The organism is Cryobacterium sp. TMT1-66-1 (assembly GCF_004403435.1).
Classification (GTDB): Bacteria; Actinomycetota; Actinomycetes; order Actinomycetales; family Microbacteriaceae; genus Cryobacterium; species Cryobacterium flavum.
Genome location: NZ_SOGP01000019.1, coordinates 1 through 57,438, shown reverse-complemented (window position 1 = coordinate 57,438; position 57,438 = coordinate 1). Strand labels below are relative to the sequence as shown.

52 protein-coding genes and 4 pseudogenes are annotated in these 57,438 nt (G+C 61.7%); 40 read left to right on the top strand and 16 right to left on the bottom strand.

Going from position 1 to position 57,438, the window contains the following annotated elements; translation table 11 throughout:
• Positions 1–302 precede the first annotated feature (302 nt).
• Complete coding sequence (gene glf, locus E3T29_RS13860; RefSeq protein WP_134346177.1) at positions 303–1,484, top strand: UDP-galactopyranose mutase; 1,182 nt, start codon at positions 303–305, stop codon at positions 1,482–1,484.
• 334 nt (positions 1,485–1,818) lie between these two features.
• Positions 1,819–2,892, top strand: coding sequence for a polysaccharide biosynthesis C-terminal domain-containing protein (locus tag E3T29_RS13855; RefSeq protein WP_166792418.1), 1,074 nt, complete (start codon positions 1,819–1,821; stop codon positions 2,890–2,892).
• Positions 2,893–2,987: 95 nt separating this feature from the next.
• Here E3T29_RS13855 and E3T29_RS13850 read toward each other — a convergent pair.
• A pseudogene (locus E3T29_RS13850) lies at positions 2,988–4,386 on the bottom strand (IS3 family transposase).
• A 350-nt stretch (positions 4,387–4,736) separates the two neighbouring features.
• Here E3T29_RS13850 and E3T29_RS13840 point away from each other — a divergent pair.
• From E3T29_RS13840 to E3T29_RS13815, 6 genes are all read left to right on the top strand, one after another.
• A complete protein-coding gene (locus E3T29_RS13840; protein ID WP_134346169.1) occupies positions 4,737–5,966 on the top strand; it encodes an IS110 family transposase in 1,230 nt (409 codons plus the stop codon).
• Positions 5,967–6,424: 458 nt separating this feature from the next.
• Positions 6,425–7,339, top strand: a complete 915-nt coding sequence (locus E3T29_RS13835; protein ID WP_134346167.1) for a glycosyltransferase — start codon at positions 6,425–6,427, stop codon at positions 7,337–7,339.
• A 983-nt stretch (positions 7,340–8,322) separates the two neighbouring features.
• Complete coding sequence (locus tag E3T29_RS13830) at positions 8,323–9,126, top strand: glycosyltransferase family 1 protein (protein ID WP_166792417.1); 804 nt, start codon at positions 8,323–8,325, stop codon at positions 9,124–9,126.
• The gene (locus E3T29_RS13825) at positions 9,029–10,027 is read left to right on the top strand and encodes a glycosyltransferase family 2 protein (RefSeq protein ID WP_370449177.1); all 999 of its coding nucleotides are present in this window, start codon (positions 9,029–9,031) and stop codon (positions 10,025–10,027) included. Before E3T29_RS13830 ends, E3T29_RS13825 begins: the two co-directional genes overlap by 98 nt.
• Positions 10,028–10,322: 295 nt before the next feature.
• Positions 10,323–11,306, top strand: a complete 984-nt coding sequence (locus E3T29_RS13820) for a GDP-mannose 4,6-dehydratase (RefSeq protein ID WP_134346161.1) — start codon at positions 10,323–10,325, stop codon at positions 11,304–11,306.
• Positions 11,307–11,309: 3 nt separating this feature from the next.
• Complete coding sequence (locus E3T29_RS13815) at positions 11,310–12,293, top strand: GDP-mannose 4,6-dehydratase (protein WP_134346159.1); 984 nt, start codon at positions 11,310–11,312, stop codon at positions 12,291–12,293.
• A gap of 151 nt (positions 12,294–12,444) precedes the next feature.
• Here the strand turns inward: E3T29_RS13815 and E3T29_RS13810 are convergent, their stop codons facing one another.
• Positions 12,445–13,554 (bottom strand): glycosyltransferase, encoded by a 1,110-nt coding sequence (locus E3T29_RS13810; RefSeq protein WP_241987826.1) that lies wholly within the window; start codon positions 13,552–13,554, stop codon positions 12,445–12,447.
• 342 nt (positions 13,555–13,896) lie between these two features.
• Positions 13,897–15,366 (bottom strand): sugar transferase, encoded by a 1,470-nt coding sequence (locus E3T29_RS13805; RefSeq protein WP_134346155.1) that lies wholly within the window; start codon positions 15,364–15,366, stop codon positions 13,897–13,899.
• A 191-nt stretch (positions 15,367–15,557) separates the two neighbouring features.
• On the opposite strand from E3T29_RS13805, the gene E3T29_RS13800 reads away from it, so the two are divergent.
• A complete protein-coding gene (locus tag E3T29_RS13800) occupies positions 15,558–16,262 on the top strand; it encodes a hypothetical protein (RefSeq protein WP_134346153.1) in 705 nt (234 codons plus the stop codon).
• 84 nt (positions 16,263–16,346) lie between these two features.
• Here E3T29_RS13800 and E3T29_RS13795 read toward each other — a convergent pair whose 3' ends face one another.
• Positions 16,347–17,120 (bottom strand): IclR family transcriptional regulator, encoded by a 774-nt coding sequence (locus tag E3T29_RS13795; RefSeq protein ID WP_134346151.1) that lies wholly within the window; start codon positions 17,118–17,120, stop codon positions 16,347–16,349.
• A 197-nt stretch (positions 17,121–17,317) separates the two neighbouring features.
• Between E3T29_RS13795 and E3T29_RS13790 the strand changes: the two genes are divergently transcribed.
• The 8 genes from E3T29_RS13790 to E3T29_RS13760 all read left to right on the top strand — a co-directional run bounded on the left by E3T29_RS13790 (position 17,318) and on the right by E3T29_RS13760 (position 22,453).
• Positions 17,318–18,109 carry a transporter substrate-binding domain-containing protein gene (locus tag E3T29_RS13790; RefSeq protein WP_166792415.1) on the top strand — a complete coding sequence of 264 codons (792 nt, stop codon included), beginning with the start codon at positions 17,318–17,320 and terminating at the stop codon, positions 18,107–18,109.
• Between the two features lie 77 nt (positions 18,110–18,186).
• The gene (locus E3T29_RS13785; RefSeq protein WP_134346147.1) at positions 18,187–18,840 is read left to right on the top strand and encodes an amino acid ABC transporter permease; all 654 of its coding nucleotides are present in this window, start codon (positions 18,187–18,189) and stop codon (positions 18,838–18,840) included.
• Positions 18,841–18,845: 5 nt separating this feature from the next.
• On the top strand, positions 18,846–19,484 hold the full coding sequence (locus E3T29_RS13780; protein ID WP_198417768.1) for an amino acid ABC transporter permease: 639 nt from the start codon (positions 18,846–18,848) through the stop codon (positions 19,482–19,484).
• Between the two features lie 37 nt (positions 19,485–19,521).
• On the top strand, positions 19,522–20,247 hold the full coding sequence (locus tag E3T29_RS13775; protein WP_304997035.1) for an amino acid ABC transporter ATP-binding protein: 726 nt from the start codon (positions 19,522–19,524) through the stop codon (positions 20,245–20,247).
• Positions 20,247–21,299 (top strand): D-2-hydroxyacid dehydrogenase, encoded by a 1,053-nt coding sequence (locus E3T29_RS13770; RefSeq protein ID WP_134346143.1) that lies wholly within the window; start codon positions 20,247–20,249, stop codon positions 21,297–21,299. The genes E3T29_RS13775 and E3T29_RS13770 overlap by 1 nt, the downstream gene beginning before the upstream one ends.
• Positions 21,300–21,312: 13 nt before the next feature.
• Entirely contained in the window at positions 21,313–22,080 is a 768-nt protein-coding gene (locus E3T29_RS13765) for a fumarylacetoacetate hydrolase family protein (RefSeq protein ID WP_134346141.1), read from the top strand.
• Entirely contained in the window at positions 22,077–22,199 is a 123-nt protein-coding gene (locus tag E3T29_RS20495; RefSeq protein WP_255575308.1) for a hypothetical protein, read from the top strand. Before E3T29_RS13765 ends, E3T29_RS20495 begins: the two co-directional genes overlap by 4 nt.
• Positions 22,200–22,309: 110 nt before the next feature.
• A complete protein-coding gene (locus E3T29_RS13760) occupies positions 22,310–22,453 on the top strand; it encodes a hypothetical protein (protein WP_370449176.1) in 144 nt (47 codons plus the stop codon).
• A gap of 75 nt (positions 22,454–22,528) precedes the next feature.
• Here E3T29_RS13760 and E3T29_RS13755 read toward each other — a convergent pair whose 3' ends face one another.
• On the bottom strand, positions 22,529–23,281 hold the full coding sequence (locus tag E3T29_RS13755) for a GntR family transcriptional regulator (protein ID WP_134346139.1): 753 nt from the start codon (positions 23,279–23,281) through the stop codon (positions 22,529–22,531).
• Between the two features lie 131 nt (positions 23,282–23,412).
• On the opposite strand from E3T29_RS13755, the gene E3T29_RS13750 reads away from it, so the two are divergent.
• The 11 genes from E3T29_RS13750 to E3T29_RS13700 all read left to right on the top strand — a co-directional run bounded on the left by E3T29_RS13750 (position 23,413) and on the right by E3T29_RS13700 (position 34,694).
• Positions 23,413–24,471: an Ldh family oxidoreductase gene (locus E3T29_RS13750; RefSeq protein ID WP_134346137.1), complete on the top strand. Its 1,059-nt coding sequence runs from the start codon at positions 23,413–23,415 to the stop codon at positions 24,469–24,471.
• Positions 24,472–24,527: 56 nt separating this feature from the next.
• Positions 24,528–25,580, top strand: coding sequence for a sialic acid TRAP transporter substrate-binding protein SiaP (locus E3T29_RS13745; RefSeq protein ID WP_134346135.1), 1,053 nt, complete (start codon positions 24,528–24,530; stop codon positions 25,578–25,580).
• Entirely contained in the window at positions 25,577–26,155 is a 579-nt protein-coding gene (locus E3T29_RS13740) for a TRAP transporter small permease (protein ID WP_134346133.1), read from the top strand. Before E3T29_RS13745 ends, E3T29_RS13740 begins: the two co-directional genes overlap by 4 nt.
• Positions 26,152–27,432 carry a TRAP transporter large permease gene (locus tag E3T29_RS13735; RefSeq protein ID WP_134346132.1) on the top strand — a complete coding sequence of 427 codons (1,281 nt, stop codon included), beginning with the start codon at positions 26,152–26,154 and terminating at the stop codon, positions 27,430–27,432. The genes E3T29_RS13740 and E3T29_RS13735 overlap by 4 nt, the downstream gene beginning before the upstream one ends.
• A gap of 19 nt (positions 27,433–27,451) precedes the next feature.
• Entirely contained in the window at positions 27,452–28,783 is a 1,332-nt protein-coding gene (locus tag E3T29_RS13730) for an enolase C-terminal domain-like protein (protein ID WP_134346130.1), read from the top strand.
• Positions 28,780–30,249 carry an aldehyde dehydrogenase (NADP(+)) gene (locus E3T29_RS13725; RefSeq protein WP_134346128.1) on the top strand — a complete coding sequence of 490 codons (1,470 nt, stop codon included), beginning with the start codon at positions 28,780–28,782 and terminating at the stop codon, positions 30,247–30,249. Before E3T29_RS13730 ends, E3T29_RS13725 begins: the two co-directional genes overlap by 4 nt.
• Positions 30,246–31,424, top strand: coding sequence for a fumarylacetoacetate hydrolase family protein (locus tag E3T29_RS13720; RefSeq protein WP_134346126.1), 1,179 nt, complete (start codon positions 30,246–30,248; stop codon positions 31,422–31,424). Before E3T29_RS13725 ends, E3T29_RS13720 begins: the two co-directional genes overlap by 4 nt.
• Complete coding sequence (locus tag E3T29_RS13715; protein WP_134346183.1) at positions 31,421–32,281, top strand: fumarylacetoacetate hydrolase family protein; 861 nt, start codon at positions 31,421–31,423, stop codon at positions 32,279–32,281. The genes E3T29_RS13720 and E3T29_RS13715 overlap by 4 nt, the downstream gene beginning before the upstream one ends.
• A 25-nt stretch (positions 32,282–32,306) precedes the next feature.
• Positions 32,307–33,062 carry an SDR family NAD(P)-dependent oxidoreductase gene (locus E3T29_RS13710; RefSeq protein WP_134346124.1) on the top strand — a complete coding sequence of 252 codons (756 nt, stop codon included), beginning with the start codon at positions 32,307–32,309 and terminating at the stop codon, positions 33,060–33,062.
• Positions 33,063–33,435: 373 nt separating this feature from the next.
• Positions 33,436–34,071, top strand: a complete 636-nt coding sequence (locus E3T29_RS13705) for a hypothetical protein (RefSeq protein WP_134346122.1) — start codon at positions 33,436–33,438, stop codon at positions 34,069–34,071.
• Entirely contained in the window at positions 34,068–34,694 is a 627-nt protein-coding gene (locus E3T29_RS13700; RefSeq protein WP_166789981.1) for an RES family NAD+ phosphorylase, read from the top strand. Before E3T29_RS13705 ends, E3T29_RS13700 begins: the two co-directional genes overlap by 4 nt.
• 57 nt (positions 34,695–34,751) lie before the next feature.
• Here the strand turns inward: E3T29_RS13700 and E3T29_RS13695 are convergent, their stop codons facing one another.
• Positions 34,752–35,066, bottom strand: coding sequence for a hypothetical protein (locus tag E3T29_RS13695; RefSeq protein ID WP_134346118.1), 315 nt, complete (start codon positions 35,064–35,066; stop codon positions 34,752–34,754).
• Between the two features lie 274 nt (positions 35,067–35,340).
• Here E3T29_RS13695 and E3T29_RS13690 point away from each other — a divergent pair, with 274 nt between their 5' ends.
• Positions 35,341–36,912 (top strand): amidohydrolase, encoded by a 1,572-nt coding sequence (locus tag E3T29_RS13690; protein ID WP_134346116.1) that lies wholly within the window; start codon positions 35,341–35,343, stop codon positions 36,910–36,912.
• A gap of 116 nt (positions 36,913–37,028) precedes the next feature.
• Here the strand turns inward: E3T29_RS13690 and pstB are convergent, their stop codons facing one another.
• From pstB to E3T29_RS13650, 8 genes are all read right to left on the bottom strand, one after another.
• Positions 37,029–37,808, bottom strand: a complete 780-nt coding sequence (gene pstB / locus E3T29_RS13685) for a phosphate ABC transporter ATP-binding protein PstB (RefSeq protein ID WP_092341817.1) — start codon at positions 37,806–37,808, stop codon at positions 37,029–37,031.
• 21 nt (positions 37,809–37,829) lie between these two features.
• Complete coding sequence (pstA, locus tag E3T29_RS13680; RefSeq protein WP_092341818.1) at positions 37,830–38,918, bottom strand: phosphate ABC transporter permease PstA; 1,089 nt, start codon at positions 38,916–38,918, stop codon at positions 37,830–37,832.
• On the bottom strand, positions 38,918–39,859 hold the full coding sequence (pstC, locus tag E3T29_RS13675) for a phosphate ABC transporter permease subunit PstC (RefSeq protein WP_092341819.1): 942 nt from the start codon (positions 39,857–39,859) through the stop codon (positions 38,918–38,920). The genes pstA and pstC overlap by 1 nt, the downstream gene beginning before the upstream one ends.
• Positions 39,860–40,004: 145 nt before the next feature.
• Positions 40,005–41,096: a phosphate ABC transporter substrate-binding protein PstS gene (pstS, locus tag E3T29_RS13670; RefSeq protein WP_092341820.1), complete on the bottom strand. Its 1,092-nt coding sequence runs from the start codon at positions 41,094–41,096 to the stop codon at positions 40,005–40,007.
• A 150-nt stretch (positions 41,097–41,246) separates the two neighbouring features.
• Positions 41,247–42,182, bottom strand: coding sequence for an NUDIX domain-containing protein (locus E3T29_RS13665; RefSeq protein WP_134346181.1), 936 nt, complete (start codon positions 42,180–42,182; stop codon positions 41,247–41,249).
• Positions 42,183–42,187: 5 nt separating this feature from the next.
• Positions 42,188–44,359: an RNA degradosome polyphosphate kinase gene (locus tag E3T29_RS13660; protein WP_134346114.1), complete on the bottom strand. Its 2,172-nt coding sequence runs from the start codon at positions 44,357–44,359 to the stop codon at positions 42,188–42,190.
• A gap of 135 nt (positions 44,360–44,494) precedes the next feature.
• Complete coding sequence (gene mshD / locus E3T29_RS13655) at positions 44,495–45,637, bottom strand: mycothiol synthase (RefSeq protein WP_134346112.1); 1,143 nt, start codon at positions 45,635–45,637, stop codon at positions 44,495–44,497.
• Complete coding sequence (locus E3T29_RS13650) at positions 45,606–46,298, bottom strand: response regulator transcription factor (protein WP_134346110.1); 693 nt, start codon at positions 46,296–46,298, stop codon at positions 45,606–45,608. The genes mshD and E3T29_RS13650 overlap by 32 nt, the downstream gene beginning before the upstream one ends.
• 72 nt (positions 46,299–46,370) lie before the next feature.
• On the opposite strand from E3T29_RS13650, the gene E3T29_RS13645 reads away from it, so the two are divergent.
• From E3T29_RS13645 to E3T29_RS13630, 5 genes and pseudogenes are all read left to right on the top strand, one after another.
• The gene (locus tag E3T29_RS13645; protein WP_134346108.1) at positions 46,371–46,622 is read left to right on the top strand and encodes a hypothetical protein; all 252 of its coding nucleotides are present in this window, start codon (positions 46,371–46,373) and stop codon (positions 46,620–46,622) included.
• A gap of 143 nt (positions 46,623–46,765) precedes the next feature.
• Positions 46,766–46,960 (top strand): annotated as a pseudogene (locus tag E3T29_RS20760) (FABP family protein); the annotation flags it as partial.
• A gap of 282 nt (positions 46,961–47,242) precedes the next feature.
• Positions 47,243–47,635: pseudogene (locus E3T29_RS20755) on the top strand (FABP family protein); the annotation flags it as partial.
• Between the two features lie 183 nt (positions 47,636–47,818).
• On the top strand, positions 47,819–49,099 hold the full coding sequence (locus E3T29_RS13635; RefSeq protein ID WP_134346104.1) for a folate-binding protein YgfZ: 1,281 nt from the start codon (positions 47,819–47,821) through the stop codon (positions 49,097–49,099).
• A gap of 299 nt (positions 49,100–49,398) precedes the next feature.
• Positions 49,399–50,151 (top strand): phosphoglyceromutase, encoded by a 753-nt coding sequence (locus E3T29_RS13630; RefSeq protein ID WP_092341827.1) that lies wholly within the window; start codon positions 49,399–49,401, stop codon positions 50,149–50,151.
• Positions 50,152–50,407: 256 nt separating this feature from the next.
• On the opposite strand, the gene phoU is transcribed toward E3T29_RS13630, so the two are convergent.
• On the bottom strand, positions 50,408–51,064 hold the full coding sequence (phoU, locus tag E3T29_RS13625; protein WP_134346102.1) for a phosphate signaling complex protein PhoU: 657 nt from the start codon (positions 51,062–51,064) through the stop codon (positions 50,408–50,410).
• Positions 51,065–51,224: 160 nt separating this feature from the next.
• On the opposite strand from phoU, the gene E3T29_RS13620 reads away from it, so the two are divergent.
• Positions 51,225–52,406, top strand: coding sequence for a cell wall metabolism sensor histidine kinase WalK (locus E3T29_RS13620; RefSeq protein ID WP_092341829.1), 1,182 nt, complete (start codon positions 51,225–51,227; stop codon positions 52,404–52,406).
• On the top strand, positions 52,403–53,086 hold the full coding sequence (locus E3T29_RS13615; protein ID WP_092341830.1) for a response regulator transcription factor: 684 nt from the start codon (positions 52,403–52,405) through the stop codon (positions 53,084–53,086). The genes E3T29_RS13620 and E3T29_RS13615 overlap by 4 nt, the downstream gene beginning before the upstream one ends.
• Positions 53,087–53,145: 59 nt before the next feature.
• Here the strand turns inward: E3T29_RS13615 and E3T29_RS13610 are convergent, their stop codons facing one another.
• Complete coding sequence (locus E3T29_RS13610) at positions 53,146–53,673, bottom strand: hypothetical protein (RefSeq protein WP_134346100.1); 528 nt, start codon at positions 53,671–53,673, stop codon at positions 53,146–53,148.
• A 178-nt stretch (positions 53,674–53,851) separates the two neighbouring features.
• Between E3T29_RS13610 and E3T29_RS13605 the strand changes: the two genes are divergently transcribed.
• The 4 genes and pseudogenes from E3T29_RS13605 to E3T29_RS20325 all read left to right on the top strand — a co-directional run.
• On the top strand, positions 53,852–54,334 hold the full coding sequence (locus E3T29_RS13605) for a CarD family transcriptional regulator (protein ID WP_092341832.1): 483 nt from the start codon (positions 53,852–53,854) through the stop codon (positions 54,332–54,334).
• Between the two features lie 83 nt (positions 54,335–54,417).
• Positions 54,418–55,731 (top strand): 2-C-methyl-D-erythritol 4-phosphate cytidylyltransferase, encoded by a 1,314-nt coding sequence (ispD, locus tag E3T29_RS13600; RefSeq protein ID WP_134346098.1) that lies wholly within the window; start codon positions 54,418–54,420, stop codon positions 55,729–55,731.
• On the top strand, positions 55,728–57,143 hold the full coding sequence (gene cysS, locus E3T29_RS13595) for a cysteine--tRNA ligase (RefSeq protein WP_134346096.1): 1,416 nt from the start codon (positions 55,728–55,730) through the stop codon (positions 57,141–57,143). Before ispD ends, cysS begins: the two co-directional genes overlap by 4 nt.
• Positions 57,143–57,438 (top strand): annotated as a pseudogene (locus tag E3T29_RS20325) (hypothetical protein); the annotation flags it as partial. The gene cysS and the pseudogene E3T29_RS20325, both read left to right, overlap by 1 nt.

Sequence of the window (57,438 nt, the reverse complement as noted above, 5' to 3'; positions counted from 1 at the left end):
AGACATCCATCAAACTCGGGCCCGCGGGTGCCAATGATTGTGGGTACGCACTCACCTCCGTGAACTCGGGTTGACGATCAATCTGAAAAAATGCCGACGAAAATATACGTGCTCCGGCGGCGCAGTTCCATAGCGAACTCAAACACCGCCGGTCCGACGGGATATAATAAGCAGTGCGTTGCTGGGCGTCCTAAACAACTCGTGCAGCCGGTGAACCGCGCGCTCGCAGTCCGGCGGGGTCGACATCCGTTAGTCTCACAGATACGCGCATTGGTGTTTTGTTCGAATTGAGGGATGTCGGCATGAATTTTGATCTGGTGGTTGTTGGTTCCGGTTTTTTTGGGTTAACAGTAGCGGAACGTGCGGCCTCCGACCTCGGGCTTAAGGTCGTCGTGATTGACCGACGCAGTCATATAGGGGGCAACGCGTATAGCTCCTTCGAACTGGAAACCGGAATTGAGGTACACAATTACGGCGCCCACCTATTTCACACTTCAAATAAAGTGGTTTGGGAATACGTCAACAGGTTCACCAGATTCACGAATTACGAGCATCGGGTCTTCACGAATTTCAGCGGTGAGGTGTTCCCGCTGCCGATCAATCTGGGTACCATTAATCAGTTCTTTCGAGCCGCGTATTCCCCGGCCGAGGCCCGATCTCTAATAGTCAGTCAAGCTGCAGAATTTGCCTCGGGTATGAGTCAAAACCTTGAGGAGAAGGGCATCTCCCTAATCGGTCGGCCTCTATATGAGGCCTTCATTCGCGATTATACAGCTAAGCAATGGCAGACTTCTCCAGTTGAACTTCCTGCGGAGATTATTAGCCGATTACCGGTCCGATATAACTACGATAATCGCTACTTTAATGACACGTACCAGGGCCTGCCAATTGACGGGTACACTTCTTGGATTGAACGGATGGTAGATCACCCCAACATTGAAGTCCGGCTAGACACCGATTTCTTCGACGATGTGCAAGAAATCAACCGACAGTCCGTGACAGGTCGCATACCGGTCGTATATACCGGTCCGCTCGACCAATACTTCAATTACGAGGGCGGTGAGTTGACTTGGCGCACGCTCGATTTCGAGCAGGAAGTTCTTCATATCTCGGACTTCCAGGGAACGCCTGTCATGAACTACGCGGATGCCGCCGTGCCTTATACACGCATTCACGAGTTCCGTCATTTTCACCCTGAGCGAGCACACTACCCGGCCGACAAGACCGTAATTATGCGGGAGTATTCCCGCGCAGCGACGCGGGCGGACGAACCCTATTATCCGATCAACACCGCAGAAGATCGCAGGAAGTTGAGCGAGTATCGGGTTCTTCAAGGGGGGGAGGCTGGCGTTTTTTTCGGAGGGCGGCTTGGGACGTACCAGTATCTAGACATGCACATGGCAATAGGCTCGGCTTTAAGCATGTATCAGAACAAGTTGAAGCCGTTCTATAAAAGCAATGCAAGCAGAACTTCTTCTAGATAAGGGCGCTGCTAAAATCGCACCTATAAACTTAGGAAAGGAGATGATTTCGGTTTCTGGTTTGAATCACTAAATATCTCGGTTCAATCAATGATAAACAACTACTTCGTTCTTGAGTCTTGAGTCTTGAGTCTCGAGTCTTGAGTCTTGAGTCTTGAGTTAGACGAAAGAAAGGGAACGAGTGCGCGCGTTAGCAGGTCGACTTAGCGGTTTCGGCTCAGCCGTTCTCCTTTCTGCCTTCGTACAGCTGCTAACCATGCCTATCATTATTTCGACTGTAGGCGGACCGACTTGGGCTAGCTTAGCGGTCGCTCAAGCTATAGGATCAGTATTTGCAGTGATTGTCGCATTTGGATGGGGAGTAACTGGCCCCGGAATGATTGCCAGTGCAGGTGAACAGTTTCGACATAGTATTTATGCCGATTCCATTAAGGTCCGGCTGGTGCTATTTGGGATTTTGGCTCCGGTTGCGGTGGTCGTTATCTCAAGCATTGCCATCCGTGAAGAGGCAGCCAGTTCGATTTATGGTCTATCTATGATGGTCGCCGCTCTTGGAGGTGCATGGTACTTCGTCGGTGAAAAGAAGCCGGGACCCCTAATACTTCTGGAGACGCTACCCAGGGTTTTTGGTGTGCTGATTGGAACTCTCATTCTTGCGTTGGGAGGGTCTCTCCTTTGGTTTGTACTTGCGCAGATAGTTGGTGCTGGGGTTGCTGCCTCGTGTTCGGCAGCCGTGATATTGCGTTCCAGCGGAAAAGCTTCTGCGGTGCGGGCAAAGCGCTTCTTCCCTTGGTATAGCCTGCGAGATCAAATATCCGGGGTAGTCACCGCGTCGACTGCCGCGCTCTATGTCAATGCGCCACTCATCTTTGTCACGTTGCTCGTTCCGGGGTCAGCTCCGATGTACGCGGTCGCGGACAAATTGATGAAATTGGCGCTGGCCGCCTATGGTCCCGTTACGCAGGTGGCGCAAGGCGCCGTGGGTAGCGAAGACCGTATGCTACTGCGACAGAGAACGATACGTGCGATAAGGATCTCAATTCCGCTCGCGCTTTCCCTAGGTATAGGGTTCGCGATGTTACTCCCGTTCGGTGTTGCATTGATGTCTGCTGGATCGGTTGTTACAGGTTTTGGACTATCGGCTCCCCTCGGTATCGCTTTTGCCTGTATCGCACTCTCGCAGGTCACCGGGTTAGCTTGCCTTGTCGCTTTGGGGAGGTCACGTGTAGTCGCAATGAGCACCGTTATGGGTGCGCTGGTTGGACTGCCGTTGCTGATCGTTGGCGGGACCTGGCTCAACGTGGATGGAATTGCATGGGCCGTGGCTACTTCGGAAGGCATAGTCGTCACACTTCAGCTCGTGGTTCTCTCCAGAATTCTCAGGCTTTCAAGGCGTATTGACGATCGATGAAGTAGGCGCAGAATTCGGACGACGTTCACGAGCACCTGAGACTCACCCTCACCGTCACCGCGTAATTTGTCAAGGCGAATGAGGCCAGTGGGAGTTTAGGCGGCTAGTTCGAGCCCGTCGTTCTCGGTGGGTTTGTCGGCTGGTTTGTTGATCCATGCCGTAGCGGGAATGGTCAGAATCTTTGGTGCGTGGCTGGTGCTGAATCGCTCGGGGAAGCGTGCCCTGGCCGCGTCCAGCGTCGCTGCTCGTTCGATGGCCTTCGCCTCGGCGAGGCCGTAGTGCACGTCGGCGGGCGTATTGAGGCCGATCCCGGAATGGCGATGCTCGTGGTTGTAGCCATCGACGAACGAGGCCATGAACAGCTTCGCGTCGGCGAGGGAGCCGAAGCGTTCGGGAAACGTCGGAGCGAATTTGAGGGTCTTGAACCACGCCTCGCTGTAGGGATTATCGTTACTCACCCGCGGCCTCGAATGCGACTTGGTGACCTCCAGATCCGACAACAACGCCGCGACCGTCTTGGACGTCATCGACGTGCCGCGGTCGGCGTGAACGACCTGCGGGACCCCATGAATACCGAAGATTTCCTTCATCATCTCCACCGCCAACTCGCCCGATTCCGACGCGTGAACATACGCGCCGACGATGTAGCGGGAGTAAATATCGATCATCACGTAAGCATCGAAGTACTTCCCCTTGACCGGGCCAGCGAGTTTCGTAATATCCCAGCTGAGTACCTGGCCTGGTCCGGTGGCGATCAATTCGGGGATCGCCCGTGCCAGATGGCGTGCCAGTCGGCGACGGTCCTCGACCTGCAGATTCTCGTTCAACACCCGATACATCGTTGAAATGGAGCACAAGTAGGTGCCCGCGTCCAGCAGCTGGGCGTAGATCTGAATCGGTGGCAGATCCACGAACGAGTCCGAATTGACGACGGCGAGAATCTGCCGACGGTCGGCATCATCGATCCTGTTCGCCGGGATCGGCGCCGGCCCGGCCACCGGGATGCGCGGTTTCCTGGTGGCGTCGCCCGAGGGATCCCGACCAGGTCAGCCGCGACGCGAGTCGAGATCCCTCGGCTGGCCAGTTCGCGGTAGGCGGTCATTACGGCAACGCGCACGGTGTTTCGTCCCGCGAGCTCTTCGAAAGACTTTCGAGTAGCTCGTGCATTTTTGACATGATCTCCAACGCCACCCCCGTCGTCTCCAGACGCTGCTCGGTCTTGCTCAACTGGCGACGCAACCGGGCGATTTCCGCTTGCTCCGGCGTTAACCGGCCAATCTTCTCCTTGGGCTTCTTCCCCGCAAGAACACCGGCGTCACGCAGCTTGCGCCACTCCGTGATCTGCGAGGAGTACAACCCTTCAGTGCGCAGATACGCGCCACCCTCATGGTCCTTGATCGCCGCGTCATACGCAGCCAAATGGGCAAGCTTGTGCGCTGGGGTGAACGACCTCCTCGAGGTCGGACCACCAGCTCGCGGTCCGGAACTACTCATATAACTATCGTCGCGCACGGCGATCAAAGACGGGCTGGACATGGAGATGATTCCTGATTCTCGCCCTACGTCAAACGGCGGACTTGCTCTGAGCTACTGGCCTCACCCAACCCTGACGATAATGATGAGAAGAGTCTTGAGGCTGCGTGACTCTAATCCTGACTGACGTCCTTCCGAGGATTGTCTTTTACGTGATCTGTCCGCGGTCTCAAGGCTGCTCAAGGTGCGCTGGCCAGGCGGACATGACTTTATAGGAGCCTGAAGCGAATTCCCATTACCGTCTTGTCTGCCCACCTGGCCAACGTGCCCATCTTTTACCCAGATGGACGCGAAGGAAAGGCAACTTCATCATGGCAACAGAGATACCGAATGTCATCGTCGGCGTCGACACGCACTCCGATACTCACTACGTCGCCATCATCGACGAGCACGGCAAACACCTTGCTGCTGAAGAATTCCTGGCCGTCGGATCTGGTTATCGGAAGATCCTCTCGTTCATCACCAACTTCGGTCTGGTCATCGGTGTGGGCGTCGAAGGGACCGGCAGTTATGGGGCTGAACTGAGTCGAGTGCTGAGGACAGCAGGGCTGCCCGTCCACGAGGTCAACCGACCCAACCGTCAAGCGCGGCGCCTACGCGGAAAATCGGATCCTTTGGACGCCTACCAAGCAGCGGAATCAGTCCTAGCGGAACGAGGCACGTCGACGCCGAAAACCAAAGACGGCCCCGTCGAATGCCTCCGCGTCCTCCGCGCCGCTCGCACCTCCGCGATGAAGGCCCGCACCATCGCCATCAACCAGATCAAGGGAATCCTCGTCTCCGCTCCCGAGCACGTGCGCAGCAGGTTTCGCGCCCTGACGAGTTCCCAACTCATCCCGGCGTTGGAGCGCTCCCGTCCAATGGGAAACCTCACCGACCCTGACACCGCAACGGCCCTCACTTTAAAGAAACTCGCCGCCCGCTACCAATTTCTCGAGCGGGAGATTCTTGACACCGATAAAGCGCTGGCAGAGATCCTCCGGAACTGCGCGCCGCTGTTGCGGGACGTCCCCGGCGTTGGCATCGAAGTAGCGAGCCAACTCCTCGTCATCGTCGGTGATAACCCCGAACGCATCGCCACTGGAACGCAGTTCGCGGCCCTTGTCGGCGTCGCCCCCATTCCAGCGTCATCCGGCAAGACGAGCCGGCACAGGCTCAGCCGCGGCGGCGACAGAGCAGCCAACGCGGCAATCCACCACGTCGTCGTGTCACGCCTCGCGACCGACTCACGGACGAGCGAATATGCGGCCCGACGAACGGCTCAAGGCAAGACCAAGAAAGAAATCATGCGCTGCCTGAAACGATACGTTTCCCGGGACCTCTACCGTCAGCTCACCAACCCGCAAGCGGCGCCCACAGTCACCGACCTACGCCCCGCGCGCCAAGAACTCCACATCACCCTTCGCGAGGCTGCAGGCCACTTCAACACCTGGCCTGGCACCCTGTCCCGAATCGAACGAGGACTCAGCCGAGACGACAACCTCGCCGGTCAACTCCGAGATTGGCTCCACGAGCAAAGAGAAGCCCAAAATATCAATTGACAGCTATAGGAGCATCACGTAAGGCCCTCGCACTCGCACTCGGACTCGCACTTCTACTCTCTCGGTGGCGCAGTTGTGGCTCAATATTCTTCGTGTCAGTACCGGTCTTGAGAGGGTTCCTCTTCCGATATGCTGACGAGTGCGATGCGACATTTTATTATGATTAGTCAGGAATCCGATCGTGGAAAACGACCCGTTGCAGGGGGTCAGCGAATCGGCTAGTGGCGCCCATCGTTCGTGGAACGGCGCGTACTCAGTTATCGAACAACGAAGCGCCGATCTGTTAGGTGCGTTCATTGCAGTGTCAATCTGTATTTGGCATCCACTGACCGCATTTGCGAAAAACACATCATTTCCTACGGAGATGGCGTCTAAACAGGACGACCGCGGCTCTCAAATTGTCTGAGTGAGAGCTACTGTCACTTTTCTTGAATTGTTGGAGAGTAGAAGGAGTAGAAATGACCGTTGCGGCCTTAGTCGTCTCACATAATCGAGTTGAACTCCTGCGCCGCTGCCTCAGTGCGATCTTGGTTCAATCGCCCGCCCCTGATGAGGTCATTCTGGTCGACAACGTTTCCACAGACGGTTCTGTGGATATGGTCCGGAATGAGTTCCCAATGGTGACGGTCATTGAAAGCCTTGCAAATCTCGGCGGGGCTGGAGGTTTTGCCTTAGGTATTGATATTGCCATCCAGCGCGGCCACAGTGCGGTCTGGATGATGGATGACGACGCTGAACCCACCGCTGATTCTCTCCGTCCCCTCGTTGATATAATGACCTTTGATCCAAGCCGGCCGCCGGGCTTTGTCGCTTCCACAGTTGTGGATGCGAATATGAAACTACTTGGGCATAATCCGCCCGAGATCGTAGACGGCTTCTTAGCGCTGCCAAATGATGCTAACGCATATCAGGCTCCTTACGCTTCATTTGTAGGAGTCCTCGTCAATCTTGACAGTGCCAAGCAAACATTTTTACCAATGACCGACTTTTTCATTTGGTATGACGATTTGGAGTACACATCTCGTCTTAGTGAGATTGCGGGGGGCGTTGTATGTCGAACAAGTTTGGTGATGCATCCCAATACTCCGCCTCGGCAGGATTCTGGGTCTCGCCTCATACCGCTTGTTCGCAATCGGCTCTGGACAATTCGAGATCCACTGCTTGCTTCAGTATGGGCAAAGAAGAGGGCGCTACGGCAGCTTTTGAAGCGAATTGTATTGGAAGGGTGCTATTCGAGAAATAAGTTTCAATATATCGGATACCTACGTCTCGCGCTTTGGCAGGGCTTGTTTTCACTCCCGTCCAAGCCGGTGATTGGTGAGATGGTAGCGGCATGGGAACACCGAATTTCAGCGCAAAGTCTCGAAATCTAAAGCGACCGAATTTTTGATCCCGACTTTGAGTCCGCTGGTTTCGAACGGCTTAGTTAGTCGAAATGGGATAGTAAATTTCGACTTGAAGTTGAAAGCGTAGCCGGGTGATTTATTTGGGATATGCGTTTCGTTGCGACCAGGCTAAGAAACCCTGGGCTAATTCGGTCACCGCGATCGAGTCCCTAGGTATCCACCCCGCGCCGCCGATTCGCGCTTACGGAGCGCGGTCACGGATAAGTTAGTTTAGGAGGCTAAAGCCAGCGAGCGTTTTGACTGAAAAAATTTGATATAGATGAAGTATTGCTGATCGGAATAACAGTAAGTAGCGATCAATGATCGCCGAGTTTCACTGGCTGTTTTCCTGAAAATCCCACCGCAATCCATTGGAAGAGAAGCAGCTAGACGAGGCTTCAGCAGCGGCGTGTGTACCTAGAGAATTTATTGTAGTTTATGCGTCTTCCGCGCCTCGTGCCGCCACCGTCGTCGATGACTGTCTATTGTTAGATGGACCGGGCAAGCGGACAAACTCCAACAGTCGCTTCAGTCGAGTTGATGCGGCTAAAACATTCTTCAAATTGAGGGTGTAAGCAACGTGGTAGGTATGGAAAACGTTCGTTCATGCCTCGTTTTTGTGAAAGCTGACTCCGTCAGTGTCAAGAGTGAACAGCGAGCCGTCAGTGTGCGGCGGTGAATAATCAGTCAGGGGCGGAAACAGGATGCTAGCAATCAACGGGAAGTGGCTCGGCCACTCACTTACAGGTACCGAGCGATATGCAACTGAAGTCACAAAGCGCATTGTCGCAGAGATGGGTTGCGAAGTCACAGTATTCGTGCCTAAGTCGGCGTCGGTCCCCTCATGGCTTGACTCGGCAAGAGTCATTAGGTCAAGATTTGACGGCATCGTATTTGAACAGTTCGCGCTCCCGCTCCTGTCTTTGAGATACCACTTGATAAATATAGGTGGCCCAGCTCCAGTGTTGAAGATGAGACAGACTGTTACGCTATTTGACGCGAGTGTATTTCGATTTCCAGAGACCTTTACGCGCTCGTTTGTGTTCTTTTATCAATTGATGTACAAACTAGTTGCGCATCGTGCAATAAATCTCGTGACTATATCCGATTTCAGCGCAAATGAAATTTCAGATGTAACGAAGATTGATGGCCGCCGTTTCACGGTGGCGCCATGTGGTAGCAACCATTTCTCTGGCCTTACTGCAGTAAAGCCAAATTTCGATGTTCCGGAATTTTTCGTTGTCTGCGTCGGAACACTGGCGGTACGCAAGAACTTGGTCCCTGTTGTGTCTGCACTCGTAATGGCCGACATCCCCACTGTTGTCGTGGGCGTTGCTGGCATTTCCAGTGTCTTTCGCAGCGGTCAAGTAGGCCTGGTTATGGACGAGTTGCTAACCGTTCCAGGGCGACTGCGGGACGAGGAAATTGCATGGCTATACGATCGCGCGTTAGCGCTTGTGTTTCCATCTGTTTATGAAGGATTCGGTCTTCCCATCATTGAAGCACAAATTCGTGGCTGCCCCGTTGTTTGTTCGAGTAGACCCGCTATGCGCGAAGTTGGTCGCCAAAGTGTCGAATACTTCAATCCAGAGTCACCTGGCGATGCAGTTGACTTGGTGCTTGAGCTCCAGGCGAACGCCGTGCATCGCGAGGAATTTATTCGGGCCGGAAAAGAGAATGCGGCTCGCTTCGACTGGGATCAAACTGCATCCGACATATTACGCGTTGCCCAAGCGAATCGACCGGTCAGCGGCGATCGACGCGCCCGACGCTGATGGAATCGACCAAATTGGTTCGCGAATGAATCCTCCAGAAACTATCGCAGTAACTCTAAATTGGCGCGATTTAGATCGCACGAGAAAGTGCCTGCGCAGCCTTCTCTCGGAACGGGGAGTTAGTCGGGTGATCGTATCCGACAACGAATCTGACGGTGCGTTGCGTGCTGCTTTGGTGCAGGAGACGCAGTTAGGGGAAATTGTAATCCTTGAAAATTCCAAGAACCTTGGATTTGCACGTGGGATCAATCCCGCCATCCGCGCGGCACTCGCGGGGGACGCCAAATACATCTTCATTATTAACAACGATGCTGTCGTTGAGAAAGGAGCCGTGGCTTCCCTAGTCGAGCTCATGGAACGAGACGAGAATCTAGGTTTGTGCGCTCCATTAATCATAAACACCGACAAATCGGTACAGTCTCGGGGCTCGAAGTTAGTGCCAATCTTGGCCGGTGTGCGTCCAATGCGGGAAGGTGGCCGGGACCCAGATTACGTGACGTGGGCGGCTGTCTTGGTCCGCACCGAAACATTCGTGGATATTGGTCTCCTCGACGAACGCTTCTTCATGTACTGGGAGGATGTTGAGTTTTGCCTTCGCGCATCTGGCGCGGGTTGGGGCCTTGCTGTGTGTGAAGACGCCGTTGTCGTTCACGAACTCTCGGCATCTGGTCGCTCAATTGGGTCAAAGGTGCGAACGTACTACGTCGCCAGTCTCGTACAATTTGTCTCAATGAGAAGTCGTGTCTGGCGGATTGGTCTCCTTGTCAGAATCGGTAAGCTTCTTTTTGCCCGCATTTTGCAGCTGGACCCCCGCGGAGTTCTTGCAGTGCTTTCTGGGATCAAAACTGGCAGGAGGTTGTCGCGATCGCCTGGGCAGGGACGGCCCTTCGCTCGACCATGATTCTAATTTACTAGTAGGGGAGTTCTTGGCGGGCCGGAGCAACGGCGAGTCATCATGTGTTCGGCGCTCAGACGCATGTGCCAGCACAAACGACTCTTCACCTTGTGGGATGCGTCCGTGCTATTTGACGGGCGGTGCGCATCTGCGGACACAGTCCTGCATGCTCTTAGCGCTCATGTACTAGTGTCGAATTTGGGGGATAGAAGTGAAACTACCCCTGCGTCATGGCCTGTAAGGGATGTGGCGGTAGTTGTGACTTTCTTCACTCTCCGTCGTGCAAAGAATGGAACTTGCTATGCCCCGTGCACTGATTACTGGAATCACCGGACAAGATGGTCTGTACCTGTCGGAACTTCTGCTCAGTAAAGGCTACGAGGTTTTCGGCCTGATTCGGGGGCAGAACAATCCCAAACTCGACCTAGTTCGCCAGACAGTGCCCGAGGTAAAGCTGATCAATGGTGATTTGACCGATGTCTCGAGCCTAACTCGTGTGCTCAATATTGCCCAGCCGGACGAGGTGTACAACCTTGGGGCTATATCTTTCGTGGCCTACTCTTGGGAAAACTCGTCAATGACATCGGATGTTACGGGAAAAGGAGTACTCAATATACTTGAAGCCACTCGCCTTTACGCCGGTAGTGACATTTCCAGGGTGCGTTTCTATCAAGCTTCTTCATCGGAGATGTTTGGAAAAGTCCAAGAAGTGCCGCAGCATGAGACCACGCTCCTATGGCCACGCTCTCCTTATGGGGTAGCAAAAGTTTTTGGGCATTACATGACCATAAATTATCGCGAGTCGTATGGCATGCACGCCAGCAGCGGTATCCTCTTCAACCACGAGTCTCCTCGCCGGGGGCCTGAATTCGTCACCCGCAAGGTCTCCCAGGCGGTGAGTCGCATCAAGCTTGGCCTGCAATCTGAATTGACGTTGGGTAATCTCGACGCAAAGCGCGATTGGGGTTTTGCAGGCGACTACGTCGACGCAATGTGGCGAATGTTACAACAACCGGTGGCCGATGACTATGTCATCTCAACTGGCGAGACCCATTCCATCCGTGACCTCTTAGACGTTGCATTTACAGCAGTTGGTATTGATGACTGGAGTCCTTACGTGCGGCAGGATCCTAGATTCATGCGGCCGGCGGAGGTCGATTTACTCATAGGTGATCCGAAAAAGGCCCGCGATGTCCTCGGATGGACCCCAACTGTTTCCTTCAAGACCCTAGTGCAGATGATGGTCGGGAATGATCTGGCCGAACAGTCTGCGCTGGTGCATTAGCGAATGACGAGGCCTCGGGCTCTAGTTACGGGAGTCACAGGTCAGGACGGGAGCTATCTTTCCGAGAGCCTTCAGGCCGTTGGCTGGGATGTCCATGCGCTAGTGAGAGCGGAGGACTTGAGAAATCCGCATCCGAGCCTGCTGTCGGTTAGCAGTCATTCGGGAGACCTAGCCGACTCCGTGTTCTTGGAACGACTCATAAATGAGACGGAACCGAATGTCATCTTCAATCTTGGCGGCATCAGCTCTGTGGCGTACTCCTGGGACCATCCAGTCGCGACTGGGCAGATTAGTGGGCTCGCAGTCGTAGCGCTTCTCGAAGCCGGTTGGAGATGTCAGGAACGCATCGGACGCGAGGTTCGCTTTGTGCAGGCTTCCAGTTCTGAAATTTTTGGAGACGCCAGAGAATCGCCCCAATCGGAACAAACACCAATTTCTCCAATTTCTCCATATGGCCTAGCGAAGACCTACGCACATCAAGCGGTAGCCATTTACCGAGCCAAAGGTATGCATGCGTCCTCGGGAATTCTGTATAACCACGAATCGCCGCGGCGCCCTTCAGCATTCGTGACCCGTAAGATCACCATGGCGGCGGCCGCGATTGCCAGTGGCTCAACCGACAAGTTATTGTTGGGAAGCCTTGATCTCAAGCGGGACTGGGGATGGGCACCGGATTACGTTGATGCTCTGGTGCGGATGAGCAATGCTGTCGTTCCTGATGACTATGTCATCGCTACCGGCGAGTCGCACTCTGTTCGCGAATTTGTGGCAGCAGCATTCAGCGCAGTCGGGATTGATGACTGGGAACGCGTTGTAGGAATTGATCAACGTTTTGTACGTCCGGCCGATCCGCAGGACATGCGCGGCAATTCGTCAAAAATTCGATCGGCACTTGGGTGGAGCCCAACCGTAAGTTTCGAACAAGTCGTTTCGCGGATGGTCCGACACGACGTGGAATTATTGAACGGTTGTCGTCGGGTTCGCTAAGCAATGTCATTGATTTAAGGCCAAACATCCAGGATGCGTATTTGAACAAAAGTTTCAAACAATCTCTGCCTAGAAATTCCAGCGGAGGCGCTATCGTTTCAAGGTTCTGCGTTTTTGTCGCTTTACGAATCGAGCGAATCAGGACGACAACTTAGCTCGCAAAGCTCTGGGCGGCCGTCGTGCGGGCAGACTGCGATTCCGACGACGCACCCGTTTCGTCTCGCACCCAATTTGTGAGAGCTTCGGTGAATACTGGTGTGTCGAATTCAAAGGCCCTTCGCTTGCAGTCTGCGACTTGCACATCTTGACTGAGCAGAAAAGCTTCTCGGACGCCTGAACTGTTCTTAAAATCATTGACGAGAGCTCCGGTGCGTCCATGCAGTACAGTCTCAGCAGCTCCGCCCGTGTCGAGTGCGATTACCGGCGTGCCTGTCGCCATTGCCTCGACGGGCACGATGCCGAAATCTTCGACCGGTGGAAAGATGAAAACTAGGGCTCGTCGGAACAGTTCGCGCAAGAGCGCCAGGGATGGCTGGATTACGAAAGTCACATCGCCACCTTGGTCGAGGGCGTACCTTCGCAAGAGCTGCTCTTGTGGACCGGAGCCGGCAATCACGACGGGCTGGTTGAGCGCTATGCCGGCGTCGATTACGTTCTCAAGTCGCTTGTAGGGAATGAAGCGAGAAGCACCGAGGACGAATTCCTTTGGTACGCCTTTGTCTAAATATTCGTTTTCCGCGTCTGTCAGTCCGTCAGCGGAATCATCGGCGAAAAGTTTCACATCAACGGGCGGATAGATTACCCGGGAGTCTTGGTGCCACGACGTCGCAATACGTGCACGAACGAAGTTGCTGATAGCGGCAATGGACTGGGCCTCTGCAGCGCGTTTACGATCCAAGTTTCGAAATATCGGAGAAACAGCCTTCACCAAGGGATTCGCTCCGCGCGCGTCAAGTTCTGGGTTCCAGATGTATCTCGCAGGAGTGTACGCGTACACAAGTTTCGGCGCTTCTCTTGCGCCACCGCTAAAGCGAGCATGGTGAGCAAAGAGGTGCGACGAGCAGAGAATCCAATCAGCCTCAGCAGGTCCCATGTTTCGCCATGTTATTGGCATGAGAGGAAGAGCTAGGTCTTTCCTATGTCGGAGCGCGGTTCGCGCCAGCCAGGTTTCTTGCACTCGGTGCGGCTCGAAGCGCAAGGGTGCATCGTCCCACAGGGCGTGAATCGGTGCGTCGGGGAATGCCTTGGCGATTTCTTCCATTACCTTTTCTGCACCACCGTGGGTTTCCAGCCACTCGTGGACTATTACGCCAGCCACGATAACCGGCCCGTTTCTCTGAAGCGTGAATAACGTGTCATTACGATTTCCCCCGTTGTGCTTTGGATTGCGGCCGAGCCTCTGTCTCGCAAGCCCAATCCGAGAACGCGATATGTGCAAATAAATCGTTGAGTAAGCAGATCCACTATCCGTGCTTACTCAGTGATGCTGGGGCAATTGAACCCTCGACCTTGAGCCCTTTGATTCTACCGCCCATTGTGGGCATTGTTACGAGCAAAGGGGCCTCCCTTAGGGGTGGCCTTCGCGTCCTATCGTCAGTACGAGCTAGAACGCGCCGTCTCGGACGATCACAGCCTTGGTGGTGCGCCAGAGGATGACGAGGTCACCCACGAGCGACCAGTTCTCCACGTAGTAGAGGTCGAGGCGCACGGTTTCGTCCCAGGTGAGGTTGGAGCGTCCGCTGACCTGCCAGAGTCCGGTCACGCCGGGCTTCACGAGAAAGCGGCGATGCACGTGCAGCTCGTACTCGCTGACTTCCGTTTCGAGGGGCGGGCGTGGGCCGACGAGTGACATAGTTCCAGCAAGCACATTGAAAAGCTGGGGCAGCTCGTCGAGGCTGTAGCGGCGTAGAAACCGGCCGGCGCGGGTGACGCGGGGGTCGTTCTGCATCTTGAACATCACCGTGTTGCCGACCACACGTGGAGTGTCTTGCAGTGCGGCCAGGCGAGCCTCGGCATCCGCTACCATCGACCGAAACTTGAGCATCTTGAAGAGGTGACCGTTGTGACCCACGCGGTGCTGGGTGAACAGAACCGGGCCGGGGCCGCTCAAACGCACGGCGAGAGCGATGGCCGCGAGGGTGGGGGAGAGCGCGACGATGAGCAGCGTAGAGACGACGATGTCGAAGGCGCGCTTGGTGAAGAGGGTGTGGCCTTCGTAGCGGGGGGTCTCCACGTGAATGAGGGGCAGGCCGGCGACGGGCCGGGTGTGAATGCGGGGGCCGCCCACGTCGATGAGGCGCGGCACCATGATGAGGTGGTGGCGGCCGGGCTCGAGGCTCCAGCTGAGTTCGCGCATGCGGGTGGGGGAGATGTCGTCGCTGCTGGTGATGATGACGGTGTCCGCGTCGAAGGAGTCGAGGGCGGTGTGCGCGTCATCGATGTTGCCGATGATGGGGATGCTGGTTCCGGGCAGGTAGTTGCTGGCCTCGCCCGAGGTAACGCAGGCACCGACCACGAGGTAGCCGGCGCCGAGGCGGGTTCTCAGCTCAGCGGCGACGCGGGCGGAGGATTCCTGGGCGCCGATGAGGATGACACGGGAGCTGAACTGGCCACGTGCGCGCTGGGCCACGAGCCACTGGCGCCACATCCATCTTGAGAACATGAGTACGACGATGCCGAGCGGAAAGGCCAGCAGAATGTAGCCGCGGGCTACGTCAATCTTGAAGAGGTACGCGACGATGGCGAGCAGGCCGAACAGTCGTATCGAAGCGCCGGCAATGAGCTTGTACTCGTCAAAGCCGGTGCCGAGCACGCGATCGTTGCGCGTGCCGTAAAGGCCGAGCACGGCCATCCAGGTAGCGATGAGAATGACCGACACCACGGTGTATGACACGGCGAGGTCGCTGGAGCGCACGGCCAGATTGGCCCGGTCAAAACCGAACCAGGCGATCTGCACGCCGAAGACCACCCAGATCAGTACGAGAAAGTCGGTGAAGGTGAGGCGGGCCGAGTAGATGTCGTGCCAGTCGCGGGATGGTTTGGTGAGGCTGCGCGTGCGCGTCGTGTTCGTCACGTGCGGTCACCTCCCCCGAGTGTGCGGAGATATTGCCGCTGTACTAGTTTACATAAGTGGGTTTTCCCCATTGAGGGGTACTGGTTGGTTTTTTGGGCTCAATTATTCTGTGCCGTGATGGGCGGCATAGAGACCCGGGCTCAAGGCTGGAATCCCTTCCGACGTTGACCCAAACGATTTATACTCCTGGCATGAAACGACTGCGTCTTTGGCAGTGGATCGCAATTGCCGCTACGACACTCATCCTCTTTGCTGGTGCCTTTGCTCTCGGTTTTCAACTTCAGGCATCCAGCCGTGGGGGAGTCTCCTCGGCCTCCAAGTCGACTGCCCGGCCGGAAAACGTAAAAGCGGCAACGCCCGCTCCGATCAATACCGTGACCCCTCCGGTAGCTCGGCAATCGCCGAGACCGATCGCTACTCAGGCCCCAGCGCCGTTAGCTCCGGTCGAGCCGCCGGCAGCGGCCCCACAGCCGACTGCGGCTAGCCCGGTATGCCCCAGCGGCAGCCTTGACACCGTTGTGGTGGTCGGTGATTTTTCTCCTTGGTTTGATATCAATGAAAATGTGGAGTCGTATTCCGCGATCGTGTCGGGTTTCGTGCGCAACAACACGACCGACATTGTGCAGATTGCCTGGCCGGTTGGCGTGTGGGGATCTGATGCTTCGGGACAGCTGCTCGTGCCGGTACCAACTGACTGGACGAGTGGAAACCCAAGCGCTTTGGGGGTGCAAGCCACCGCAGGGTTTTCCGGGCGTGTCGACGACATAGACCCGGCGACGGCCGAAACTATCACGAGGTGGCAATCAAACTCTGCAACACATCTGCTCGTTACTTGGCTCGATGCTGCGCCCATTGGGTGCTCACAGCGCGTGGTGGCCCAGGACAAAACTCAGTAGTCACGAATTCAATATCCGGGCTTGCCCGACGAAATGAGCGGATGCCCGGCCCGAGCCAGCCGAATCTCAGAGCGGACGGCGTACTCAGCGCAGGGCCATCACCGTAGAAAGTGACCTAGCGGCCTCCTCGAGCTGCGGGACGTGCTGCACCAGCTGGTCGATGCTGGCGCGAAAGGCCGGCGCGGCGGTGGCCACGGCGGCCACGACCTTCTGGTTTACGAAGATGGGCACGCTGATGGCGCGAATGCCCGCTTCGTGCTCCTCGTCGGCCACGGCGTAGCCGCGGGTGCGCACCGCGTCGATCTCGGTGCGAAAGGCGTCACGGTCGGTGATGGTGTTCGCGGTGAACTGGTCGAGGGCGAGCGTGTCGATCAGGTGCTCGCGCACGTCGTCGTGCGAGAAGGCAATGAGTACTTTGCCGACGGCGGCGCAGTGCAGCGGACCGTGCGTGCCCGGCTCACCGACGACGCGCACCTGTTGCGGCCCTTGAACGGTGTGCACGTAGAGCTGGCGGTCGCCGTCGAGCACGGCCAGAAGGGTCGCCTCGTGGGTCGCTGCTGAGATGCCCTCCAGAATCGGCCGGGTCATTCCCGCGAAACCGTAGGCCACGGCCACCGTCTGGGCCAGCTGAAAGATGCGCAGGCCCACGGTGTACTGCCGGGTCGTCGGATTGAACTTGGCATACCCCTCGCGCACCAGGGTTCCGAGCAGCCGGTGGGCGGTACTCAGCGGAAACCCCGACTCCCGAGCCAGGGCGGAGGCGACCGCTCCGTGGGGATGATCGCCGAGCAGCGTCAGCAGCGACAAAGCTTTGCCCACCATGTCGCGATTGGGCGCCGATGCGGGGGTGTCTGGCATGGTCGTGCGCCTTTCGATGGCAGGTGGTGCGCCCGAGCCTAGCGGCGTTTTGCTGATTGCTGGGAACGGCCGGACGGATGCTATATTCTCACATAGTAAGAAGTACTCCCGCCATTTGGGAGTATTCCGGGTAGATACCAATGAAGTTAACTCTGGAGCTGTTGCACATGCGTCGGTTGAATTGCAAACTCGTCCTCATGCCCGCGTTGGCGGTCGCGCTCCTGCTCTCGGGGTGCACGTCGCCCGAGAATAGTGCGGGCGGGACCGCCGCCGGCGCCAGCCAACTCGACAAGGTGATCAAGAGCGGCACCGTACGAGTGGCCGTGCTGCCGGACTACCCGCCGTGGAGCGTGCAGACTCCCGACGGCGACTTCGAGGGCTACGACATCGACATCGCCGAGAAGCTCGCCGAAGCCCTCGGCGTCGAGCTCGAACTGGTCAGCACCGACGGCACGAGCCGCCTGCCCCTGCTCAAGTCTGACCGGGTCGACGTGAATATCTCCGAGTGGACGGCCACCGACGAACGAGCCAAAGAAGCGGGCTTCACCATTCCCTACGTCGCCCACGGCGCCGGCGTCATGTTCAACACCGCCAACCCCATCGCGAGCTATGACGACCTGGCGGGCAAAACCGTCTCGGTTGCCCGCGGCAGCACGAACGACTCGATCATGACCAAGAATTTTCCCGACACCAAGGTCGAGCGGTTTGAGACCATCGCCGACGCCATGGCGGCACTGCAGGCCGGAAAGGTCGACGCCCTCGTCGAAGGAAGTTCCACCGTGGCGCAGATGGCCGCCGACGACGCAAACTACGCGGTCGTTGACGAGCCCGTGCTCTTTCCGTCACTCGTCTCCATGGGCGCTTTGAAGGAAGACCAGGTCTGGATCAACTACCTGAACAACTTCATTCGCAACCTCAACGCCTCGGGCACCAACCAGGAGCTGTTCCAGAAGTGGGGCAACGCTGACCTGCCCGACATCGTCGGCTAACTCCCTCGGCTCGTCGGCCGCACGAATCGGCCGACGAGCGTTCACCCCAGTGACGTGGTGCTCAAGAAAGGCCATGCATGACCCTCTACTTCGGCGATATTCTTCCGTATCTGCCCGTGATGCTCAAAGCCCTCTGGGTGAGCATCTACGTCACCCTGATCAGCTTCGCCGCTGGCGGTGTGCTGGGCATCTTCATCTACCTCGCGAAGGCCAGTCGGTACAAGGCCTTGCAGCTGATCAGCAACGGCTACATCGAGGTGATCCGCAACACCCCGCTGCTGGTGCAGCTCTACCTCATCTACTTTGGCCTGGGCTCTATCGGCATCAACTTCAACCCGTTGTGGTCGGTGCTGATCGGCATGACCCTGAACAACTCCGCCTACACCGCCGAGATCTTTCGGGCCGGCATCAGCGCCGTTCCGAAGGGCCTGCGCGAAGCCGGTACTGCCCTCGGCATGCCGTTCCACCAAACGTTTCGCTACGTCATTCTCAAGCCGGGCATTCGCAACGTGTTGCCGGCCCTGACCAACCAGTTCATCGTGCTGTTTCTGTTCTCGTCGATCGGCTCGGTCATCGCCCTTGATGAACTCACCTCGACGCTGCAGAACCTCAACTCGCAAACACTGCGCACCCTCGAGATCTTCACCGTCGGTGCCCTGCTCTACTTCCTGACGTCGGCGGCCATCGCGTTCGGGTCCCGAATCACCGAGAGGGTGGCGTTCCGATGGTAGGGCTGATGGACTTCGCTCAATATCTACCGCCCCTGCTGCGCGGCGCCGGGCTCACCCTCGTCATCTGCGTCGCCGCCGGAGTGCTCGGCAGCCTGATCGGCATTGTGCTCGGCACCGCCAAGGCATCGCCGAGCTGGATCGCCCGCATAATCGCGAGTATCTACATCAACTTCATTCGCGGCGTGCCCATTCTGATCATTCTGCTGTTCACCTACTTTGCGCTGCCGCTCATGCTGCCCGCCCTTACCTTCTCGCGCGGATTCACCGCGGTGGTCGGCCTCTCGGTCTATGCCGGGGCCTACATGGCCGAGATCGTGCGCGGCGGAATCCAGGCGGTACCCAAGGGACAGTCCGAAGCCGCGGAAGCGCTCGGCATGCACTACTTCACCCGGCTGCGCTACGTGATCTTTCCGCAGGCCATGAAAATTGCGGTGCCGCCGGGTATCGGTTTTCTTATTGCGTTGGTGAAGGCATCCTCTTTGGTATCGGTGATCGGCTTCGTCGATCTCACCCGGGCCGGGCGCATCGTCACCACGCTCAACCAGGAACCGCTGCTGACCTTTCTCATCGTTGGCGCGCTGTATTTCGTGATCTCGTATCCTATTTCGCTGCTCGGCACCTGGTACGAACGCAGGCTCGCATGACCTTTCTTACCCGTCTTACCGTCGAACGGAGCAACGCATGATCATCACGGTCGAAGGCCTGCACAAAAGCTTTGGCAAACTCGAGGTACTCAAGGGCATCGATTGCGCGGTCGCCGAGGGCGAGGTGCTGTGCGTCATCGGCCCCTCGGGGTCGGGCAAGAGCACCTTTCTGCGCTGCCTCAACTTTCTCGAGTCGTTCACCGACGGCCAGGTGACCATCGGCGGTCACGACCTCACCGGCCCCAAGACCAACCTCAACGCCGTTCGCCGCGACGTGGGCATGGTCTTTCAATCCTTCAACGTGTTTCCGCACATGAAGGTCATCGACAACATCATGCTGGCCCCCATGAAGGTCGGCAAGGTCAGCCGCGCCACCGCGCATGCCCGCGGAATGGCCCTGCTCGAAAAAGTTGGTCTCACCAGCAAAGCGGATGTCTACCCCAGCACCCTTTCCGGTGGCCAGATGCAGCGGGTCGCCATCGCCCGTGCGCTCGCCATGGAACCCACCGTCATGCTGTTTGACGAACCGACCTCGGCCCTCGACCCGGAGACCGTGGGAGATGTGCTCGACGTCATGAAGAAACTCGCCGAGGAGGGCATGACCATGGTCGTGGTGACCCACGAGATGGGCTTTGCCCGTGAGGTCGCCGACCGCGTGCTGTTCATGGACGCCGGAGTGATCGTGGAGGAGGGCACCCCGGCCCAGATCTTCGAATCGCCCCAGCACGTACGCACCCAGACCTTCCTCAGTAAGTTGCTCTGATGAGCGCTTCGCGGCTGCGCGTGGTGATGGCCACGCCCCTCGACCAGCAGCTGTGCGACCACATTGTCGCGCTCGAACCTCGCATCGACTTGGTGTGGGAGCCGAGCCTGCTGCCCACCCGGCGGTTCGCCACCGACTATCGCGGTGATCCGGCCTTCGCACGCACGCCGGCCGAGCAGCAGCAGTACGAGGCCCTGATCGATTCGGCCGACGTGCTCTACGGCATTCCCGACCTCAACCCGGCAGCATTGCAGCGCACGGTTCTGGCCAACCCGCGCTTGCGCTGGGTGCAGACCATGGCGGCTGGCGGGGGAGGGCAGGTGAAGGAGGCCGGGCTCAGCCTTGCCGACCTCAACCGCGTGATGTTCACCACCTCGGCCGGAGTGCACGGCCGCCCGCTTGCCGAATTCGCCCTGTTCGGGCTGCTCGCCGGCGCCAAGATGTTGCCCGAGCTTCTGGCCCAGCAGAGGGATCACCTCTGGCCGGAACGCCTGCAGATGCGACACCTCGCCGACCAGACCATTCTCGTGCTGGGCACCGGCGGTATCGGCCGTGAGGTCATTTGCCTGCTCGGCGCGTTCGGTTGCCACGTGATCGCCACCAGTCGGCATGCGACGACGGTCGCCGGGGCCGACGAGGTCGTGCACCCCGACAATCTGGCTGCGGCGTTGGGCCGCGTTGACGGTATCGTCGTGACCCTGCCGGGAACGGATGCCACGGCCGGGCTGATCGGTGAAGGAGTCTTCTCGGCGCTCAAACCCGGTGGGACCCTGGTCAACGTGGGGCGGGGAACCGTCGTCGACGAGCCCGCGCTCATCACCGCGCTGCAGAACGGGCAGCTCGGGTATGCCGCCCTCGACGTGGTCGCCCACGAGCCTCTGGCCGCGCAGAGCGCGCTGTGGGATCTGCCGAACGTGTTGATCAGCCCGCACTCCGCAGCGCTCGCCGCCAACGAGCCTCGGCTCATCGCCGAGCTGTTCGCCGCCAACGCGGCCAACCTGCTCGACGGGCATCCGCTTTTCAACCGGGTCGACACCGTTGAGTTCTACTAGCCCCGCGCCCGGTGTGGCCGAGCGTCTGGCTCGCATCGCGACCCCGGCTGGACCGCGCCCGGTGGTGTGGCGTGAGGATCGGTGGTGCGGCATCCGTTCTCTGTTTGCTCCCGAGGTGCAGCTGACCGGCGACACGTTTGCGGCCGATGCGCCGCTTCTGGCCCCCTGCGAGCCCCGCGTGATTCTCGGCATGGCCCACAACGGCCCCGGCGACAGACGGATGCCCCCGCAAGCGTTCCTGAAATCGGCCCGCACCGCCGTCGGGCCGCGTGCCGCCATCGTGCTCGATGCGCGTACGGGTGCGGTCAATGTCGAGGGTGAACTCGCCGTCGTGCTGCGGCGCACCGCACGGTGTTTGCGGTCCGACCAGGTGCCCGGCGCCATTCTCGGGTACACGATCGGCAATGACGTGACCGCTATCGGCCAGGTGGCCTTCGACGAGAAAATGACGCAGGTCAAGAACGGAGACGGATTCACCCCGCTCGGCCCGTACATCACCACACAGCTGGACTGGCGCGACGTTTCGATTGAGGTCGAGGTGAACGGTGTTCTTCGGGCGCACGGATCCACGGCCGATCTGGCCTACGACGTGATCGAGCAGCTCGTCTATCTCAGCTCGATCATGACGCTGGGCGCGGGGGATGTCGTGCTCATGGGCGCGCCGGGTACCTACGCGAGCGTCGAGCCCGGTGACGACGTGGCCATCACCCTCGCTGGCCTCGGAACGCTGCGCAACCCCGTGGCGGCCCTTTTCCCCCAACTAGTGCAGGAGCTCGTATGACACGCACCGTGTTGAACGCCGAGCAGGTTGACCTCGTTGTCGACGCCGGCGTCTCGTTTGTGGTCAGCCCCGGCGGCCGGCGGCAGCTGGATGGACACCAAGGCACCGATCACGGGTGAGCGGTTCGACGAGATCGCCCGGCTGGCGCGCGAAGCGAGCGCTCTCGTGCGTGTGGCGTCGCGATGATCCGACCGGACCTGCCCCTGCGCAGGACTGCCGATTCGATGTGGTGTCGCTCAGCGAGGGCGTGCTGCGGCTAGATCCGGGGGAGGGCCGCATTCGCACCGCACGCAAATTCACCGAGCGCGGTTTCGGTTTGCGCGGTGCCATGGGCGTCTCCGATCGCGGCCACGGAGCCCTCGTGCAGCGCTAGCCCCTTCGGTGTCCATGGATTGTCTGCAGTAGAAGGACGTCACTAGGTTGGCATGTTCTGGATCGGATAGTACTGCTAGGCCGGCAGCTGAGCGTCGTTAATAGCGAGCCGGGGTGAGAGGTAGGCACTGAGATCGGCTTTGCCCCGACCCGCCTCATCGAATGCCTTAGCGAAGCGTTGAAACGCGCGCTTGAGGTGTTCGTGCATTGCGTTCTCCGCCTGAGCCGGCTCACAATCACGAATGGCTGCCCAGACTTGCCGATGCTCCTCAATCGTGATTTTCCCACTCATATCGGCCGGGTACAGGCGAAAGATATGAAGGTGGCAATGGGTCTGTTCGTAGGCATAGCGAACCACGTCGTTTCCCGAGGCAGCCAGAATGTGCTCATGAAACCTTGAGTCATGGGTCACTAGGTGCTGACGAATATCATCTTGCCCCTCGGCCTGCTTCGTGAAGGTCTGCAACTCGGCGTTCAGGTGGTGAGCGGGATTTCCCAGACGATTCGCTGCCGCCGTGCGGGCCGCCCACGGTTCAACGAGAAGCCGAAACTCAAACAGCTCACGCAGCCCTGCCAGATCAAGAAGTGGAGTTGTGCTGTATCCGCGGTTCGAGGCGGTGACCAGCAGGTTGTCGCCTTGCAGGCGACGCAGTGCCTCGCGTACGGGTGTCGGCGAGACTCCAAACTTACGGGAAATGGCGTCGATGTTGACCCGAGTCCCTGGGGGAATGATGTTGTCCAGAATTTGCGTACGGAGCAGGTCGTAGACGCCGCTCGTCGTTAGTCGCACGGGTATCGAATCGGGCTTATCGCCCTGATGGTGAGTCATGTTCCGTCTTCCTTCATTACTTCCGCCTGGGGATAGTCTTCCAAATTTTCGATGATCCAACGTCCCTTGCGGTCATCAACGTATATATATAGTATTTCACTTAATCGTATTTTTCCAATGAGGGGATAGAGATGGAATCGGCAAGATACGGCGTCAAAGATCTGACTGAATTTGCCAAGCGAGCACTCCGCCGGGTGAGCGTCCCGGCGCCAGACGCCGAGGTAACCGCTCTGTCCCTGGTCGGCGCTGACCAGCAGGGAACGGCCTCGCACGGCCTTTTGCGGTTGCCGCTGTACGTGTCAGCGATTGAGAGCGGCGGAATCAACAGCCTGCCGCACATGAAGTGGATGACCGACACTGGTTCCAGCGCCCTGCTAGATGCCGACGGCGCCTTAGGCCAGGTCGCTATGGCACGTGCCGTTCACTACGCAATGACCCACACGGCCGGTCGTGGCGTCTGCGCTGTGGCCGTACAGAACAGCAGCCACTATGGAACAGGGGGCTTCTGGGTAGACCAACTTTCTGATGCTGGCTTCGTCGCTTTTCTCACCTCAACCACGGGGCCCACGGTCGCTCCTTTTGGTGGCGGCAAGAAACTGTTCGGCACGAACCCGTTGACCATCGGGGCCCCGAGTTCTGGGGCGCATTCCCTCACGGCGGACATGGCCACAAGCACCGGGGCCTACGGAAAGGTCATCGCGGCGAGGAACGAAGGAACGAAGCTTCCGGACGGATGGGCCATGGATTCCTCCGGGCACCCCACGACTGATCCCGAGGAAGCGATGGCGGGAGCCTTGACACCGTTTGGCGGTCACAAAGGATCGGCCGTGTCGGCGTTGCTCGAGGCGATTGCAGCATCCCTCGGGACAGCATCGTTCGCCCATGAAACTCAAGACATTTGGAACAATCCGGCCTCCCGTATGAACACGGGCCATCTTCTAATCACGATCGACAGCAACGCCTTTATGGGCCGTGCGCACACGGAAGCGCGCGTTGAAAAACTTCAGGAGCGAATCCGGTCGTCCGGCCGCGCGGATCACGAAGTTCTTGCGCCTGGCGATCCCGAGCAGTCTCGGGCTCGATCCAACCAACAGACGATTCCTCTGAGCGGATCCACTGCACGGCTTCTCGATCAGCTCGCGCAACACCTGAACATTGCGCCAGTGCCGCGCTGGTCTGGTCCCCACTAACTCAACCTCAACAGGGTTTTAGCTCGACTCATCAATTAGTTCAAAGGAGAACACAAATGTCGAATAGCCTTCAGCGCAGTGGCGCACGTGCAGTGAAGAAGAACCTGATCAGGTACCTGCACCTCCCGCTGGCGGCTGTCGCTGCACTTTCGCTCGCCGGTTGCGGACTCTCAGGGTCGGTCGCGGCGGGTGATGCGTCCGATAGCGGCGACAGCAAGGTCCTCAGGCTGGCTCACGTCTACGAGGCCAGTCATCCCATGGAGACCTGTGGCGTAACCGCACTTAACCGGGAACTCGAAGATAGCGGTATCAGCATAGAGAGTTTTCCCAGTGGTCAGCTCGGTTCTGAAGCAGAATCCCTGGAGCAGGTCGCCCTCGGCGGCCTTGACCTGGCAATCGCCGGCCCATCATTCCTCGGGGTCTGGCATGACGAGGCTGCTGTCCTCGACGCCGCGTACCTGTTTGACAGTGTCGATCATTTCGCCGAAACCATTGCCGGGCCGACCATGGCGAAAATCTACGATGAAATGAGCGAGGAGACCGGTATCAAGGTGTTGTCCGGTTGGTATTACGGCACCAGGCAGGTGACGTCCAATAAGGAAATCAACGGTCCCGACGATATGAGCGGCGTAAAAATCCGAACGCCCGATGCTCCCCTCTATTTGACGAACACCAAGGTCATGGGTGGAACGGCAACGCCCATGGCCTTGGGTGAGGTCTATCTGGCGCTTCAACAGGGCGTGATCGATGCCCAGGAGAACCCCATTCCGACAATATCGACGGCCAAGTTCAACGAGGTTCAGGACTTCATCAACATCACCGGTCACATGATTCAGGGCGTCAACATCGTGACGAACACGGCGCTCTTCGAGGACCTCAGCTCTGAGCAACAGTCTGCACTGGAAGACGCCATGGCCATCGCCGCGACTGAAGTGCGCGAGTGCGTCGAAACGCAGGAGCAAGATATCCTCGCCGACTGGAAAGCGGACGGCAGCATCACTGTCAATGAGGATGTCGACCGTGACGCCTTCGCGAAGCGGGCCAGAGAGATGCTTCCCAACGCGGTCACCTGGGGCGACCTGTACAAAGACATCCAGGACGACAAATGACGATGGTTCATCCGGACGAGCCTGACTATCTGGAGTCACGTTTTGCGGGGATACGAGCCGTGGTCACAGTTGAACGACTGTTGGCTGCTGGGCTCCTCGTGCTCATCTTGATGCTCATTCTGACCCAAGTAATCAGCCGTTTCGTTTTTTCCTCTCCCTTCACGTGGACGGAAGAGCTTGCGAGATTCGCGCTGGTATGGCTCACCTTTATTTCGGCAGGATTCGTCATGGCCAGGCGACTGCACGTCACGGTTGATTTGATCGCAGCGAAGCTGTCGGGGATCGCCGCGAAGGCCGTCAATGCATTTTCGATCGGGGTCGTGCTCCTGGTGTCGGCTTCGATGGCCATCGCGGGAACTCAGTTCGCATTGTCAGCCGCCAAATTGAACGCGCCGGCCACCCAGATTCCGATGAGCGTCGTCTATGCCTCTGCGGTTGTCGGCTTTGGACTGATCTTTCTCCACGGTGTTCTCAACAGTTACGTGGATATTTGGCACCCCGATCAAGTACCTGTAACTGTGGCAAACCTCGAAGACATCACCGCAACGGAAACCCCCGAAAGGCCACACTCGTGATCCTCCTGTTCATGCTCGGAGGACTTCTGGTCCTGCTCGCCCTGCGAGTGCCGGTTGCAATCTCACTTCTGGTGCCATCGCTCGTTTATGTAATCCTCGACCCAACCGCTTCGTTGGGCATCGCCGTTCAGAGAACGGTTTCCGGAGTCAACAGTTTCGCGATTCTCGCGGTGCCGTTGTTCATCCTGCTCGGAAACCTGGCGAATATTTCCGGATTGTCGGATCGGCTCTACACCACGGCCATCGCCTTTCTTGGGCACATCCGCGGAAGCTTAGGGTACGTGAATATCGCTACGAGCTTCGGGTTCTCATGGATGAGCGGTGCGGCGATCGCCGATGCCGCAGCCATGGGCAAGATTCAAGTTCCGGCGATGAAGAAGCGGGGTTATAGCGAGGAATTTAGCCTTGGGATCACGGGCGCTTCGTCAATGATTGCGCCGATGATCCCGCCGAGCATCCCGGCTATCATTTACGCGGTTACGGCCGGCGTCTCCGTCGGGGCGTTATTCATGGCGGGGATCCTCCCGGCGTTGGTGCTGATCGTCTGCCTGTGCGCAATGGTGTGGTGGCTCATGCGCAAGCAGAGACACCTTGTGCTGCCCAGAACCGGTTGGGCAGCGCGCGGCCGTTCCTTGCTCGGCTCACTTCCGGCCCTCGGAGCAGCCGTGATCATCCTCGGCGGAATTCTTAGCGGCATCTTCACCCCTACGGAGGCCGCCGGTGTCGGAGTGCTGTACATCTTCGTTATAGCGCTGATCTACGGGTCCCTGACCTGGCGAAAGATATATCGGATCCTGCTGGGATCCGTGGAGACGACGGGCTCAGTTTTGCTCATTGTTGCCGCGGCCGCGCTGTTCGGTTGGGTTCTTGCCCGAGAGCAAGCGCCACAGCTTGCGGCGGAATTCATTCTGAATTTCACATCAAGCCCGATCGTCTTTCTCATTCTCGTCAACGTGTTGTTGCTGATCATTGGCGCGGTGCTCGAACCCACAGCTGCAATCCTCATCCTGGTCCCCGTCTTGGGCCCCGTTGCCGAGACCTTCGGCATCAGCCCTGTTCATTTCGGAGTTGTAGTGATCTTCAATCTTCTGATCGGGCTCCTTACACCGCCGGTCGGGCTGGTCCTCTTCGTCTTGTCCAGTGTGACCAATGTGCCGGTCACTCGAGTTATTAAGGGAGTGGTGCCGTTCTTCATCCCGATGTTGGCAACTCTCGTCATCATCACTTTTGTACCCGCGCTCAGTATGTGGCTACCGGCCGTGCTGGGCTTCACCTAAATCAGATTGAGAGTCTTCAATGTCTAAGATCACTTCGGTTCGCACGCAGGACGTGCGCTTTCCCACTTCACTCGAGTTGGACGGCTCAGACGCCGTCAACGTTGACCCCGACTATTCGTCCGCTTATGTGGTCATCGAGACCGACGGCGGCGAGACCGGGCACGCATTCGTGTTCACCTGTGGCCGTGGCAACGAGATAGTCACCGCAGCCATCCGGTCCTATGGCCAGCTCCTTGTCGGCCGCGACATCGACGAGCTCATAGGAGACCTCGGGGAAGCGTCCCGACGTCTTGTGCACGATTCTCAGATGCGCTGGCTCGGCCCAGAAAAGGGAGTCTCGCACATGGCCTGCGGGGCGTTGACCAACGCTTTGTGGGATCTCCGCGCCAAACGAGAAAAGAAGCCGCTCTGGCTCCTCCTGAGCGAAATGCCGGCCGAAGAGCTCGTGAGCGTCGTTGACTTCACTCATATCGAGAACGCACTGACTCCGAGCGATGCTCTCGACCTGCTCAGTCGTGCCGCGAGCGGAAAGGAAGCCCGCATTGCTCAGCTTCAGCTGGATGGCTTCCCGGCCTACACGACAACCCCGGGATGGTTGGGCTACAGCGATGAGAAGCTGGTGCGACTGAGCCGAGAGGCCGTGGCGGACGGCTTCGGGATGATCAAACTCAAGGTCGGCGGCAACCTGGACGATGACAGGCGCCGGATGCGCCTGGCGCGGGAAGCAGTGGGTAACCAGGTAAAGATTTCTATCGACGCAAACCAACGCTGGGAAGCGCAAGAGGCGATCGACTGGGTCAACGAACTGGCCGAATTCGACCCGTGGTGGATCGAGGAGCCCACGAGCACCGATGACATCCTCGGACATGCCCAGATTCGCCGTGGGGTGGCACCCGTCAAGGTTGCGACCGGCGAAGCGGTGGCCAACCGCATTGTCTTCAAGCAGTTGCTGCAGGCTCAAGCTATCGACGTGATGCAGATCGACTCCACCCGAGTGGCTGGAGTGAACGAAAACGTGGCCAACCTACTCCTGGCAGCAAAATTCGATATCCCGGTGTGCCCTCACGCCGGTGGTGTGGGCCTCTGCGAACTCGTGCAGCACTTCTCTTTCTTCGACTATGCCGCCGTCAGCGGCACGATGGACAACCGCATGATCGAGTTCGTGGACCACCTGCACGAGCACTTCACCGAGCCTGTCCGGGTGGAGAATGGCCGGTACCAGACGCCTCGTCTGCCGGGTACGAGCGCCGAGATGCATTCGGCGTCCCGTGATCGCTGGGAATTTCCGGCCGGTGCCGGCTGGCTCGAGATCACGCAGGGTGCAGCTGTGGGCAGTGGTCACAACTCGTGATCACCGCACTGCGTGCCGAACAGCAGATCGAAGCCGCCCACTCCGCTTTCACCGCTTCGCAGGACGTGGCCCCAGAGGTGAGGGCCTCCTGGTTGGAGGCAATCGCTGTGGCGTTCGAGGACCACGCTGACGAGCTGATTGCGCTGGCCCAGTCGGAGACCCACTTGGGTGAGCATCGTCTTAGCGGCGAACTTCGGCGCACCGTTTTTCAGCTGCGCCTGTACATCTCAGAAATCCTGGCCGGGGAGAACCTCGATGCCACCATCGACCATGCGGATGGCGCGTGGGGCATGGGCCCGAGGCCCGACATCCGACGAGTAAATATTCCGCTCGGTGTCGTGGGTGTATTCGGTGCGTCCAACTTTCCCTTCGCCTTTAGCGTGCTGGGCGGCGACACCGCATCGGCCCTCGCTGCCGGTTGTGCAGTCGTGCACAAGATTCACGACGGGCACCCGGAACTCGGGCGCCGCATGGGAGAGGTGGCCATCGAAGCGCTGCGAACTGCTGGCGCACCCGAGCACCTGCTCTCGACTGTCACTGGTCGTGACGCTGCAGAAGCCCTTGTCGATCATCCGTTGACCAGGGCGGTCGGTTTCACCGGCTCCACCGGCGGTGGTCGGGCCCTGCTCGATCGGATTGCCGCGCGTGATCGTCCCATTCCGTTCTACGGCGAGCTGGGCAGCATAAACCCGGTCTTTGCCACCGAACGGGCCTGGGCGCTGCGGGGAGACGAGATTCTGACGGCCTATGCGCAGTCTTTCACCATGGGCATGGGCCAGTTCTGTACGAAGCCCGGATTGTTGTTCGCCCCCACCGACCGGGAACAAGTCGCTCGGGTTGTGGGAACCCAGGTCGCTCAGGGCCAGCGCACGCCCTTGTTGAGTGCCAAGCTCCGAGCGGGGTTTGATGCGGCTTTGGAGAAGATGTGCGCGACCGACGGCATCGAGGTCGTCGTTGCGGGCGACTCCGCCGAATCGCCCGCTCCGACCGTGCTCCTGACCACGGCAGCGTTCGTCCGGGCCGACCCGGCAATACTGGAACGAGAAATGTTCGGACCGGCGACGCTGGTGATTTGCTACGAACCCGGAGAGGATCTAGCCGATCTAGCCGCACTCCTCGACGGCCAGCTGACCGCAAGCGTGCAGGCACAAGCCGAGGAGGACATCGACCCACTCCTGGCCGTCTTACGGGAGAAGAGTGGACGGGTGTTGTGGAACGAGTGGCCAACCGGCGTGACCGTCTCGTATGCGCAACACCATGGCGGGCCCTATCCGGCCACAACCGCCGAGCGCACGACATCGGTGGGACCGGCCGCGATCGCCCGGTTCATGCGGCCTGTCGCCTTTCAGGGCTTCCCTCCGGCACACCTTCCTCTGGCGCTGCAGGACGAGAACCCCTGGCGAATCTCCCGCCGTGTCGATGGGCACTGGCAACACCACGATCATGGCGCAGGGAGCCACTCATGAGCGGGGACGACTACCTCGGAATTCTGCCGCTCGACCCAGCTGATGCTCATCTGGTCGGTCGGGTATGGGATCCACGCACGGGGGGACCACGTGTCGTTTCTGTGCGCGGCGGGCAGGTGTATGACCTGACCGATACGGTCAACACGGTGTCGGAGCTGATCGACAGAACGGATGCCGTCGACTTTGTCGCTTCCTGCGCCGGACAACCTCGATGGCAGCTATCCGACCTGGTGGCGGCATCCGTTGCCGAAGACTTGACCCGGCCCCATCTGCTCGCTCCGATTGACCTGCAGGTAGTCAAAGCCTGTGGGGTCACCTTCGTTGAGAGCATGATCGAACGAGTCATCGAAGAGAAGTGTGCCGGCGATTCATCCCGTGCAGCCGAGGTGCGCACGCTCGTCCTCGAGGCGCTGGGCGGGAGCCTGGCCTCCCTGCGTCCGGGGTCCGAAGCAGCCGCCCGGACGAAAGAGGTCTTGCTGGCGCAAGGAATGTGGTCGCAGTATCTCGAAGTCGGTATCGGCCCCGACCCAGAAGTGTTCACGAAGGCGCCGGTGCTCTCCTCGGTCGGATTCGGAGCGCGCGTTGGTATTCCGACATTCTCCGCCTGGAGCAACCCCGAACCCGAACTCGTGCTTGTGGCCGACTCCCGCGGCGAGGTACGAGGCGCCACCCTCGGCAACGACGTCAACCTTCGCGACGTGGAAGGGCGAAGTGCCCTGCTTCTGGGAATGGCGAAGGACAACAACGCTTCGAGTGCGATCGGCCCCTTCATTCGACTCTTCGACAGCGCCTTCACCATCGATACGCTGCGCACTGAGGAAATCGCTCTCACTGTGTCGGGAGTCGACGGCTACTCCTTGCAGGGACAAAACTCCGTGGCCCGAATCAGCCGGCCTTTTGAAGAATTGGTCGCAGCGACCCGTGGGGCACACCATCAGTACCCTGACGGTTTTGCCTTGTTCACCGGAACCTTGTTCTCGCCGACCCAGGATCGAGGCGACGAGGGGCTCGGATTCACCCATGAGCCAGGCGACATTGTGAATATTCAGAGCCAACTCCTCGGCAGCCTGCGAAACGTGACAGGCATCACCGAAGAGCTCCCGCCGTGGACCTTCGGAATCCGCGCGCTGCACCGCTATTTGGCCAACCTGCTTCCGGTGGAGGAGAGAGTATGAAACTTATTCGCTACGGAGCGCTTGGTGCCGAGAAGCCGGCCGTTCTCGACACTGACGAGAACGGCGTCGAAGTGGCGCATGACCTGACCTCGTTGACCAACGATGTCACAGGTGATTTTCTGGCAAACGGCGGGATCGAAACCGTGCGGCAGGCTCTCCGAGATGGCACGCTGCCTGTTGTCGATGTGAGCGGGGAACGCCTCGGAGCGCCAATCGCGCGCCCATCGGCGATTATCTGCATCGGCATGAACTATGCCGAGCATGCCGCCGAATCCGGGTCGGCGCCGCCCACGGTACCGATCATCTTCCTGAAGACACCAAATACCATGGCCGGCCCCGAAGACGATACTCGCATTCCACGCCTCAGTTCCAAGACCGATTGGGAGGTCGAACTCGGTGTCGTCATCGGCAGGCGAGCCAGCTACCTCGACACCGTTGAGGAATCCGCCGACCACATCGCGGGCTATGTCACGGCCAATGATCTATCTGAGCGCACCTTTCAATTGGAAAATTCTGGCGGCCAATGGTCGAAAGGAAAATGCTCACCGGGTTTCTCTCCGCTCGGGCCTTGGTTGGTGCCCGCAGAAGACGTGGACGCGAGTCGTCTACGTCTGCGCAGCTGGGTCAACGGTCAGGCGCGTCAGGATTCCAATACCTCCGACATGATCTTCCCGGTCGAATACCTGATTTACCACCTCAGCCAGTACCTCACCCTGGAACCGGGTGACGTCGTGCTGACCGGAACCCCACGTGGGGTTGCGCTGTCGGGAAAATACCCCTATCTCAGCGTTGGGGATGTTGTGGAGATCGAAATCGAAGGCTTGGGCAGACAGCGCCAAACCTTCGTAGCCGCTTGAAGAGAACACTGGACTGGAGAAATCGATGAAACCTGAATTGGATGGCTTGGTATCGCTCGTTACGGGCGGAGCTTCGGGAATTGGCGCAGCCACAGCAAAGCGCATGGCAGCGATGGGCGCTCAGGTCGCGGTACTGGACCTGACGCCCGGCAGGGCAGACGTTGCGCATCTCGTTGTGGAAGCAGATGTGTCTGACGATGAATCTGTTCGGCGCGCCGTTGACGAGGTGATCAAGCGGTTCGGTCGACTGGATGTCGTCGTGAATAACGCCGGGATCGGTGCCCAGGGGACCATTGCGGATAATTCTGAGGACGAATGGCACAGGGTCCTCGACATTAATGTTCTCGGCATTGTTCGCGTTAGTCGTGCCGCCTTGCCGTTCCTGCGCAAGTCGCCATCAGCCGCCATTGTCAATACGGCTTCGGTGGCGGCAACAGCAGGCCTGCAAAATCGCGCGCTTTATTCAGCATCTAAGGGTGCGGTCCTGGCACTGACACTGAGCATGGCCGCAGACCATGTGCACGAGGGCATTCGGGTGAATTGCGTCAATCCCGGCACTGCGGACACGCCCTGGGTAGCGCGCCTACTGCAGACAGCGTCAGACCCTGCCGCGGAACGCGCCGCCCTGGAAGCACGGCAGCCTCACGGTCGGCTTGTGAAGCCCGAGGAAGTCGCCGCGGCCATCGCGTTTCTGGCATCCCCATCTTCCGGTTCGACGACCGGGACTGCGCTCGCCGTTGACGGGGGGATGCAGGGTTTGCGGCTGCGACCGGGGGTCTAGGTCGCCTTTTAAGAGACGCCACTAGAGATCGACTGTGCTGGTTTGGCCGAGGCTCATCTGCCGTTCGATGATTCTCTTGGAAGTCGGCCATGCTGCATCCGCTGGTATCGCTCGGTCCGCTGAACTGTGCACGCGCCGGTGGGAACCTTGATGAGATACATCAAGCACCGCCCCGATATCGCAAACGGGGATTGTTCTCGGCCACAAGCGCCATAGAAGAGCAGGTTCGTCAGGTTCTCGAATCGTCCGACGCAACTGTGCAGCGCTACTGCGCTGCATCCGCCTGATGAGCCGTGCCCCCACGTTGATCGCACGCTGTTTCTTGCCTATGATATTGGGTGCGCTATCTGCACGTCCAGACCTGGGAGTTCACATGTCCGACACAACGGTTCGTGCTGAAGTTCAAGAGAGCGTGCAGCACCTGATGGAGGTCGCACAGGCGCAAGGCCTGGATGACGACTTGGTGGTCGCTCTCCTTCGCGAGTCAGCGGACCTGATCAACCGACGCCAGCCCCGCGGCGGAGCCCTCTCGACGGAGCAGGTGAACTACCTCGTTGAGTCCGGGGCATTTAGCGAGGGCGAGTTCGCCCAAATTGAGGCCGGCGTCGCCAGAGGGGATCTAGTTCAGACAGAGCGTACGACGCGACTCGCGGCAATCACCGAGACCCTGAGCGCCGCCGAGGTGGCGCTACGGCTCGGTCTTGACGCCTCGCGAATCAGGCACCGCCAGGCTAAGGGTGGGCTGTACGCGTTCCTGTCGGGAGGGAAGCGTCGCTACCCGACCTGGCAGCTCACCAACGACTCGGGGCAGCCGGTGCTCCCCGGCCTCGCGGCCGTGGTCAAGGCGCTCCCCGGAGACATGCACCCCGCAAGTGTTCAGGGCTTTATGACCACGCCGCAGGCAAATCTGAGCGTCAGCGGTGAACTGATGACTCCGGTGGAGTGGCTGCGGAACGGCGGCAATCCGCAGGTGCTCGTGGGCATTCTGAGCAGCGTCCTGCAGTCGTGAAGGTTCCGGCCTTTCCCCCGGATACGTTCATTCTTGACCCGAGCTCGCACGTGCGCACCTTCTCGGGGTCGCTGTGGCGTGTCTTTCGCACGGAAGGCGCGCACTCGCTGGCGTGGAACGAGCTGCGCCACTATGGCCCGATCCCGAACATGCGATTCGACCCGCAACCACCGCCTACCGGCACGTACTTAGACATCGAGGTTATGTATGCGGCCACTCGGCCCGACACCGCGCTCGGAGAGGTGTACCAGGCCACCCGCGTGATCGACCGCTCGATGGGCGGGGCGACGATTGCTTCCTGGATCCCGTCTCGCCCGTTAGTGCTGCTCGATCTCACCTCGAACTGGCCGGTGGTCAACGGTGCGGCGGCGGCGATGATGTTGAACGAAAAGACGTCTACGCAAGCGTGGGCTAGGGCGATTTGTGAGCGACACGGTGACGTGCTGGATGGCCTCTATCACCAGTCCTCGATCAATAACGAGCCCCTCGTTACCCTATTTAGCCGCACAGAGAGGGTCTCCGCCTTCCCCGATCGCGTTCGTTTCAGCGCACGGCTCAGTGATGCCACGGCCGACGAGATCGTGGCCCAGGCCACGAAGAACCTGGGCTACGCCTCGCTGTAGCTGGGTGCATCGCCCATCGGTGGGCATCCGTTGAGTCCCAGCCGTCCCGCATCCGCTTTACGGGCGCACAGAACCTTCTGCACGCTTTCGTCGCACGACGGACGTGGTGACGAGGGTCAGCCCGAGCAGGAGCGCGGCGCTTCCGCCCGAAATCGCCAGCACGGAGGCGTCATAGCCCGTGGAGGCGAGCCCGATGTAGCCCACGTAGGCTGGTTTGGAGCCGACATACCCCTCATCCGGGGGCACGACGACACGGGTCACCTTGGGGCTCGGACCGTCACTGGGAACATACGTGACAGCGGATGCCGCGGCCGGCACGGCGAAGACGGCCAGCGTGGCCAGGGCTGTGATTGCAAAGAGTTTCTTGATCATGGGAATTTCCTGTCAGAACGGTCGGTTCGGCACGAATCGAAGCGGGGTATGCCTCGAACGACTCACACCGTAGTGGTCTGCACCGTAGATATCTACGGTTTACTGATAAATTCTCATTGAAGGTTTTCTGCTGTACGCTTTCGGGCCGCTCCGCCGAACTGCGCACGAGTTGATGGGTGGTGAAGGTGCCGCTCGCGGCATCCGAAACTGGCTGACAGATCTGCCCCGCACCCGCCTGTAGGGTGGCAAGACCCCCTCGACCGAAAGCCGCGCCATGCCCGACCTCGTTCTGCGCTCCGTCCGGCAGCCCGGCGACACCACGCTCTCCGACCTGCACATCACCGACGGCGTCATCACGCAGATCGTGCCCACCACCACAACGGATGCCCCCACCCTCGACGGACGCACCGTCATCCCCGGCCTCTGGGACGAACACGTACACCTGACCCAGTGGGCGCTCGCCGGAGCCCGGTTCGACCTCTCCACCGCGGTCTCGGCGCGCGAGGCCCTCGAGCTCGTGCGGGCGCAGGTCGGCACGCGGGGCCGCCGCGCCGCTCAGGTCGACGCGTCTGGTCGCCCGACCCCACTCATCGGAGTGCGGTTCCGCGATGCGGTCTGGGCCGACCTGCCCACCCTGCGCGGTCTCGATGACGTGACGCAGGGGCATCCGACCGCGCTGATCAGCCACGACCTGCACTGTGTCTGGATCAACAGCGCCGCCGCCGAGCAATTCGGTGTGCACGTCGACGAGTCCGGGCTGCTGCGCGAACAGGCCGCGTTCGATCTCACCATCGCGCTCGGCCAGCTGCCCGACGTCGAGGTCGACGCGCTCGCCGCCCAGGCCGGATCCCGGGCCGCCGCCCGCGGAGTCGTCGGCATCGTGGACTTCGAGATGACCTGGAACCGTTCCGTCTGGCAGCGCCGCATCGCTGGCGGGTTCGACGCACTAAGAGTCGAGGCCGGCATCTATCTCGCCGACTTCGACCGTGCCGTCGCCGAGCGGATGCACACCGACGACCGCATCGCAGACACCCGCGGCCTGCTCAGCGTGGGGCCACTGAAGCTGCTCATCGACGGATCCCTGAACACCCGCACGGCCTTCTGCGTCGACGAATACCCGGTCGGCGGGCGCGGTGTGCTCGCCGTGAGCGAAGACGAGCTCACGGAGATTCTCGTGGCAGCGCGGGGCGCCGGGCTGCTGCCCGCGGTGCACGCCATCGGAGACGCGGCCAACACCGTAGCCCTGAACGCTTTCGAGCGCGCTGCCCTGCATGGCCGGGCCGCCCACGAGGTTCCAGCCTCCCAAGCTGCAGCCCCGGCGGACCGGCGTGGCCGTGAGCGTCAGGCATCCGTTCGCGGTCGCATCGAGCACGCCCAGTTCCTGCAGCCCGCGGACTTCGCCCGTTTCGCCAGCTTTGGCGTCATCGCGAGCGTGCAGCCGGAGCACGCGCTCGACGACCGTGACGCGGTCGAACTCAACTGGTCCGCCGGCGCCGATCGCGTCTTCGCTCTGCGCTCCCTGCTCAATGCCGGAGCCACTCTCGCGTTCGGATCCGACGCCCCTGTCGCGCCGCTCGACCCGTTCACCGCCATGAGCGCTGCGACCTCCCGCGCCCGCAGCGACGGCCGCGAACCCTGGCGCCCCGACCAGGTGGTCTCCCGCGCCGAGGCCCTCGCGGCATCCGCCCGCGGACGCACCCGCCTCGAGGTCGGCGACGTTGCCGACATCGCCATACTCGACGGCGACCCGCTCACGGTTTCCGACGCCACCTTCGAACGGATGCCCGTGGCCGCCACGCTGCTGGCCGGTCGGGCCACCCACGGCGCCGCCCTCCTGGCCCCCTAGCTATCTATGGACAGGGCTCAGTGGACAACTTCGGTGGGTGAAGACCCACCTGCACCCACCGAAGTTGTCCACTGAGTCGATGCCGTCGCGCGTGAACGCGACAAATCCAGTGCGACCTAACCGAACCGCCCCGACACGTAGTCCTCCGTGGCCTGAACGCTCGGGTTCGAGAACATCGTGGTCGTGTCGTCGTACTCGATGAGCTTGCCGGGCTTGCCGGTGCCAGCAATGTTGAAGAACGCCGTGCGGTCCGACACCCGCGAGGCCTGCTGCATGTTGTGCGTCACGATCACGATCGTGTACTCCTGCTTCATCTCTTCGATGAGGTCCTCGATGGCCAGCGTCGAGATCGGGTCGAGCGCCGAGCAGGGCTCGTCCATGAGAATCACGTCGGGCTCGACCGCAATGGCGCGCGCGATGCACAGGCGCTGCTGCTGCCCGCCGGAGAGACCGGATCCGGGCCGCGCCAGGCGATCCTTCACCTCGTTCCACAGGTTGGCGCCGCGGAGGGCTTTTTCGGTGAGGTCGTCGGCATCCGTTTTGCTCATGCGACGGTTGTTGAGCTTCACGCCGGCCAGCACGTTGTCCTGAATGGACATGGTCGGAAACGGGTTGGGCCGCTGAAAGACCATGCCCACCTGGCGGCGCACGAGCACCGGGTCAACGCCCGGGCCGTACAGGTTGTTGCCGTCGATGAGCACTTCGCCCTCAACGCGCGCGCCGGGGATGACCTCGTGCATGCGGTTGAGCGTGCGAATGAACGTGCTCTTTCCGCAACCGCTGGGCCCGATGAACGCGGTCACCGTGCGCGGCTCAATGACAATCGAGACACCCTCGACGGCGAGAAAATTGCTGTAATACACGTTGAGGTCGTTGACTTCGATGCGCTTAGACATTTAAGTCCTTTCTAAGAAGAGTTAGCGGCCCAGCTTGGGCGAGAACCAGTGGGCGATGAGGCGGGCGAGACCGTTGAGCAGCATCACGATCAGAATCAGGGTGAGCGCTCCGGCCCAGGCCCGGTCGATGTAGGCCTGCGAGTCGGCGCCCTGGTTGGCGTACTGGGTGTACACGAACACCGGGAGGGTCATCATCCGCTCGCTGAACAGGTCGTAGTTCATGCTCGACGTGAACCCGGCAATGATGAGCAGCGGCGCCGTCTCACCGATCACGCGAGCGATCGACAGCATGACTCCGGTGACGATTCCGGCAATGGATGTCGGCAGCACGACCTTAAGAATGGTCAGCCATTTCGGCACCCCCAGTGCAAAAGCGGCCTCGCGCAGTTCGTTCGGAACGAGCTTGAGCATCTCTTCGCTCGAGCGCACTACCACCGGAATCATCAGCACCGACAGCGCGATCGACCCGCCGAAGCCGAAGCGCACACCTGGGTCGTTGAACAGCAGCGCGAACAGTGCGAACGCAAATAGGCCGGCCACGATCGAGGGGATGCCGGTCATCACATCGACGAAGAAGGTAATCGATCTCGCGAGCCGGCCGCGGCCGTATTCCACCAAGTAGATCGAGGTCAACAGACCGATCGGCACCGAAATCAGTGTCGCCACGCCGGTGACCAGCAGCGTGCCGGTGATCGCGTGCAGCACGCCGCCGCCGGCACCGACCACGTTGCGCTGCGAGGAGGTGAAGAACGTCGGCGTCAAAAACGCGGGCAGCCCGTTCACAACCGTCGTGTAGATGATCGAGATCAGCGGCAGCAGGGCGATCACGAAAGCAGCGGTCACCAGCGCCGTCATCAGCCGGTCTTTAGCCTTGCGCGAGCCCTCGACCAGCCGGGACAGTACGTAGATGGCCACGCAGTAGAGCACGGTGCCGAACACGGCCGTGCCCACAATGTTGAAGCCGTCGACGGCGCCCGAGAGGTAGAGCATGGTGAAGAAGGCGGCCGACACGGCCCAGCTGGCCAGCAGCACCCAGAGCGACGAACGGCGGGGCAGCTTGCCGGCGGTGAGGGAGTTGGTCAGCGGCGCGGCTTCCAAAACGGATGACATCAGTTGGCTCCCGAAAATGCCTTACGGCTGTTGATAATGACCCGGGCCAGCATGTTCACGAGCAGCGTCACGACGAACAGGATGAGGCCGGTCGCGAGCAGAATGTTCACGCCAACGCCGTGCGCCTCGGGAAAGTTCAGCGCGATATTGGCGGCGATCGTGTTGGAGTTCTGCGCGGTCAGCAGTTGAAAGATCACCTCGGGGCTGGGGGAGAGCACCATGGCCACGGCCATGGTCTCGCCGAGGGCTCGGCCGAGGCCGAGCATCGAGGCGGAGATGATGCCCGGCAGGCCGAACGGCAGCACGGCCATGCGAATCATTTCCCAGCGGGTGGCACCGAGGGCCAGAGCGGCTTCCTCGTGCAGCAGCGGCGTCTGCAGAAAAATCTCACGACAGATGGCGGTGATGATGGGCAGAATCATCACGGCGAGCACAATCGAGACGGTGAAGATAGTGCGCCCGGTGCCCGAGACCGGGCCAGCGAAGGGGGTGAACCAGCCGAACCACTCCACGATGGTGGTGTAGAACGGCTGCACGAGCGGGGCCAGTACGCCGATGCCCCAGAGCCCGAACACCACTGAGGGAACGGCGGCGAGCAGGTCTACGAGGTAGCCGAGGCCCTGCGCGAGCTTGCGCGGGGCGAAGTGCGAAATGAACAGGGCGATGCCGATGGCTACCGGCACGGCCATGAGCAGCGCCAGTATGGCCGAGTAGATCGTGCCGAACACGAGCGGGCCTACGTAGGACCAGAAGTTGGTCACGTCTCCGCTGAAATCCTCGGGCGCCGCGACAAACGCGGGCAGGCTTTCGACGAGAAGGAAGATGGCCACGGCGGCGAGCATGGCGAGGATCAGGCTGCCGGAGATCACGGTGGCCGAGGAGAAAATGCGGTCGCCCGGGCGTTGCCTGGCCTTGATGGTCGTGGCGGCAGCGGTGGTCATGCCGGTCTCCTAAGTAGCGTCGTGCTGGTGAAATTATGTGAAACGGGGGTGCCATGCGGCTGGACGCAACTGGCCGTACACCCCAGTCTGCCCGATCCGTCCTCGCAGATGTGCGAGAAAGGACCGGGCAGGTAGGTAAACGTTGTTACTTGACGGTCGCGAGAACCGCGGCGACCTTGGTTTCGAGTTCGCTCGTCAGTGGTGCAACACCGGCGGCTCCCTCAGCAACGGTCTGGCCGGCAGCGCTGGCGATGTACTCGATGTATGCCTTGACGAGCTCACCCTTGGCCGGGTCAGCGTACTCGTTGCAGACGATCGCGTAGCTCACCAGAACCAGCGGGTACTCGGCCGGGTTGGTGGTCTTGCGGTTCAGGTCGAGCGCGAGGTCATCGGCTGCGCGGTCGGGCACGAGGGGCGATCCGGCGACAACCTCGGCCGCAGCCTCGGGGGTGTAAGCCACGAAGTCGGTGCCGACCATGAGCTTGGCGGTGCTGAGCTTGCCGGCCTGCGAAGCGTCGGCGTAGCCGATGGTTCCCACGCCGTTGGTGACGGCGTCAACCACACCGGAGGTGCCCTTAGCACCCTCGCCGGGGAAGGGGAACGTGTCAGAGGCCTTTTCGGTCCACACGTCAGAGGCGGCCTTGCCGAGGTAGTCGGTGAAGTTCTTCGTGGTACCCGAGTCGTCCGAGCGGTGCACGGCGGCGATGGCCGTGGCCGGCAGGGTCGCGTCGGGGTTCAGCTTGGCGATGGCAGCGTCGTCCCAGCTGGTGATCGCGCCGGAGAAAATCTTGGCGAGCGTGTCAGCATCGATGTTGAGGTCGGTGAGGCCGTCGACGTTGAAGATCACGGCGATGGGGGAGATGTAGACCGGCAGGTCAACGGCCTTGCTGTCGGGAGCGCAGGACTTGAAAGTGCCGGCGAGTTCGTCGGCACTCATGTAGGAGTCGCTGCCGGCGAAGTCGGTGCCGCCGGCGATGAATGCTTCGCGTCCGCCGCCCGAGCCGGAGGGCTCGTAGTTGATCGTGACGGCGGGGTTAGCGGTCTGAAAGCCGGCGATCCAGGCCTGCTGGGCGGCATCCATTGAGCTGGCGCCCGCGCCGTTGAGGGTGCCGGTGAGCGTCGAGGCCGACGCTTCGTCGGACGCCGGTGCGGCGCCTTCGTTTGCTGCACAGGACGAGAGTGCGAGGCCTGCGGCAATGGCGATGACCGCGGGACGGCCGAAACGCTTGAAGTTCACGTGTGTTCCCTTTCAGGGTTTTGACAAGACTGTGTTTGCTGATGCAAGCCGGTGCTGGCCCGTGAACGAGGCTAGAGATCTGAAGTAACCGCCGACCATCCTGAAGGTAAACAGAAGGTGAACGAGAGATAACGCTTGCTGCCCTGCGGCTCAGGCAGTCGCGGGGTATGTCTCCACGGCCAGAATGCCCGCGGCCGGGTTCTCCGACGACAGGTGCACGATCGAGAACCCTCCGGTGTCCAAATGCGCCGCGTCCGACAGCACCGCAGACGGCTGCGAGCCCGTCGCCAGCGCGATCTCCCGCAAAATCTCCGGCAGCACCGGCCCGTGGCTGCACAAAACCGCCGTCTTGCGGGCCCGCACCCGCTTGCCGACGACGGTGCGAACATCCGCTTCGCCGGTTTCGAGGGCGTCCTGGCTGATCAGCTCGGATTGCTTGATCGGGATGCCGGTGAACGCAGCCAGCGGAGCCACCGTCGTGACACACCGCGTTGCGGTGCTCGAGAGAATGCGCAGCGGGCGCCAGGCCGTGATCGTGTCGACCAGGCTCGCGGCCTGCTTTACACCGCGCGCGGTCAGCGGGCGACGCGCGTCGGGACCGTCGCCAGTGCGCGGCGCCGCCTTACCGTGGCGCAGCGCGATCAGCGCGAACGTGCGAGTCACGCCAGCGTCGACCAGCGCAGAGAACGTCTCGAGAATCTCCACATCGGCCGGGTAAGTCAGGTAGGTGCGAGCCTTCTTAATGGTGACCCACTCGATGGCAGCGACCTCGCCGTTCGGCACGAACGTCGATTTCGCGATGGCCTCCGGCGTAATTTCGGCGGCCCAGTAGTGCACGATCTTGGTGCGGCCGTCGGGCATATCGTAGTGCGAGACCCCGAGCGGAACACCGAGCGCGACGGCCAGCCCGGTCTCTTCCTCGACCTCGCGCACCGCGGTGCGGGGCAGAGTCTCGCCCGGGTCAACCTTGCCCTTGGGGATGGTCACGTCGCCGTGCACTGTGCGGTGAATGAGCAGCACGTGCATGCGGCCGTCAATCAGGCGCCAGCAGACCGCTCCGGCGGCGTAAACGTCGGTCGATTTCACAGCCACTAGCGACGCCCGGACGGCCGCTTGCGCGCGCTGATCTGCTGCATCAACTTGTTCTGCATGTCGTCCAGGTGTACGCCGTTCTCGTCGACGTCGTGGCGGGTCCACTGGCCGGTTGCGTCGAGCCACCAGCTCGACGTGCGCGGATCCATCGCACGTTCGAACAGCGCATCGATCTCGACCAGATGCTCAGGGTCGACCAGCCGCACGAGAGCTTCGACCCGGCGGTCGAGGTTGCGGTGCATCATGTCGGCGCTACCGATGTACACCTGGGTTCCGCCGAGGCTGTGAAAGCTGAAGATGCGCGAGTGTTCGAGATACCGCCCGAGGATCGACCGCACCCGAATGTTCTCGCTCATACCCACGACGCCCGGCCGCAGGCTGCAGATGCCGCGCACCCAGACATCGACCTGCACGCCGGCCTGACTGGCCCGGTACAGCGCGTCGATGATGTCCTCATCGACCATCGAGTTCACCTTGATCCGGATGCCGCTGGTCTTACCGGCGAGCGCGTTCTCGGTCTCGATCGCGATGTGCTTCAGCAAAGCCTTCCGCAGGTGCAGCGGAGCCACCAGCAACCGCTTGAACTTCTTCTCAATCGCGTAACCCGACAACTCGTTGAACAGACGGGTGAGGTCTTTGCCGACCTGGGCATCCGCTGTCAGCAGTCCGAGATCTTCGTAGATGCGACTGGTCTTGGGGTTGTAGTTTCCGGTGCCGATGTGGCTGTAGTGCCGCAGCACACCCTTCTCGTAGCGCACCACGAGGGCGAGCTTGCAGTGGGTTTTCAGTCCGACCAGGCCGTAGACCACGTGCACGCCGGCCTTTTCGAGCTTGCGCGCCCAGGTGATGTTGGCCTGCTCGTCGAAGCGCGCCTTGATCTCCACCAGCGCGAGCACCTGCTTGCCGCTGTCGGCGGCGGCGATGAGGGCCTCGACGATGGGGCTGTCGCCGCTCGTGCGGTACAGCGTCTGCTTGATGGCGAGCACGTTCGGGTCGGCCGCGGCCTGCTCCAGAAAGGCCTGCACGCTCGTCGCAAAGGACTCGTAGGGGTGGTGCAGCAGCACGTCCTGCTTGGCGACCGCGGCGAAGATGTCCTGCTCGGCGTTGGGCTCGCTCGGCAACAGTTGCGCCGCCGTGGTCGGCACGTGCTTGGCGAAGTGCAGGTCGGGCCGGTCGATGCGCAGGTCGAACAGGCCGCCGAGGTCGAGCGGCGCGGGCAGGTGGTAGACCTCCTGCTCGGTCACGTCGAGCTCGCGCACGAGCAGGCCGAGGGTGACCTCGTCCATGTCCTCGGTGATCTCGAGCCGAATGGGCGGGCCGAACCGGCGACGCAGCAGCTCCTTCTCGAGCGCCTTGATCAGGTTCTCGGTTTCGTCTTCGTCGATCTCGACGTCTTCGTTGCGGGTGACCCGAAACACGTGGTGCTCGAGAATCTCCATGCCCGGGAACAGATCGCCGAGCTGGTTGGCGATCAGGTCTTCCAGGGCGATATAGCGGATGCGGTCAACCGACTCCCGGCGGTCGACCCGCACGAAGCGTGGCAGCATGGGTGGCACCTTGAGCCGGGCGAACTCCTGCTTGCCGGTCTTGGAGTTGCGCACCCGCACTGCCAGGTTGAGCGACAGGCCCGAAATATAAGGAAATGGATGCGCCGGATCAACCGCGAGAGGCATCAGCACCGGAAAAATCTGGTTAGAAAAATAGGTACGGAGCGAACGACGATCGGAGTCATCGAGGCTCTGCCAGTCGACGACTTCAATCCCGGCCTCGGCGAGGGCGGGGCGCACGAGGTTCTGGAAGGCCAGTGCGTGGCGATCCTGCAGGGCGTGGGCGGCGGCCGAGATGTCACTGAGCACGTCCTGGGCGGCGCGACCCACGTTGGTCGGCACCGCCAGCCCGGTGAGGATGCGGCGCTTCAGGCCGGCGACGCGCACCATGAAGAACTCATCAAGGTTGTTGGCGAAGATGGCGAGAAAGTTGGTGCGCTCCAGTACCGGCAGGCTCTCATCTTCGGCCAGTTCCAGAACCCGCTGGTTGAAGGCGAGCCAGCTCAGCTCGCGGTCGAGGTAGCGATCGTCGGGCAGCGCGGGGTCGACTTTTTCGATGAGTGGGTCAAAGTCGTCATCGAAGTCTGTGAGTCCCGAGTCTGCTTGGGTGATTTCGCCGTCCATCTGACCATCCTGACACCGTTGGTCGCGCCGTCGCGACGAACCGGGTGAACGTCACGCGAAATTATGCCGGGGCCGTTGACTTTGCGGGGTGTCGGGTGCCTGGCGTTACGTCGCGCGGCGTCAGTCGGTGGTGACTCAGCCGGCGAGGCGGCGGTACTGCACGTCGACCGTGTGGTCGGTGAAGCCGAGCGCCCGATACAGGTGCACCGGGCCGAGGCTGTCGGCCTCGACGTAGAGCGCGGCGGTCGTGCAACCGGCGTCAGCCAGGCGCTGCAGGCCGGCCTGCATGAGCACCCGGCCGAGCCCGCGGCCAGCGGCATCCGGATGCACCCCCACCACGTAAATTTCGCCGATCGCCCCGTCAACCTTGAGCCAGTTGTAGCCGATCATGCGGCCGTCGGCGTCGCGCAGAACCAGAAAGTCGTCGGCATCGAACCAGTCCTCGGCCTGCCGCGCGGCCAGGTCGGCCTCGGTGATCGCGCCCTGCTCCGGGTGGCTCGTGAACACCAACGCGTTGAGCGCGACCCATTCGGAGTCGTCGACTCCCACCCGAAATCCCGAAATACTCGCATCGCCCAAAACGGATGCCCCCGCCCCGCTCGCCGGCGCAGCCTCAGCTTCGCCCGCCACCTCGGCTTCCGGCGCGGCGTCAGATGCGCCTGCGCCGGCTTCAGGCGCGGCGTCAGCCGAAAAGAGTGGCTTGCGCAATTCCAGCAGTGTGCGGGCGGCGACGAACCGCAGTTCGATCGCGAGGGCGCGAGCAGCCGGATGATCGCCGTGCGACCAGGCGGTCAGCCCGTTGGGCTCGGTCGCTGCGAGTTCGCGAAAGGCCGTTCGGCCAAACCCGCGTCGCCGATATTCCGGGCTGATCACCAGGTCAATCTCCCCGCGTCCGCCCAGCGCTGCTCCCACGACGATCGTCGCCGCGGCGCCGACGCGACCGTCTCCGCTGGTCGAGCCCGTCGAGGCCGGCAATCCGGGTACGTGACCTGTCTCGAATTCGCGGCCGTCGCCGCTCTCCGAGACCTCGTCTCCGAGAGCGTCGCTGGTCGAGCCCGTCGAGGCCGCCATACCGGGCACCTGACCTGTCTCGAATTCGCGGCCGGCAACGCGCACCAAATAGGCGGTCCGAAGACCAGCCTGCAGGTCATACAGCGCCTGTTCGTTGAACGGCGCGTACCCGTCGAAGGCAAGCGCCTCCGCGGCGACCCGGCGAAAGGTAGCCAGGCCAGCGGCATCCGCTGTACTAAGCGCGAACAGAATTTGGAACCCGCTCATCGTTCTCTTCGTGCACGTTGAACCGGTAGCCGACGTTGCGCACGGTGCCGATGAGCGACTCCTGGTCGCCGAGCTTGGCGCGCAGGCGCCGCACGTGCACGTCGACCGTGCGGGTGCCGCCGAAATAGTCGTAGCCCCAGACCTCGCTCAGCAGCTGTTCGCGGGTGAACACCCGTGACGGATGCGCCGCTAGAAACCGCAGCAGCTCGAACTCCTTATAGGTGAGGTCGAGCGGTTTGCCGTGCACCTTTGCCGAATAGCTCGCCTCGTCGATGACGACGCCGGCGGCGCGAATCGTGTTCGACGGCGAGGTTTGGGCGAGGCGGCCTGCGGTCAGGCGGATGCGGGCATCCGCTTCGGCCGGGCCGGCCGTGTCGAGGATGACGTCGTCGACGCCCCAATCGGGGCTGACGGCGGCGAGGCCGCCCTCGGTGATCACGAGCAGCAGGGGAGTGGAGCTGCCCATCGTGCGCAGTATCTGGCAGAGCGACTTGGCCGCGGCCAGATTGGTGCGGGCGTCGACCAGAATGAGGTCAGAGTCGGGCGCGTTGATGAGCTGGTCCGCTTGGGCGGGAATCAGCCGTGTGCTGTGCGACAGCAACGCCAGGGCGGGGAGTACATCATTGTTGGCCGCCGAGGTCAGGATCAACAACTGCGCCACTCGCGCCCTCCAAGTATCTCGAATTTCATACTAGCGTGCCATGGAACGCGGGCGGTCGGGCACAATAGAGACGTGAGCTGGCACTGGAAAACGATCGCGACCGTGTGGGTATTGGCGATTGTGGGCGCTGTGCTCACCGCGATTCTCGCCACGCCCGCCTCAGCGATCGGCTGGATCGGCCTCACCCTCGCACTCTGCACACTCGTCACGCTGGGCCTGCAGATCGCCACCGGCACCAAAGAGGGCTACGTCAAACGGGTCACCACGAGCATCACCGGGGCCATCGTCATTCTCGTGGTGGCGACAATCGTCGTCTCGCTCTGATGCGCTCCCACTAGACTCGCAGCATGGATCTGTTAGCGCTAGAACTTTTCTTCCTGGGCCTCCTGGGGCTCGCCAGCTTGTCGATCGCCTGGGTGTCCGGCATGGTTGTTTACAAGCTGTACCGGGGGCAGCGGTAAGTACGTATGTTTGACCTTCCGGTCGGTTTGCCGTCCGAACTTGTTCCGCTCTCCTGGTTGATCGGAGTCTGGGAAGGCTCCGGCGTGCTCGAATACAAAATCGGCGAGGAGTCGGTCAGCCGCACCTTCGGCCACCGCATCAGCTTCAGCCATGACGGCCTGCCGCACCTGAACTACAGCTCCTACACCTGGCTCGAGCCCGTTTCTTCGCAAGCGGATGCCGCCGCTCGCGCCGCCGCGTCTGTAACGGAGGCCGCAGTGCTCGGCACGGACACCGCCCGCTCTGAAACGGATGCCGCCGCATCCGCTGGAACGCACGCGTCCTCCGAACCGGACGCTATCTCCCGCGCCACGGATGCGTCGCGCGAGGGAACGCCCGCCGCCGCCTCGTCTGAAACGCCCGCGTCCTCCGAAGCGGGCGCGGCGGCATCCGCTGAAACGCGCGCCGTGAACTTGCCGCCCGAGCTGATGTCGGACGAAAGAACCCCGCTGGTCACCGAAACCGGATACTGGCGGCTCAGTCGCCATCAGGGCGACGGCGACCCCGGACCCGGCATGCTACCCGGCACCGGGGAACGTCCATTCACCTCGGCTGCGGCCGTGGAAACGTTGCGCAACCGTGACGGTGGCTTCGACATCGAGGTCACCCTCGTGCACCCCGGCGGCGTCGCAGAGCTCTACCTCGGGCAGGTCAAGGGTCCGCGCATCGACCTCGCAACGGATGCCGTGCTCCGCACCGCGGGCGCCAAACCCTACGCGGCCGCCACCCGCCTGTACGGACTCGTCGACAATCACCTGCTCTGGGCCTGGGACATCGCCGCCCTCGGCCAGGACCTCCGCACCCACGCCTCCGGCCGCCTGGCTCGCGTCCAGTAGCCCTCCCCTTTGTGGACGGGACCAGGCCCCGTCCACGGGCCCAGTTTATAAACTGGGCCCAGGGTCATAAGGTGGGCCCGTTCGCCCGAGCAGTCGCCCCACCCCGAATAAATCGCGCACCCGTACTGTTGATACGGATGGAACCCCCAGCCGCCGTCAACCCGGCCGGCAGAATTGAGCGACATGACAGACCCGGTAACAACCGTCTCCCCGCTGCTGACCCTGCCCGGTGCGGTGCAGTCCGAAGGAATCGACGCCGGCGTCGCCGCCCACTATGGCAACCCCATGATCGAGCAGCGCACCCTCGCTGCCGGCCGCGCCATCGTCGACCTCTCGCACCGCGGCGTGCTCTCCGTCGCCGGCCCCGACCGCCTCACCTGGCTCAACTCGATCGCCAGCCAGGAGCTGAAAGCCCTGAAACCCGGCGAATCCACCGAGATGCTGCTGCTCGACCCCAACGGACGCCTCGAATTCGCCATCCGCGTGCTCGACGACGGCGTCGAAACCTGGCTCCTCCTCGAAGCCGCCGAACTGCCCGCCCTGCACACCTTCCTCGACCGCATGAAGTTCATGCTGCGCGTTCAGGTCGTCGACCACACCCTCGCCTACGCCACCGTCGGCGCCATGACGGATGCCCCCGCCACCGTCGGCCTCGCCGCCGCCGCACCCAACGACGTGCCCCTGACCTGGCTGGACCCCTGGGCCTCCGTCACCCGCGGCGGCCACCAGTACGCCGAGACCCCCGTACATCCCGGAACCCTCTGGACCTACACCGAAACCCTCGTACCGCGCGCGAGCCTGCCGGCCCTGCGCGATGCCCTAGCCGCCGGCACCCTGACGGTAACGCCCGCCCTCGCCGCCGCGCCCGCCGAAACACCCGCGCTCGGCACGCCCGACTCCCGCACCGCGCCCGCCCGCGAGACCGACGCTTCAGCATCCGCGTCACCAGTGAAACCCGCCGGACTCCTCGCCCTCGAAGCCCTACGCATCGCCGCCTGGCGCCCGCGCCGGGCCCGCGAGGTCGATGAGAAGAGCATCCCACACGAGCTGGACTGGCTGCGTACCGCCGTGCACCTGAGCAAGGGCTGCTACCGCGGGCAAGAGACCGTGGCGAAGGTGCACAACCTCGGCCACCCGCCCCGCCGCCTCGTCATGCTGCACCTCGACGGCTCAGAGGGAGTGCTTCCCGCCCCGGGCGACCCCGTGCAGGCCGATCGCGTCCGGCCCGAGCAAGAAGCCGAGCGGGTCACCGTCGGCGCCATAACTTCGAGCGCGATCCACTACGAGCTCGGCCCGATCGCCCTCGCCGTGATCAAGCGCACCATTCCGGCCGCGTCGACGCTGTACGTCGAGTCCGAGGGAATCAGCATCTCGGCCGCCCAGGAAATCATCGTGCCGCAGTCCGCCGGATCCGTCGCCGACATCCCGCGCCTGCCCCGCCTCGGAGTGCGCACCGCGCACTAGCCCGCGGTCGCCTCAAATTCAGGCTACGGACTATATTTTCGCGGCCTCGGCTAGAGCTTGGCGCAGAGGGGTATCGGCGGCACCGTTCAAAACTGCGGAGATTCTCGTTCGCAGCCCCTGATGAAACATGGCAGATTGGGCCTGATCCCTCCGAAATCTCCGCAGTTTTGTCAGCCACCACGACAAGGGTGCTGCCGTGCGCGCAATCACGCGGGTGGCGGCATCCGTTGTGGCCGCACGTACTGCTGCAGCCAACGCCTGCCCGCACGAACACCGACCGCCCTCGATAGAGTGGGCACATGTCTGCCCCCTACACACTCGTCCTCCTCCGTCACGGCCAAAGCACCTGGAACCAGCAGAACCTGTTCACCGGCTGGGTGGACGTTCGCCTCAGCGAGCAAGGCGCCACCGAGGCCGCGCGCGCCGGCGTGCTGCTGAAGGACGCCGGCTTGCTGCCCGACGTGCTGCACACCAGCCTGCTGTCCCGCGCCATCCAGACCGCGAACCTCGCGCTCGAGGAAGCCGACCGCATGTGGATCCCCGTGAAGCGCTCCTGGCGCCTCAACGAACGCCACTACGGCGGGCTGCAGGGCCTCGACAAGGCCGCCACCCAGGCCAAGTTCGGCCAGGACCAGTTCATGCTGTGGCGCCGTTCCTACGACACCCCGCCGCCCGTGCTCGACGACTCCAGCGAATTCTCGCAGGCGCACGACGCCCGCTACGCCGGCCTCGGCCCCGACCTGCCCCGCACCGAATGCCTCAAAGACGTCGTCGAGCGGATGCTGCCCTACTGGCAGTCCGACATCGTTCCCGACCTGCAGGCGGGCAAGACCGTGCTGGTCACCGCGCACGGCAACTCGCTGCGGGCCCTGGTCAAGCACCTCGATGGAATCAGTGACGCGGACATCGCCGAGCTGAACATTCCCACCGGAATCCCGCTCGTCTACCAGCTCGGCGAAGACCTCATGCCGCTGGCGCCGGGGCAGTACCTCGACCCCGAGGCCGCAGCCGCCGGAGCGGCCGCAGTAGCAGCCCAAGGCAACAAGAAGTAGCCAGCATAGAAGGCCCCGGAGTAGAACCTCCGGGGCCTTTTGTGTGCCCGCAGGTCATGAGCGCGCCCGAAACTGGTGCGAGCTACGACCGTTACCGTAGCGGCCACCGATATCGAGCGCGGTCATGCGTGCCGCGCCGCCAGGGCGCGGGCACCCATATCGCGCGCCCTCACCCGTGCCGCAACCGGGCGAGAGCATCCGTTTCACGCGAAAGGCCCCGCGAACGGATGCTCCGGGGCCTCTCTCGTGCCAGAAATCAGACGTTGTCGTCCTGGTGCCAGGCCCCGGTGCCGAGGTACTGCACCTTCTTGGCGATGGACACCGCGTGGTCCGCGAAACGTTCGTGGTATCGGCTGGCCAGGGTCGCGTCGACGGTGTCGGCCGCGAGTCCCTTCCAGGTCTCGCCGAGCACGGCGTCGAACACGCTCAGGTGCAGGGCGTCGACCTTGTCATCCTCGTTGCGGATGGTGTCGGCGAGGTGCAGGTCCTGGTGGGTGAGCAGCTCGGTGAGCATGTTCGCGATGACCACGTCGAGGGCGCCCATCTCGGCGAAGGTGCTGCGCAGCCCCTTGGGGATGACCTTGTCGGGAAAACGGTACCGGGCCAGCTGGGCGATGTGGGTGGCGAGGTCGCCCATCCGCTCGAGGGAGGCGCTGATGCGCAAGGCGCTGACCACGATGCGCAGGTCGCGGGCGACCGGCTGCTGGCGCGCGAGAATGGTGATGGCGAGCTCGTCAAGCTCGACCGTGAGCTCGTCGATCTTCTCGTCTTCGGTGATGGCCTCTTCGGCCAAACCCACGTCGCTTTCGTTGAAAGCGCGAGTGGCCTTGTCCATGGAGATCGCGACGAGGCGCGAAATTTCCACGAGTCGCTGCTGAACTTCGGCGAGTTCTTGTTGAAATACATCGCGCATGGGGGTGTTCCTTCCTTGCCGCGCGAACACGCACGATCGGGTTTATGATGCCGAATTCAGGTTAACGGCAGGTGCCGCAGACTTGAACACTTTCTAAAGTACAGGCTCCCGCACACCCACGCTGCGAACGACGGCCGAAGACTGTCAGTAATCTGTAGAGATGGAATCGACGTGGCTGGTGTTGCTGTCGCTGGCACTCGGACTCGGTGTTGGCGCCGGGTTCGTGTCGCTCGTGCACGTCGCCGAGCGTCACGGTCGCCGCGCCTCTGAGGTAGTGAACCCAGCGGTACCGGACGGTATCGATCAGGTGCTCGACGCCCTCGAGACCGCCGGGGTCGTTCTCGACCCGTCGAACAACGTGATCAAGACCAGCCCGGGCGCCCTCACCCTCGGCCTGGTCTGGAACCAGCAGCTCGTGCACCCCGAACTGCTCGAACTGGCCCGCCGGGTACGGCTGACCGGCGAGCCGATCAGTGAAGACCTCGTGCTCTCCCGCGGCCCGTTCGGCGACGCGAGCATGCGCTTTCGGGTGCGCTTGGCCCGACTCGGCACACGCTACGTGCTGCTTCTGGCCGAGGACCGCACCGAAGCGTTTCGCCTCGACGAGGTGCGCCGCGACTTCGTGGCCAACATCAGCCACGAGCTGAAAACCCCCATCGCCTCCGTCGGGCTGCTCGCCGAGGCGCTCGACAAGGCAGCGGATGAACCGGAGCAGGTTCGCCGGTTCGCCAACCGGTTAACGACAGAGTCGGCCAGGCTCGGCCGCCTCACCCAGGAGATCATCGAACTCTCCAGGCTGCAGGCGCAGGACGCCCTCGCCGAACCGGAGATTCTCAAGGTCGACGACATCGTCGCCGCCGCGGTCGACCAAAGCCGGGTGGTCGCCGAGGCCGAGCGCATCACGATCGTCATCGGCAAGAAGTCCGGCGCCCTGGTCTTCGGTGATGAGGCCCTGCTCACCGTGGCCGTGCACAATCTGGTCGCGAACGCGGTGAACTATTCGCTCGAGGGGTCCCGGGTGGGCGTCGGCGTGCGCTTGCAGAAGGGCATCGTCGAGATCACCGTGACCGACCAGGGCGTCGGAATTGCCGAGGCCGACCTCGATCGGGTGTTTGAACGCTTTTTCCGAGTCGACCAGGCCCGGTCCCGGCACACCGGCGGTACCGGCCTCGGCCTGTCCATCGTCAAGCACGTCGTGCAGAACCACGGCGGCGACATTCGAGTCTGGTCGCAGCCCGGCAGCGGATCCACCTTCACCATTCGCCTTCCAGAGGCGGCGAAGCCCGTCGACACTATCCAACCGAAACGAGCCGTCCGTGCGGCGGCAGGAGACACACTATGACCCGCATCCTCTTGGTTGAAGACGAGAGCGCACTGAGCGAGCCGCTCAGCTTTCTGCTCGAGCGTGAGGGCTACGAGGTCGTCGTAGCCGAAGACGGCCCGAGCGCGATCAGCGAGTTCGACCAGAACGGCACCGACCTGATTCTGCTCGACCTGATGCTGCCCGGCATTCCGGGTACCGAGGTGTGCCGGGAGATTCGTACCCGGTCGACCGTGCCGATCATCATGCTCACGGCGAAGGATTCCGAAATTGACATCGTCGTCGGGCTCGAGCTCGGCGCCGACGATTATGTCACGAAGCCGTATTCCACCCGCGAACTGGTCGCCCGCATTCGCGCGGTGCTGCGACGGCACGAAGACCAGAGCACGGCCGATGTGGACACCATGCTCACGGCCGGCACGGTGCGCATGGACGTGGAGCGGCACGCCGTCACCGTCTCCGGCGAGCTCGTCAACATGCCGTTGAAGGAATTCGAACTGCTCGAATTTCTGCTGCGCAACGCCGGCCGGGTGCTTACCCGCGGCCAGCTCATCGATCGGGTCTGGGGCACCGACTACTTCGGTGACACCAAGACGCTCGACGTGCACATCAAACGCATCCGCTCGCGCATCGAAACTGCCCCCTCCGAACCGGTCATGCTCGTCACCGTTCGCGGGCTGGGCTACCGGTTCGAAGCGTAGCCCGGATACAGCTCAGGCCGCCGACCCGCAGGGGGGCGACGGCCTGAGCCAGAAGAACGTTACGCGGCGGGCGTGGCCGTCGGTGTTGGTGTTTCGGTGGGAGTCTCGGTCGGTGCGAGCGTGGGCATCAGGGTCGAATACTCGCCCTGGGTGCCAGAGAGAACGGGCAGCAGCAGTTCGATGCCGGTCTCTTCGCCGTACTGGAAGAACACCGGAAACAGCGAGCCGGGCTGGCTGTCCATGTTCTCCAGCACCACCGAGGGGGCGCCGTCGGTGCCGAACGTCACGGTGGTGTTCGCCTCGACTGGAATGTCCTGCGACACCGTGCCGGTGCTGGACTTGTACTGCACGAGCACCTGCTGCAGGGTGTCCGTCGGATTGACAACGGAGACGATGAGGTTGGCCAGTTCTCCGTCGGCGGAGACCAGCAGGGCGTTGCGAACGTGGATTTCGCCGACGTCTCCGCTCACGCCGTCACTCGCGTTGTACTTAATCGAGGTGGCCTGCGGTGCGAAAAATCCGCACGCGCTCGTGCCCAACAGAATGCCAGCCGCCAAGACGACGGATGCAGCGATGCGCGCTCTCACAAGACCTCCACTTACTGAAAAGCAGCGCGCGACAGTGGCCGACGCTGCAAAATTCTCTTTGTCACTAGCTTAGCGGCGTGTGTGAGCGCACGATTGTCGGCCGGTGCCTCGCGGGGGCGCGCGTACTGTAGCACCTCGAAGCTGTGGTATCTTAGTAGTTGCTGAAGGGATCACATCCATGCTGTTTCAGGTTGGCGAAACCGTCGTATATCCCCACCATGGTGCCGCGATGATCACCGAGGTGAAGACCCGCATCATCAAGGGTGAAGAGAAGCTGTACCTCAAGCTGAATGTCACCCAGGGCGATCTCACCATCGAAGTTCCCGCCGAAAACGTCGACCTCGTCGGCGTTCGCGATGTGATCGGCCAAGACGGCCTCGACAAGGTGTTCGAAGTGCTGCGCGCACCGTTCACCGAAGAGCCCACCAATTGGTCCCGCCGGTACAAGGCCAATCTCGAAAAGCTGGCCAGCGGCGATGTGATCAAGGTGTCAGAGGTCGTGCGCGACCTGTGGCGCCGCGACCAGGACCGCGGACTGTCGGCCGGCGAGAAGCGCATGCTGGCCAAGGCTCGCCAAATCCTGATCAGCGAGCTGGCCCTGGCCGAAAAGACCGACGAAGAGAAAGCGTCCACCGTTCTCGATGAGGTCCTTGCTTCCTGACTATTCTTTCGTGAGGGGCGGCGCCGTGAGGCGCCGCCTTTTGCATGTTCCCTCGCACTTCACCAGATAGATACCCTCCAGATATGACTGTTTCCACCGATTCGCCGGCAGAGCCCCTCCGTGGCGCTCGACCCGAACCCGCCTCCGCTGTCGCCGCGACGCCCACGGTCGCGGTCATTGTGGTCGCTGCCGGCAGTGGAACCCGCCTCGGCCACGCCGAAGCCAAAGCATTCGTGCTGCTGCATCTGCGCCCGCTGCTCGACCATGCCTTAGATTCCATTTTCGGCATGAACGAGCCGGTGCAGATCATCGTGGTCGCCCCCGTCGATCGGGTAGCGGATGCCCGCGCCATCGCCGTCCGCGCCGTCGCCCGCCACGAGGCGCCCACCGGGTCCGTGACCGTGGTCGCCGGGGGACGCACCCGTCAGGACTCCGTGGACCAGGGCATGAACGCCCTGCTGCCAAGCGTCGACGTGGTGCTCGTACACGACGCCGCCCGCGCACTCACCCCCGCCGCACTGTGCGACGAGGTCGTCGCCGCTGTGCGCGCCACCGGGCACGGCGTCATTCCGGGCCTGCCCGTGGTCGACACCATCAAGCGTGTCGCCGAATCCGGTGCCATTCTTGGAACCGTCGATCGGTCGGAACTTTCCGCAGTGCAGACCCCGCAAGGGTTTCCCCGCGCCATGCTCGAGGCCGCCCGCGCCTGGGCCGTGCAGAACGGCCGGTTCGAAGCGCTCACCGACGACGCAGCGCTCGTGGCCGACGCCGGGAATCCGGTGAACGTGATCGGGGGGCATCCGCTGGCCTTCAAGATCACGACGCCCGAAGACCTCGAGCGAGCCGATCTGATTCTGCAGGCTGCCGCCCCGCAGCCCACACTGCTTCCGCGAATCGGCACCGGCCTCGACGTGCACGCCTTCGCGGCCGACGACACGACGGAACTCTGGCTGGCCGGACTATATTGGCCGGGGGAGAGCGGACTCAGCGGACACAGCGACGGCGATGTCGCGGCCCACGCCATCTGCGATGCCCTTCTCGGAGCCGCCGGACTCGGCGACATTGGCAGCGTATTCGGCACGGCCGATCCGCGCTTCAGCGGTGCCCACGGCCACGTTTTTCTCGAGGAAACCGTGCGCCTGGTTGCGGCCGCCGGCTACCGGGTCGGCAACGTTTCGGTGCAGATCATCGGCAACCGCCCCAAGTTCTCACCGCGTCGGGCCGACGCCGAAACGCGACTCTCCGGCATCCTCTCTGCACCGGTCAATATCGCCGCGACCACCACGGATGCGCTCGGCTTCACCGGACGCGGGGAAGGTATCGCCGCGACGGCGACCGCGCTGCTCTACGCTGCCCCCGAGCCGGGTCAGACCCCTGACCTAAACTGGGAGGCGTGACCATGCAACTGTACGATTCGAAGGCGCAAGCCTTGCGCGACTTTGTCCCCCTCCAAGCGGGCCAGGTCTCGATGTACGTGTGTGGCCCCACCGTGCAATCCAGCCCGCACATCGGTCATCTGCGCAGCGCCTTGGTCTACGACCAGTTGCGTCGCTGGCTCAGCTACCGCGGCATGAATGTCACCTTCGTGCGCAACGTCACCGACATCGACGACAAGATCCTGATCAACGCGAAGGGCTCGAGCGAGCAGTGGTGGGCGCTCGCGTACCGCTACGAACTCGAGTTCACCGCCGGCTACCAGCGCCTCGGCATTCTCGCCCCCACCTACGAGCCTCGCGCGACGGCGAGCATCACCGAGATGCAGACCCTCATATCCACCCTGATCGAGCGCGGCCACGCGTATGCTGCCCCCGACGCGTCCGGCGACGTCTACTTCGACAGTGCCAGCTGGGCGGCCTATGGCGCGCTCACGCACCAGTCGCCCGGCAATATGGAAGCGGCAGCGGATCCCTCCCCGCGCGCCAAGCGCGACCCCCGCGACTTCGCCCTGTGGAAGGGCTCCAAGGTCGGCGAACCCGACTCCGCAGCCTGGTCGTCGCCGTGGGGCCACGGGCGTCCGGGCTGGCACATCGAGTGCTCGGCCATGGCCGCGCGCTACCTCGGCGACCACTTCGACATTCACGGCGGCGGACTGGATCTGCGGTTTCCGCACCACGAGAACGAACTGGCCCAATCGAACGCGGCCGGCAGCGACTTCGCGAACTACTGGGTGCACAACGGTCTGGTCAACGTGAACGGGCAGAAGATGAGCAAGTCGCTCGGCAACTCGGTGTTCGCGGCCGAACTGCTCGATCAGGCCCGCGCCATCGTCGTGCGCTACTTTCTGGGCGCTGCCCACTACCGATCCACCATCGACTACAACGAGGGCTCGCTGGCCGAGGCCGAAGCCGCCCTCGAACGGGTCGAAAGTTTTCTCGACCGCGCCGATCGTCGGCTGGCCGGAACCCGGTTCGCCGGCACCGGCGTCGAGGTCGTGCCCGATGATTTCGCCGCGGCGATGGACGACGACCTCGCCGTTCCGCAAGCGCTCGGCGTGCTGCACGACACCGTGCGCGCCGGTAACGCCGCGCTGGATGCCGAAGACCTTCACGCTGCGGCATCCGCTCGCAGTGAAGTACTCGCGATGAGCGAAGTGCTGGGAATCAACCCTTTGTCGCCCGGCTGGGCCGTGGCAACAGACGAACCGGCCATGGTGGCCCTGAGCGCGTTGGTCGAGCGACTGCTCGGCGACCGCAACGACGCCCGCGAAAACCGCGACTATGCGGCCGCAGACCGAATCCGGGACGAACTCGTCGCCGCCGGAATTACCATCGAAGACACCCCGTCGGGTGCCCATTGGAGCTTTGACTGATGAAGAATCTTGACCGCAAATCGCGCACTGGATCGGTGCGCAAGGGCAGCCGCGGAGCCCAGGTCGGCTCCGGCGGCCAGGGCCGTCAGGCGCTCGAGGGCAAAAAGCCCACCCCCAAGGCCGAAGACCGTCCGTACCACCCCGCCGGTAAGCGTAAAGCGGCCGCCGAGCGGTTTACTGCGGCCGGTGGCTTCAACTCGCGCCCCGCAGCGGATGCCTCCGCCAACCGTGGCGGCTCGCGCGGCGGCACCCCGGCTCGCGGCAGCGCCCCCCGCGGTGGCGCCCGCGGCGCCTC

Bases quoted from the DNA above. Each gene is read 5' to 3' on its own strand.
- E3T29_RS13810 (WP_241987826.1), bottom strand. From the start codon at position 13,554: ATGGAAGAAATCGCCAAGGCATTCCCCGACGCACCGATTCACGCCCTG.
- E3T29_RS13730 (WP_134346130.1), top strand. From the start codon at position 27,452: ATGTCTAAGATCACTTCGGTTCGCACGCAGGACGTGCGCTTTCCCACT.
- E3T29_RS13660 (WP_134346114.1), bottom strand. From the start codon at position 44,359: ATGGACGGCGAAATCACCCAAGCAGACTCGGGACTCACAGACTTCGAT.
- E3T29_RS13705 (WP_134346122.1), top strand. From the start codon at position 33,436: ATGTCCGACACAACGGTTCGTGCTGAAGTTCAAGAGAGCGTGCAGCAC.
- E3T29_RS13715 (WP_134346183.1), top strand. From the start codon at position 31,421: ATGAAACTTATTCGCTACGGAGCGCTTGGTGCCGAGAAGCCGGCCGTT.
- E3T29_RS13770 (WP_134346143.1), top strand. From the start codon at position 20,247: ATGAGCGCTTCGCGGCTGCGCGTGGTGATGGCCACGCCCCTCGACCAG.
- pstC (WP_092341819.1), bottom strand. From the start codon at position 39,859: ATGACCACCGCTGCCGCCACGACCATCAAGGCCAGGCAACGCCCGGGC.
- ispD (WP_134346098.1), top strand. From the start codon at position 54,418: ATGACTGTTTCCACCGATTCGCCGGCAGAGCCCCTCCGTGGCGCTCGA.
- E3T29_RS13840 (WP_134346169.1), top strand. From the start codon at position 4,737: ATGGCAACAGAGATACCGAATGTCATCGTCGGCGTCGACACGCACTCC.
- E3T29_RS13695 (WP_134346118.1), bottom strand. From the start codon at position 35,066: ATGATCAAGAAACTCTTTGCAATCACAGCCCTGGCCACGCTGGCCGTC.
- E3T29_RS13710 (WP_134346124.1), top strand. From the start codon at position 32,307: ATGAAACCTGAATTGGATGGCTTGGTATCGCTCGTTACGGGCGGAGCT.
- E3T29_RS13835 (WP_134346167.1), top strand. From the start codon at position 6,425: ATGACCGTTGCGGCCTTAGTCGTCTCACATAATCGAGTTGAACTCCTG.
- pstA (WP_092341818.1), bottom strand. From the start codon at position 38,918: ATGTCATCCGTTTTGGAAGCCGCGCCGCTGACCAACTCCCTCACCGCC.
- E3T29_RS13755 (WP_134346139.1), bottom strand. From the start codon at position 23,281: ATGACTCACCATCAGGGCGATAAGCCCGATTCGATACCCGTGCGACTA.
- E3T29_RS13750 (WP_134346137.1), top strand. From the start codon at position 23,413: ATGGAATCGGCAAGATACGGCGTCAAAGATCTGACTGAATTTGCCAAG.
- E3T29_RS13635 (WP_134346104.1), top strand. From the start codon at position 47,819: ATGACAGACCCGGTAACAACCGTCTCCCCGCTGCTGACCCTGCCCGGT.
- E3T29_RS13780 (WP_198417768.1), top strand. From the start codon at position 18,846: ATGGACTTCGCTCAATATCTACCGCCCCTGCTGCGCGGCGCCGGGCTC.
- glf (WP_134346177.1), top strand. From the start codon at position 303: ATGAATTTTGATCTGGTGGTTGTTGGTTCCGGTTTTTTTGGGTTAACA.
- E3T29_RS13795 (WP_134346151.1), bottom strand. From the start codon at position 17,120: ATGCCAGACACCCCCGCATCGGCGCCCAATCGCGACATGGTGGGCAAA.
- E3T29_RS13745 (WP_134346135.1), top strand. From the start codon at position 24,528: ATGTCGAATAGCCTTCAGCGCAGTGGCGCACGTGCAGTGAAGAAGAAC.
- E3T29_RS13785 (WP_134346147.1), top strand. From the start codon at position 18,187: ATGACCCTCTACTTCGGCGATATTCTTCCGTATCTGCCCGTGATGCTC.
- E3T29_RS13790 (WP_166792415.1), top strand. From the start codon at position 17,318: ATGCCCGCGTTGGCGGTCGCGCTCCTGCTCTCGGGGTGCACGTCGCCC.
- E3T29_RS13620 (WP_092341829.1), top strand. From the start codon at position 51,225: ATGGAATCGACGTGGCTGGTGTTGCTGTCGCTGGCACTCGGACTCGGT.
- E3T29_RS13830 (WP_166792417.1), top strand. From the start codon at position 8,323: ATGAGACAGACTGTTACGCTATTTGACGCGAGTGTATTTCGATTTCCA.
- E3T29_RS13775 (WP_304997035.1), top strand. From the start codon at position 19,522: ATGATCATCACGGTCGAAGGCCTGCACAAAAGCTTTGGCAAACTCGAG.
- mshD (WP_134346112.1), bottom strand. From the start codon at position 45,637: ATGAGCGGGTTCCAAATTCTGTTCGCGCTTAGTACAGCGGATGCCGCT.
- E3T29_RS13615 (WP_092341830.1), top strand. From the start codon at position 52,403: ATGACCCGCATCCTCTTGGTTGAAGACGAGAGCGCACTGAGCGAGCCG.
- E3T29_RS13720 (WP_134346126.1), top strand. From the start codon at position 30,246: ATGAGCGGGGACGACTACCTCGGAATTCTGCCGCTCGACCCAGCTGAT.
- E3T29_RS13690 (WP_134346116.1), top strand. From the start codon at position 35,341: ATGCCCGACCTCGTTCTGCGCTCCGTCCGGCAGCCCGGCGACACCACG.
- E3T29_RS13630 (WP_092341827.1), top strand. From the start codon at position 49,399: ATGTCTGCCCCCTACACACTCGTCCTCCTCCGTCACGGCCAAAGCACC.
- E3T29_RS13820 (WP_134346161.1), top strand. From the start codon at position 10,323: ATGCCCCGTGCACTGATTACTGGAATCACCGGACAAGATGGTCTGTAC.
- E3T29_RS13815 (WP_134346159.1), top strand. From the start codon at position 11,310: ATGACGAGGCCTCGGGCTCTAGTTACGGGAGTCACAGGTCAGGACGGG.
- E3T29_RS13740 (WP_134346133.1), top strand. From the start codon at position 25,577: ATGACGATGGTTCATCCGGACGAGCCTGACTATCTGGAGTCACGTTTT.
- E3T29_RS13825 (WP_370449177.1), top strand. From the start codon at position 9,029: ATGCGGCTCGCTTCGACTGGGATCAAACTGCATCCGACATATTACGCG.
- phoU (WP_134346102.1), bottom strand. From the start codon at position 51,064: ATGCGCGATGTATTTCAACAAGAACTCGCCGAAGTTCAGCAGCGACTC.
- E3T29_RS13605 (WP_092341832.1), top strand. From the start codon at position 53,852: ATGCTGTTTCAGGTTGGCGAAACCGTCGTATATCCCCACCATGGTGCC.
- E3T29_RS13800 (WP_134346153.1), top strand. From the start codon at position 15,558: ATGAAACGACTGCGTCTTTGGCAGTGGATCGCAATTGCCGCTACGACA.
- pstB (WP_092341817.1), bottom strand. From the start codon at position 37,808: ATGTCTAAGCGCATCGAAGTCAACGACCTCAACGTGTATTACAGCAAT.
- E3T29_RS20495 (WP_255575308.1), top strand. From the start codon at position 22,077: ATGACACGCACCGTGTTGAACGCCGAGCAGGTTGACCTCGTTGTCGAC.